Raw genomic sequence first — 57,671 nt, forward strand, 5'->3', positions numbered from 1 at the left:
AGCTGGAGAGATCGGTAACGAGATTAAAGCCAAGTATGGTGATAAAGTAACAGTATCCACGATTGAAATTGCTGATAAAGAAGTTTTTGCGATGGGAGATCACTGGGCACGTGGAACAGAAGCACTGTATCAAGCGATGAAGCTGAATATGCCGGAAAAAGTGAAGAATGATACGTTAAAAGAAGGTTATCATTCCTTGTCACTTGAAGTTCTTCCGGAATATATGGGTGACTTCGTTGTGGTTAGCAGAGACATGACTCGTGATAATGAAATTATGAAGTCAGGGATCTGGGAGAAAATTCCGGCTGTTCAGAACAAACATGTTATTGAGCTGGATACAAAAGCCGTGACGTACAGTGACCCGATTACACTGGACTATGTATTGAATATTTTCAAAGAAGGCTTTCTTGGCACAGGAAAATAATCAAGGGATGAACACCTAAGGGATTCCGGGTAAACTTTTCATCATTAAAATGACATAAGAGATGAGACGAAGAAGGCACAAAGCCCTCTTTGTCTCTTTTTTAGTTAAACGAAAACCACCTATCTCGAATGCACAAGATAGGTGGTTTTATAGTACAAGAAGAACTTTATAAGGACAAAATCAACTTTACTGCATCAAAGAATGGTTGAATAGGAAATGATTTATTTATCCTTTAAGTCGGCTATCGATTTGACATCCATATAAGCAGGCACGACAAGTCCGGTTTTTACACCTGTCATATTTGCACCAAGGTCATCAATCTGATCTTTGTATTTCGTCCAATAATCAGCATGTGTCAGAGGTAACCATGCAGCTGGCGAAGCATCAACATCTCCTGAAGCAACGCCAGTCCACATTGGTCCGGCTTCAACTTGCAATGCATTCACTTTATATCCGAGCTTGTTTTCCATTACATATTTGAGCAGATTGGTGCTGGCAATTTCGGAATCCCAAGCGACATAACCTAGACGGAACGTATCGCCGTTTACGGGTGTCAGACCTTTGGTCCATTCATCAATCTGATCTTTGTGTTTCTCGGCATAGTCTTTGGCCGCCTGTTCAGGGGATGTACCGCCTTGAATGGCAATCATCATCTCGCCCATTTCATCGGAATTCCACTTGAAGCGCTTCAGGAATTCATAAGCGACCGGGTGATCTTCTTTCAGACCTTTACGAGCGATGGTATGAATTTCTTCGGCATCTCCATAGACTTTATCAGGATCTTCCAAATACTTCAGATCATATTTGTTAAACATCCAGTGAGGGGTCCAGCCTGTAATGATAATGGGTTCTTTATTCTTGTACGCTTTGTCCAGCGTAGCCGTCATGGCTGCGCCGGACCCTTCCACCAGATTCCAGTCGGTCAGGCCATACTTTTCAATGGCACTGGCGGTGGATTTCATAATACCGGCACCTGCATCAATACCGATAATCCTGTGGTTGACTCCGTCTCCGACGTTGGCATTTGCCGCAGACTCAGAGGATGAAGTAGAAGTTGAAGCACCCGTTTCCAAATCTTCAATCGAGTTGACGTCTGTCATATATTTAGGAACCACCAGACCTGTACGTACTCCTGTCATATTGGCTCCAAGGTCCTCAACCTGATCTTTATAACGTTCCCAATAGTCTGCATGTGTCAGTGGCAACCAGGCCGCTGGAGAAGCATCTACGTCACCTGAGGCAACACCAGTCCACATGGGTCCGGCTTCCACTTGAAGTGCGTTGACTTTATATCCGAGCTTGTTCTCCATGACATATTTCAGCAAATTGGTGCTGGCAATCTCAGAATCCCATGCGACATAGCTCAGTTTGAATGCATCACCGCCCACCGGTGTCAGACCTTTCGTCCATTCATCAATCTGATCCGCATGTTTTTCAGCATATTCTTTAGCAGCTTCTTCAGGGGATTGACCACCCTGAATGGCAATCATCATCTCACCCATCTCATCGGAAGTCCATTTAAAACGCTTCAGGAATTCGTAAGCAACCGGGTGATCTTCTTTCAGACCTTTGCGAGCAATGGTATGGATCTCTTCGGCATCACCAAACGATTTTTTTGGATCTTCCAGATATTTAAGCTCGTACTTGTTGAACATCCAGTGAGGTGTCCATCCAGTTATGATAATAGGTTGTTTGTTTTTAATAGCTTTGTCGAGTGTGGCAGTCATTGCAGCACCCGAGCCTTCAATCAGATTCCAGTCAGACAGTTTGTAATCTTCAATTGCTTTGGCTGCGGACTTCATAATACCGGCACCTGGATCGATACCAATAATCTGATAGTTCACTTCTTTGCCTATAGCATTAGCGGTACCGTTGTTTCCACCAGCAGATGTAGTGTTGCCTGTGAAGTATTGTGAGAATCCGGCGACTAGTACAACGAGTGTTGCTGCCGCAGTGATCCATACCTTTTGTTTGGTGGAGATACGGGAAGTCCTTTTGCGTCCAGGCATAAACAGGTTTTGTGTGAAGCGGTCAAGTACGATCGCGAGTACAACGACGGCAAGACCAGCTTCAAATCCTTTACCAATCTGTAGCTGGGTTACAGCACGATATACTTCTGCGCCAATACCTTGTGCACCGATCATGGATGCAATAACAACCATAGAAAGGGACAACATGATGGTCTGGTTAATACCGGACATCACGGTAGGCAAGGCAAGTGGAAGCTGTACCTTAAACAACTTCTGAGCAGACGTTGATCCAAACGCGTCTGCTGCCTCCACCAGTTCGCTTGAAACCTGCTTAATTCCCAGGTGTGTCAGACGAATGGTAGGTGGAATGGCGAAGATCACCGATGCAATAACACCCGGAACCACACCGAGACTGAAGAACGTAACGGCTGGCAGCAGATAAACGAATGCAGGCATCGTCTGCATGAAGTCCAACAGCGGAGTGATAATTCGCGCAGCTGTTTTGCTATAAGCCAACCAGATACCGACGGGCACACCGAGCAGTATTGAGATCAATCCGGACGTAATAACAAGACCGAGCGTGTCCATCGATTGGGACCAGTAGCCCAGGTTATCCACGAGTAGGAATCCGATAACCGTAAACAAGGTTAGTGGCAATCTGCCTACAAGAAAGGCCAGTACACCTAATATGGCAATGAACAGGAGCGGATGAGGCAACATAAACAGCCCCGAGAAAAATCCAACCACTTCCTGAATAACGACAGAGATCACTTTAAACAATCCGGAGAGCGAGGAACTCATCCAGTCAACGATGGATTCAATCCACGATGCTAGTGGTATTTTGGGTATCATTCAGAGCTTCCTCCTTTTCTGCAACTTCACCGCTTAGTGCACCGAGCAGGGCACCGCGAACGATAACACCTTGCAGACGGCCAGTTTCGCTTACAACGGCGAGAGGCACATGGGCTGAACTTACAATCTCAAACAATTCATGAATCAGGGTCTCGGGCGACACTGTCGGCCCATCTGTAATCAGAATGTCGTTTAATACTTTATTTTCGCGCATTGCACGGGTTGCGTCTTCTGCTGTAATGACACCCAGCAGTTTTTTGGAGCGATCAATGACAAACAGGTTCGATATGCCTCGCTCACGCATTAACTCGAGAGCAACACGAGGACCACGATCTGTCGTGATCGTTTCAGGGCGACGCATAACGTGTGATGCTGTGAGGACCTTGGACAAGTCCACGTCTTCGACGAAGCGGGCCACGTATGAGTTGGCCGGTTGAATCATAATTTCCTCCGGTGTACCGATCTGCACAACGGCGCCGTCTTTCATAAGGGCAATCCGATCGCCGATGCGCAGCGCTTCGTCCAAGTCATGGGTAATGAAAATAATGGTCTTTTTCATCTTATCCTGAAGCTCAATCAACTCATCTTGCATATCCCGACGAATCAATGGATCAAGTGCACTGAAGGCTTCGTCCATTAATAGTACTTCCGGGTCATTCGCAAGTGCTCGGGCAAGTCCTACACGTTGCTGCATCCCGCCGCTGAGCTCATCCGGCATTTTGTCTTCCCAGCCTTTGAGGCCGACCAGTTCCAGCGAGGTCTTGGCTTTCTCACGGCGAACTTCCTTATCTACCTTTTGAACTTCCAAACCATATTCCACATTATCAAGAACAGTCCGGTGCGGAAACAAAGCGAATTTCTGGAATACCATACTGATCGTTTTCCGGCGCACTTCTCGCAATTGTTCTTTGTTCATTTTTCGCAAATCTTTGCCATGAACCAGAATTTCTCCGGATGTTGGTTCAATCAGGCGATTGAACATCCGAACCAGTGTGGACTTACCACTACCGGACAGGCCCATAATAACGAAGATTTCACCTTCTTTAATTTCCATGTTGACCCGATTGACACCAACCGTTATTTGTTTTTCTTTGGCCAACTTTTCTTTGCCCCAACCTTGCTCCAGTAATTCAAGACCTTGCTCGGTTTGGGGGCCAAACAGCTTACTTACGTTTTTTACTTCAAGTATGGTCATGTTTTCACCCCTTCTGATGTGTTGTGCACTTCGAACGGCTTTCAGCAGCCACAAGCCCATACACTTGTGCGCCCAGCCACGAAATCCGGTAGTTCTTGCTTCGCTTCCCGTCTTTCTGGGTAACGGTTTGTATTCTAACAATAGTTAACCAGTATAGCAACCGAATAAACAGTACATAATGTTTGTACAGTAAAAACTGTACAGAGTTTTGCTTCTATATGCTCTGTCTATCTCCTTTTTTTGGCTAATCAGACATCTTTACATTTATTATTGCTTTTCCTACAATAGAAAATGAGCTGAATTAAAGCTTGTTTTTTTGGTTAAAAGATCATCGTAGGCAAATTTAAGCATGGTAAAGTTCCCAATATAACCCATTGGATATAAGGTGTTTCTAGATTATAGAATATCCAGCTGCATGCTTTCCCATGTAAGCAGAGCTTGAACATGCTGATATTTTTTTGCCAAGACTGGAATGTTCAGAATGGAGGTTGCAAGCATGAGCTTGGACCATTTGCAAGAGGATCAGCAGGCTGCCGTGCTGAAGATCCGTAAACGCGTTATCGAAGCCATTGGACGGAATATGGATCTATATGGCGTAACGTTGTCCACGGGACATTTATATGGATTGCTATTTTTTGCGGAAAAACCGATGACCCTTGATGATATGGGCCGGGAAATGGAAATGAGCAAAACAAGCATGAGCACTGGAGTACGAACTCTGCTGGATCTGAAAATGGTAAATAAGGTGTGGAGCAAGGGCTCCAGAAAAGATCTATATGAAGTGGAGTATGACTGGCATCAGACGTTTACGGATTATTTTGCTATTAAATGGAGAAAAGCAGTGGAGAGTAACCTTCAGATTCTTCGCAAATCCGTTGACGAGATGAACCGGTTGATCAACCAGCTTGACGAACAGGCTGATGCTGAGCTTCTGCAAGTATTACATGAGGACATGCGTAAAGTATTGCAAGCGGAAGCATACTACCGATGGCTCGACAGGCTTATTGATGCGATGGAAGATGAAGAGATCTATAAGCTTGTTCCAAAAGAAGACATCAGAGAAGAAATGAAAGAGCAGTTATAATATTGAAATAAAGGACCCATTCCGTCAGGAAGGGTCCTTTTGCATTTTATTGACCGATGAAGCTTAAACTTGCAAGCTCCATATCTACAGAAGAGTGAGCTGCAATTGGCTCCAGTAGACTGGACTTTTGCAAACGTTGTGCAGAAATCCGGAGTTTGGAACCGCTAGTTTGTGATTCGGCACGTTGAATTTTAGTTTGATCTGTCCAAGTAACAGGCTTCCAAGCTCGGTGGGCTACAGATGCAGGGGAAGGTGCGGCCTCTAGCCGGCGAAATGCAAGGTCCTTGAGATGCAGTTGCGCTTGTTTCTCACGCCCGGTAAGCTCTGCCAATCGCATATGGGTTTCTGTCCAATCCTGTGTCACTTGAACAATGACGGTAGGTGCAATATTTTTTAGTTGATCATAGTACGACTGGCAAAAACCATCAGCAATAATCAGATCTGGTTTAGCCTGGCGAAGTTGATCAAGTTGGTTCGTTAGGTTACGTTCTTGTTCCGTTGCATCTTTCTTCGATTTATGGCCTAAATCCAGTGATTCGACGGGCTGCAGTCCCAATGAACGTAGATGCTCATCAAAGTGAGTGCTGGATACTGTAGCTACACGTAATCGGTGTTTCTTCATATATAAACTTGGTGCAATTCCAAGCATCTGTTTGAATTTACGACTAAAATAATATTCATTGCCATAACCTATGGATTCGGCAACTTCTTTGAGAACACAGTTCTCTTCAGACAGCTGTTTTTTGGCTTCTTCGATCTGCAGTCGATTTAAATAATCCGTAGGGGACATGCCTTTTGCTTTTTTGAAGCTACGGGAATAAGAACTTGGTGTCAATCCGGCAATTTTGGCCAATTGATCCATGCTGATACCCTCACTCATGAAACGGTGCATATAGGAGATGCTGCGCTCCAATGCAGGGTCTACCTTTTCAAGGTTAGCTTCCAGTCGATGCTCCGACAGGAATTGCAGCAGTTCATGTAACTGACTATGTATGCTGACAAAATGATCTGCACGTTTCCCTCGATAGGAATCATACAACTTGGTCATTCGTTCTGCTGCCTGCTGTTCATGCCGGATGCGCATTTTGCCCGCCTGCCATCCAAATGGAAGAGAGGAAGATGCGGTCATTTTCCATTCGCCTCGTACTCGTTGCATGCTGACTTGTTCCATGCTTAACATGAGGAATTCAGTGATTTCGGAGTGAGCCACTGCATCGATGGTCACGCCGGGTTTGATCATAAACAGATCCCCAGCTTGTGCTTCATGCACAATGTCGTCCATAGCCAGCAATCCGTTGCCTTGTAAAATAAGACAAAGTATGGGCCGACTTACCGTCATGCCTTGTATACGGAAATTTTTCCCGCGACGTACTCGGCACATTGAAGAGAGCAGCGGTAGAGAAGAGGTTTCAGTTAAAACGGGAAACGATTCATTCATACGGACCATCCTTTTGTCTTATTTTCTTAATGATAACAATTATCATTCTCAAATGGAAGACGTTTTTGAAAATTAGTTTCGGCAAATTAGAAAACACGATTAACAAAATGCCAAAGGTATACGTTAAATGTAAGCACAAAAAAAGATGACACCCAGCACCCAAGCTGTAGAGCCATCTCATCCTTACATGATTAATCAAACGCAAGTGGAATGTGTCCCACTCGTCCCCAGCTATTTTACTAACTTTCAGAGATGAATTGACTGCATAGGGACCATTTTTGCCGGAAATGTAGGCAACCTCCGGTTTATCTTTCATCCATTGATTCGTAACGTAGGTTACGTTACTCAAGTTGAGATTAGACGTTTTGTTCACCTTGTCCGCAATTTTGGTGACAGATGAGATACCCTGATCGCCATTGGCACGATACTTATCCGCATAATAATTGATGACATCGGAAGCAAATGTCTCCGCTGCATCACTGGAACCGTCATTTGGAATCCGAAGCAATGCTGTAGAAGATGCAGACTGGGTGTAGTAAAGATAAGATCCCGCTGCAGTCAAATCTATGCCTTCAAAATCAATCAATACCCCGGCGGAATTGCTTCCATCCCCGGCTACTTTGTAAAGCACGCCATCAGATTCGTAATAAACTGTCGATTGACTCAGTGGAGCTGCTTGGGCTGCGGTTCCGCCTGCTAATGTCACTGTTGCAAGGAGTGTAAATAGCAACAATGCACAGATGATACGCTTTACGTATGTATACCGTGTTTAGCAAGAGAATGAAATTGAATTTCATACTCAGTTCGACTTGAAATCAATTTGCGCATGATGCTGCCATTCTCGTCCTGAAATATTCTCCACCTAATTTGGTCGTGGTAACATTACACTCAACCAGAGAAGAGGAGTGATCTGTCATGACCTTAAATATAGCGATCATTGGATTTGGGAATGCAGTAGTGAATTATCATTTGCCTTACCTGGATAAAAAAGAAAATATCAAGGTGAAAACGATATACCGCCGGGAGGAAGATCGAGTTGGCGACACAGAGCGTGAATCACTCTATTCCGAGATTGTTTTTTCGACGAGTATTGAAGACATATTGCAGGATGATGAAATTGAATTAATTGTTGTCGCCACCCATGTGGATAGCCATGTAGAGTACGCCAAGCTGGCATTGGAACATGGGAAACATGTGCTTGTGGAGAAACCATTTGCCTCGACTTCTGCGGAAGCCAAAGACATTTTTGAACTAGCTAATCGCAAAAACCTCATCGCCATGGCGAATCAAAATCGCAGATTTGATGGTGACTTTCTGACATTGAAACACGTGATTGAGAGCGGAGAACTGGGAAATATTGTTGAAATTCAGTCCCACTATGATTATTTTCACCCACATTATAGCAGGAACGGATTTGGAATGCTGCATGGTTTGGCCGTGCATACCATTGATCAGTTAATTTCCATATATGGGGTGGCTGACCGAATTGTTTATGATGTTCGGAGCTTGATCGCGCCGGGTGAATCCGATGATTATATCGATATTGATTTTCGTTATGGACGAATGAAGGCCACGATCAAGTGCAGTCTGCTTGTTAAGATTGAGCACCCGAAATTCGTTGTACATGGGGATCGGGGAAGCTTTGTCAAATATAGCAGTGGACATCAAAAGAAAAATGGGGGAGGACGAACCAGGGTATCCATCGAAGCTGAATCGGAGGATAACTGGGGAACAATGAGTTATATAGACGATGAGGGAATATCACATACAGAGAAAGTTCCTTCGCAAGCAACGGATTACGGCATTTTATACGATCGACTGCTTCATGCCATTCGACATTATGATGATAAACCGGTCAAAGATGAAGAGGTTTTGTATGTATTGGATATTTTACATGATGGGGTCGAAGCGGCAAGAAAAGCTGACTGAACCATCAACGACAGGAGCGAAACGATATCATGAACATAGCAACCATAGGTACAGGTTCCATCGTAGATGCCATTTTATCCGCGATTAATGAACTGGACGATGTCATCGTCACTGCGATGTACTCCCGCAGGAGAGAGACAGCGCAAGAGCTTGCAGATCAATATGGGATAAGTACAATCTATACAGACCTGGAATCCTTATTTTCAGACCAAAATGTAGATCTCGTTTATATTGCTTCACCGAATAGCATGCATTACGAGCAGGCTCTTCAGGCCCTTCAACAGGGTAAGCACGTTGTGTGTGAAAAACCGTTCACGTCCACGCTACAGGAAGCGGAAACGCTGATTACACTTGCGAAGAAAAAGAACCTGTTGTTGTTTGAAGCGATCTCCAACATTCATTTGCCAAATATTAAAGTCATCGAGGAGCAATTACCGAGACTTGGTTCGATCAAACTGATTCAGTGTAACTACAGTCAATACTCGCGCAAATACAATGATCTTCTCGCGGGACAGACACCGAACGTATTTAATCCCGAGTTCTCTGGTGGAGCGCTGATGGATATCAACATTTACAATCTGCATCTGGTTATGAGTTTGTTTGGCAGTCCGAACACCGTATCGTACACGGCGAATCAGCATGAGAACGGCATTGACACATCAGGAGTTGTGGTCCTCAAGTATCCAGAGTTCATTGCAGAATGTGTAGGTGCCAAAGATACGAATGGCATGAACTTTGTGCTCATTCAGGGTGAGAAGGGTTATCTTCAAGTTGTAGGGGGAGCGAACGGTTGCCGGGAGATCCAGCTTCAGATCGGAAAAGAGCCTGCTGAGGCGTATAATGCCCAGACCAAATCCAATTGGCTCTATTATGAGTGGGAAGCGTTCAGAGACATCTATGTGGCTGGTGATTACAAGCGTTGTTATGAACTTCTGGAACACAGCCGTTCTGTAATGAACGTACTTGCCGAGGCTCGCAAGCATGCGGGTATTGTATTTGCAACGGATAAATGATTAATGATAAATTTCAATCTCAGTAGTTGTCGCTGATGCTCGCCATATACAGCATATCGAACAGATACAGTACCGAGACCATCGAAGACATTTTGGATAGCCTCAATTGTTCGTTATAACCATAGGTTAGCAGCGTTTCATCACAGTGTCTGGACAGCGTTGAAAGATTGTTTCTGGTCACCGCGATGACGTTCCGTTGCTTATTTTTCAATACTTTGGCGACTTCAATCATGGATGAGTTTTCTCCCGTATGGGAAATGACAAAAGACAGGATGAATTGGTTGGAATTCATCGTGTTCAAATAATGCATGTTGGGACCATTGTGCGCTATCGCCGCAATGCCGAGTTCATTCCATTTGGCACATGCTTGCTGTGCCAAATAATAATTCATGTCACTACCGTAGATATCGATACGTGCGGATTCTTTGACCCAATTCGCGATTCGTACTAAAACAGGAGCGTTTAACATACTCCGGGTAGCATCCAGCGCCTGTTGATACAGGTACGGAACCGAGTCGATAGCGGCCAACACATTGCCTTGTTCTGTAATTGCATGATCCGGCGTCCGCAATGAAGAAGGAGATTGTTGATATTCGAGCGCAAGCTTTAACTGAAAGTCTGGGTACCCTTTGGTACCCAGCTTTTTGCATAGGCGAACAATGGTGGACGCGCTTGTATAAGTCTGTTGAGCCAAATCATGGGCTGTAGAATGGAATACAACTTCGGGGTTGCTCAGGATATAGTCCACAATATGCTTCTCCTGTGCCATTAGTGGTGAAGCATATTTTAATTTTTGATATAGGCTGTATTCCATGCTGTTTGTTCCATTCCTCTCTATAATCATCCATGATTACACGTCTCCACATCATAACTTGCGTTTGTTTATTTCTCAATCAGCACAACCAAGCGAAAGTGTATCTATTGACTCCTTCATACACAGACCGTATAAGCAGATGACATTGACTCAAATCTGGCTTTCCGCAAGTTGCTGACGCCGATTCCAGACCGTTACGAGGCGGAGTAAAATAAAGCTCATGAGCAGCATCACTGCACCAGTGCCCAGCAGCATCGATGGCCCGATCATTAACATGCCGGTGGCCTGACCAGCAATCAGGGCAACCAGAGGCAGGACAACAAGTCCGCCAAGCTGGTAGGCTTCCTGAAATCCTCGTACTTTAGCCGAGATGAGTACATTCAGCAGTATAACAGCTAAACTGCATGTCGGAACAACCCAGAGAATCAGAATGATCCAGTTCCAATTCGGGAACATCAGTGTGCCGAATATCGGGTACATCAGGATGTTGGCTAAGACGCCATAGATTATGAATGTCACCCAGGATAACAACAGTGACGGAATGAGAGCAGCCAGTACCTTGCCTTTGAAGAGTGTGCTCATGCTCATGGGCGTAAACAACAATCCTTCCAGTGTCTTACGTTCCTTCTCACCAGCGAAACTGTTGGCAGTGAGGATACTGGAAGCCATCACGGGGATGATGAGAAACAAGGGAGCCAACATGTACAATCCAAGAAAATAAACAATGCGTTGATTGTCCGTGGTCATGGCTGCCATGGAGGGCATCTGTCCGCTTTGGATTAGCTTGTCTAAGGTTTCCATGATCACATTTAAGTTACTTATTGAATGCAGATTGATTCGTGATGCTGCCCATATCAGAGCGGATGGAACAATGATTCCGATGATTAACGGTACAATCAGCATGGGCAGCCAGAGCTGCACGCTGGATGTGACAGAACGGATATCTTTACGAATGAGTGCACGTAACGCTTGAGAATTATTCATGTACAGTCGCCTTCCTTATCGCAAAATAGATGTTTTCCAGATCATTGCCTTCAATTCGTGCCTGGTAAACCTGACCACGCTCGGTTAGCTGCCGAAGCAGCAAGGGAATATGCTCACGAGAAGAAAGTTGAAACGTTGCTGTATGCGCTGTAACCGTCTCTGGCGAATAAGTTCCTGTCTCCCAGCCATTTGGCATATCTGCTTCGACCTCTAGCAGAGGTGCAGATTGATAACGTTGGATGATCTCCTGTTCAGTCCCCTTTTCAACCACACGCCCCTTTTTCATAAAAATATAATGATCACACACGGCGGAGAGTTGAGTCAGCACGTGTGAGGAGACGAGAATCGTCAAGTTCTGCTCCGTATTTAACTGACGAATAATGCGAAGCACCATCTGGATTCCGTCAGGATCAAGGCCATTGGTCGGCTCATCGAGAAACAGAATCGAAGGACGGTGCAGCAGCACCCGGGCAAGACCCAGACGTTTTTTCATCCCTGTGCTGTAGGTGCCGACTTTGCGGTGCTGGTAATCCTGAATCTCAAGAAGCTGCACCAACTCGTCAATGCGTTTATTTGCTTGCTTTAGACCAAAGGCATCCGCGAAAAAAAGCAAATTATCTCGCCCACTCATATTTTCGTACAAACCGCTTTGTTCGGTCAGAGTACCGCAGATCGCCAGTACCTTTTCCGTTTCGCGTGACGTATCCATACCTTGGATAGTAACCTGCCCGCTGTTTGCGCCCAGAACTCCGTTCATGATACGAATGAGGGTTGTTTTACCTGAGCCGTTTGGGCCAATGAGTCCGGTTATGCTTCCTTGTTGAATCGTAAAGCTGACATCCTGCAGTGCCTGCTGCTCCCCGAAATGTTTGTTTATATCCCGTACTTCAATCATGTAGAATCACCGTCCGTTTTCTGAGTTTGATGATTATACGTGCAGCTGTGTTAGAACGTTCAATGTAAGACTAAAGAAATATATCTTTGCTTCAATAGTCCCGAGAGCATAGTGCATAATTCCCCGGGGAATTTCAACAAATCGGGTCTAAGGTTTGTTTTTTTGGCAAGCTGTACAAGGTATCCTTAAAAAGAAGGGTATTGTGGCCGTTTCAATGTTAACGAAAATGGAGTAATAGAGTATAGGCCGATATATACATAATGAATTCGTCTAACACATCCGTATATCCAGTTTAAATGCAGTAATGCTGCCTGATGATTGTGCTTAGACCCAGAGGAAAGGTGAAGTGATTCATGAGTACACCAAACGAATATCGCTTTCAGGTGAACCTGAGCGGAATGATCCAGATTTTATCGAATCATCTATACAGCAGTCCAAAAGTTTTCCTGCGTGAGCTTATGCAGAATGCGACAGATGCGATCACGGCACGCAAGGAAGTGGAGCCGGGATATCAGGGAGAAGCACGAATCGAGCTGACAGGAACCGGAGATCAATTAACGATGATGGTGGAGGATAACGGAGTTGGTTTGACTGAAGCGGACATCCATGAGTTTTTGGCTATGATTGGACAATCCTCCAAGCGTGGTCAACAGGAACTGCTCGATGGCGAGACATCATTTATTGGGCGTTTCGGAATTGGTCTATTGAGCTGTTTCATGGTGAGTCATGAGATTGTCATGCTGACTCAATCGGTTAAGGGCGGGCCTTCCATGGAATGGAGAGGTAAACCGGATGGTACATATACGATTAGACAGCTGGACACGCAATTGTCTCCCGGAACAAAAGTATATCTGCGTTGTACGCCGGACGCGGCTCACTACTTTGAAGCGGAGTATGTGAAGGAAGCTTTATTTTATTATGGTGCGTTATTGCCTTATCCGGTCACGCTGATTCATGACGGAGTGCAGTCTGTCGTCAATCAGGATTCTCCGATCTGGTTAACACGTCCAGAGCTTGCTCGTTCCTGTCGTGCGGAAGTGCTTGCTTTTGGTGAACGTCTGCTGGGGGAGAAGTTCCAGGATTTTATCCCGCTGACAACGGCTTCAGGGCGCACGGGAGGTATTGCGTACGTACTGCCACATGCGGTGAATCTGAATGCCAAGCGCTCTCATCGGGTGTACCTGAAGCGCATGCTGATTTCGGAGAAAGCCGAGAACATTTTGCCGGAGTGGGCGTTCTTTGTGAAATGTTTGATCTGGACCGATGAATTACAGCCAACAGCTTCAAGAGAGCATTTTTATGAAAATGAAAAGCTGGAAGAAGTGCGCTCCGAGCTTGGAGACGCCCTGCGGATGGGACTGGCGGAGATGGCTGAGCAGCAGACTGAGCGACTGCAGAAGCTGATTCGTCTGCATGCCCTTTCGATGAAGGCACTGGCTGTACAAGACCAGGAATTCTACGCGATGATTCACCGCTGGTTGCCCTTCGAGACCACGAGAGGACATCGGGAGCTGGGTGAGCTAATTGAAGAAGGAGAGACGCTGTATTACACCGGATCGATTGATGAATACCGTCAGATTCACCATGTGGCTTCAGCACAGTCGATGCTGGTAGTCAACGCAGGTTACATTTACGATAAAGAACTGATGGCGATGCTGCCTGTTATACAGAACCATGTAGAGACCGAGCGAATTCAGCCAGATGAAGTATCGATGACTTTCACGGATGTTGCACCGGCTGAGCGTAACCAGTACTATGATGCGCTGCGACTGGCAGATTCGGCATTACAACGTTTCCGCTGCCGCGCAGAAGTGAAAGGGTTCAAACCCGCTGACTTGCCGGTATTGTTCACCCTTTCGCAGGAATCATCCACGTTACGTGCGTTGGAGAAAGCGAGCGAAGAAAGTACAGACTTATTTTCCTCTGTTCTCGGTTCGTTGTCTTCAGGTATTCATTCGACAGGTTACTCGACGCTGTATCTGAATGTGAACAATCCCATCATTAAACGGGTGTTGACTTCGCCTGATAATCAGATGACACCGATTGCTATTGAAATGTTGTATGTTAACGCACTGATGATGGGACATTACGCCATGAACAAGCAGGAACTCGAAGTGTTGAACCAGGGAATTGTTCGGTTTATTGATTGGGGTTTACGCGCAAATACGAATCATGAGGGAGATGCCTGATGAAGACAGAGATGGATTTTGAAGATTTGATGGAAGAGGCCTATCAGCTGCCAAATGGTTCCGCAAAGCTCGGTTTTTTGGAGGAAGCAGCGCGGGTGGCTGATGTTAATGGGATGGTTGAGGAGGCGTACGAAGCACGCTCAGAGATTGTGGATGTTGCCACCTTCTGCGGGTATCCGATGAAAGCTTTGATCGCTTTCTCCTGGCAACTTGGCAAGTTCGACCAGCAGCCAGAGATGTATGATGAAGAAACGTTATTGTGGTCGTACAAATGGATTCTCGGCAAAATGCCCGATTTCCCGGAAATTTCACGTGAGAAGATCATGGAGCTCTTGGAGGACTTCGGAGCACGTTTCAAGTCCTATGGCTACAGTGAGCGTTCTTATTGGTATTACCGTTTCCGCATCTTTATGGATTTTGGAGAATTGGAGGAAGCGGGACGTAGTTATGACAAGTTCAGAATGTTAGACCGCGACTTCATGAGTGACTGTGAGGCGTGTGAGCAGGATGAGATTATGCGTTATTTTATGTTAAAAGGAGACGACGAGAAGGTGCTGGAAGCTGCGAAGCCTATTCTCAAAGGCCGCATGAGCTGTGCGGAGATTCCACATCTAACTTTGTCGGAAATTCTGATGCCGTTGTATCGTCTTGGACGGACGGAGGAGGCCAATAAACATCAGGTCAAGGGATACCGATTGATCAAGGGTGAGAACGATTTTGTACAGAGTTTTTCCGAGCAGATGGAGTATCTTACACTTACGAATCCTGCCAAAGGGATTGATATCCTCGAAGAAACACTGGTACTCGCAGCAGATCATGAAGATGCGTATGCCAAAATGATGTATTATGCGAAGGCCGCTCCGTTATTGCGGCGCTGGACTGAAGAAAAGGACTCAGAAGGCTATCGCCTGCGTCTGCCGGCTTCCTTCCCGTATGAGGGAGATCCGGGAGACTTGCTCAAGCTCGCAGATTATTTTGAAACGTATGCCAAGGCTACTGCAGTCAAGTTTGATCAGCGCAACGGAAACACACATGTATCTTCATTAATTGCATAAATTAAAAGGCTTGTTCGTGAAGGATAAATCCTTTCGAACAAGCCTTTTTGTTGTTTATTTGTATAGCATAATTATTGGACGGATGTTGCTGGAAGAGCACTTTCTGTTGCTCGATTAGGCGCAATCTCAGGTTTGATCTCTGGCGTCGCGGCTTCTTTAGTGATCTCCTCAGCTCCTGCCTGCTCTGGTTGCTGTGATTGCTTTGGCTGCTGTGCAGCTATCAATTCAGCGACGATGCGATCGGTCGGCTGTGTGATTAATGCATACATGATAGCAGCGTGTTCCTGACGAATGAGAGGTTTGCGTGAGAGGTAATCTGCAGCATTGTCCTCCAGCATTTTGACCTCAGGGCCGTAGATACCCAGCTTCACCATCATTTGTACTGCAGGAACAGCCCAAGCATCGGTGTGCCCTGCAAGTTTAACGTCCTTGAACAGTTCGCTTGGATACTGTAGCTGAAATACTCTCCATATCATAACTGCTGCTTCTTGCCGAACAATGGCTTGATCCGGTTTAAACTGTTTCTCGTCTGTACCTGTGATCATACCCATTTCATACGCAAGCTGGATGTACCCAGCTGAGGCATGACTGGACCAGTCGGTGTCAGCAGGCGGAGATGTTTTGCTAGGCTTGAGTCCACTTAATTTGAGAATATCCTCGATAAATTCCGCACGAGTTACAGTTGTTTTAGGCATGAAAGACTGGTTAGCTTCATTTTCGAAATATCCAAGCGATTGCAAGCTATGGATCGCTTGGGCATAAGGGTTGCTCTTTTGAACATCCAGGAAGCCTGCCGCTTTTTTTCCTTTTTTGGCATACCCGAATGGGTTGAGATACGGTTCTCTCATATAGGTTGTTCCATCTTCGTAGGTTTTGAAGGCTGTGAATTGTCCTGTTAATTCATCCGTGAACAGATTGTCTTCCACTTGAGTCAGCTTACGTTCACCCAGATACGGATCACTAATGTTTAATTGACTGGACGTTTCTCCGTCAGTCTGCAGTTTACTTATGAGTGCACTGATCCTAAGGTCAGCATAAAAACCGTTGAAACGTTGCAATTCTTCCGTAGATTGTGGTGAATATTCTTTGAATTGTACCGGTTTAGCATACTGCGGGAAGAAGTCCTGAATAAAGGCTTGGTAGAGCAGATTACGAAGAGCACCATTCTGATTATAAGTCAGGAAGACACCTGTGTTTTGCTCAGGAATAAAAAATAGATAAGAGCTGTAACCTGACAGGTCGCCTGCTTTGGTAATTACTTTGGAACTGCTTCCCGCCCCTGGAAGTTGGAATGGAGCTTCGAATCCGTATGTGGTATCCGGCAGTAACGGATGAATAGAAGAGCGATACTGCTCCATGCTTTTCACGGTTGCAGGTTTCAAAATCTGCTGGTTATCTTTCTTGCCGTCATTCAGGAAGGCAATCATAAACTTGCCAATGTCATCTGCGGTAGACAGCATGCCACCTTGAGGCAATGGATTTGGATCAATGAAGTACAGATCAACCGGCTTGTGTGCTGCATCATAACCTGTGGCCAGTTGCTTTTTAAACTTTTCATTCAGCATAAAGCTGCTGTTGTTCATGCCCAGCGGTTTAAAGATATGCTCCTGCATGTACGTCTCAAACGGCTCGCCGCTGACATTCTCCACAATCAACCCGAGTAGCAAAAACGAGAAGTTATCATACATGTAGGCGCTACCAGGCTTTCGCACAACAGGAGGCATGTGCTGCTCGGCGTAATCCTCCATTGTTATGTACTTGTCTTGGTCTGTGTGGATGTCTTCCGGCTGTGGATCACGGATTTCGAATCCGGTGGTGTGTGTTAACAGATGTTCTACGGTTACTGGCGCATCGAATGGATTCTCGAAGTGCAAACCCTTCACATAGGTCTGAAAATCAGTCTTCAGGTCGACCTTGCCTTGCTCCACAAGCTGCATGACCGCAGCGGCTGTGAAGGTTTTGGAGACAGAGGCGACACGAAAAGCGGTATTCTTCGGATCGACAGGTGTTTTTTTGTCCAGATCGGCATAGCCGTATCCTTTTTCAGAAAGAACTTGACCATCCTTCACAACGACAACAGATGCACCAACGTAATGGGGTTTGGTTTCAGCTGAGGCGAAGAACTTATCCAGAAAAGCATTAGCCGATTCGGCATTCAGTGTTACAGGCTGCTTCGAACCGTCAGAGTCAGGGGCTGTTACCCCTGTCTGAGCCTGAACCTGGGGAGCCCAGAGGCTGAGAGAAAGAACAAGTGCCACACATGAGCTGGTCAGGGCGCTCCATTTGGACCGGGTATTTCGATTGAATAAATGCACGCAACCACTCCTTTAGTCATTATTACCAAAATAGGTAGTTCACTGTGTATTACTGCTTCTGAGCACGATAAGTTTCACGAAAATAAACGCCGATGTTGACGATCCAGATAACGGACAGCAATACGATCGGAAAAGCGGCAAAGGTAAACAGTGCAGAATATAACACCAACGCGGCCATGCCAATGCCAAGCAGGAGGTTCATTGTCTGAAACGAGCGATAGGCTGCACGATACACAATCCATTTCTCGCCTTCATCAAGCTTTTCGAAGTGATCTTTTTTCATGTTACGGGAGTTCAGATCCAGGGAGCGATCAGGGAAATAACGGTTGTAACGTTTGATTGTCACGCTCTGCAGGACAACAACGATGATTACAGCGATGCAGGCGGCGACCAAATTTCCAAGCGTAAACAGATTGGTAGACTTGGGCAAGTCTCTACTCGATGCGTATAACGACAAGGCAAGGGCGACCCATGCAAATGAAGCGATGACACTGAACGAACTGAGCATCATGGCACTTCCAAGTGAACGTTCAGCAGGAGACATCAGAGCGTGATGTTCTTGCATGTCATCCATGTCATCTTCCTCGGGAGGGACAGAAGGTGTACGAGCCAGACTAATGCTGTTCCAGATCATCGTAACCAGCACGACAAGGGCAACAAGGGCAAATAACAGGTCGTAATCATAATAAACGGACAGCGTCCAGTTCATATCAGAGGGAAGTTTGGTGAACATAGCTGAGGAAATAAATCCGACAACGGCACCGCCAGCAGCATAAAGCGGAAGGCGCATTCGTCTCTTTTTGGATGAGGAATTAGCGGTTTGATTCATGGGGTTCTCCACCTTTCAATTCAAATATTTTTTCAACAGATTCGCCGAACACCTGGGCTATTTTTAATGCCAGAACAACCGAAGGAGAATAGTCTCCGCGCTCAATTAAAGCGATCGTCTGACGGGATGCCCCGATGAGCTTCGCCAGCTCTGCCTGGGACAAACGGTCTCTGGCTCGTAACTCCCGAACGTGATTGTGTAATTCTTCCACGTACTCACCTCCATGAATACAATGTATATGATAATCGACTAAATGTAAAGTATAATATACAAAATGAATATGATTGTTTACTTTTAAAGATGATGAAAGAACTCGAATAATCGTAAAAAAGAGCCTCGAAAGGCTCTCAAATGTTTATTTGCGTCTATGGATAGATATTGCTTAAGAGGCATCTGCAAAGGAAGTGTTTGGATTGCGTTTGGCCTCTGCTCGAAGTGACATTCGAAAAAAGAAAAGGGCTCCCAAACCTGCTGTCAGGTATAAACCGGCCATCACATATGAAGGGAAGAGAGCTCCTATTGCTAGGCCAAGACTTCCCAGCAGAGCGGCAACATTATAGCTGAGTCCATCAGCTGCCAGGTATGCCGCGCGGTTTGAATCGGGAATGATGCCGGCTAGAAGAACCTGACGCACAGGTGAATACATAAGCTCCCCAATGGTGAACAGTACAGCAGAAGTTATAAGCAACCATGCCCAGTTACTGAAAGCCAGAACGACAAAACCAGAGGTATAGAGGAGCATTCCGGCTGTTATGATCGTTTTGGAACTGATGCGTCTGATGTACTTGCCGAATGGAATGGCAATTAAGGCAACCATTACTGTGTTGATGATCATGACTATGCTGAACATGTGAAGGCCCGATATATGAAAGCCGAGAAATTCTGAAGCAAATTCATTTTTTAACCTTACGGCAATATATTTATCCAACTGGAATTCAAGGGCAACTGCAAGAACGGTTGCTGTAAAAAAGACCATAAAACGTTTATCGCGAAGTATTTTTTTGTACGTGTTTAACATGTTGTTTTGTAAAGCTGACTTCAATTGTCCAGAGGGTTCAGATGGTGGAGATACAAATGGGTCATTTGCTGAATTAATTGAAACGTAATGTTTATTTACCATTGTTTCATGAATTAGAAATAGTAGAATTAGCAAGGTTACGATACTTTCCGCACATACCAGACTAAACAGCAGAAAACGAAATGATTCAAATAAAAGGCCTCCCAGCAATGCACCGAAAGTTATGGCTACATTGGTTGTCCAGTACTGCAAACCATAGATGTAATGACGTTCCTGCTCACTGCTTACATCAACAATCATGGCACTTGCAATCGGAGCGGTTATCCCTGAACTGATGCTGCTAAGTAGAAACATAAGACATGTAAGTGTGACAGAATTCATCCAGGGTGAATTGGCAGCTGCGAGCCAGAATAGAGAAAATACCTGCAGACTTTGGGCGATGACCATCAGTTTTTTACGTCCCATTCGATCAGACAAGTATCCAACACCAAGTCCCGCCAGCATGGAAGCAGCAATATTAACGGTCAGTAGGAGCCCTGCCCATCCAACGCCAATCTGTATACTCAGATAAATCCCCATAAACGGAAGAACAGTCTTTTGTGTCAGATCAGTAAAAAAATCAGTAACAATTCGAATTTTAATATTCGAGTGCAAATCAGTAAATTTCATAGCAAGTATGTCTTCCTTCCTGTGGTCATGTTGATGTTATCGAGTATAATAAAATAAAACCGGAAGAAAAACTGTATACATAGTCGTTCATGTTTCGTATTTTAGGGAACAAAGAAAATGGACCATTCGGAGGGACATACATCGCATGGATATATCGGAGCATTATATACAATTGCGCTTGAAGCTTAAGCATGTACATGATGATCAAGAGCTTTACATCACTATAGGTGAACTTGCGGATTATCTGTGCTGTACGATGCGTAACATGAATCTGATTATGAACAAGTTTCAGGAGCATGGTTGGGCAAGATGGAGCCCGCAGCGCGGAAGAGGAAAAAAGTCAATTCTGGTCTTTTGCAAGCCAGTGGCAGAAGTTGCTGCAGAACGTTTTGATCAGCTTTTGCATGCAAACAGGATGGAAGAAGCCTATGAAATGTCCTCATCCCTGCCACCTCAGTTAAGAGAGAGGCTGTTGCATAATCTGCAACTTCAATTTGGTCTACGTTCCATTGAAGGGGTTGCAGGTAGAACGGATACATTACGAATTCCGCAGAGTACTCCTTTCCAGACCTTTGACCCAACGCAGACGGCGATGTGGGGGGAAGGTTTTATTATCACTGAGGTTTTTGACCGTCTGGTTCATTACAATGCAGAGCGGCAGCAATGTGAGCCAAGTCTGGCTATAGCGTGGGAGAGTGATCAGGAGGGCAGAGAGTGGACGTTTTATCTGAACAAAGGCGTTCAGTTTCATCATGGTCGTGTGATGGAAGCAGCAGATGTTAAATTTACGTTTGATCGTATCGTTACTGATCCTGATAATCCTTGTAAAACCATGTTTGGTTCAATTCAACATGTTGAATTGATAGACAACCTGACCGTACGCTTTGTGCTACATAAGCCTAACTTCATGTTGCCTGATCTGCTGAGCAGTTTGTGTGCTTCGATTGTACCTAGGGATGTACAGATGGAATCCCTTCGTCCGATTGGAACAGGACCTTATCGAATTATGCATCATGACGCGACCTTGTTGGTGATGGAGGTATTCCCGACTTATTTCCGAGGCCGAGCATATATTGATCGGGTTGAATTCTGGCAGCTTCCTCAAGCAGACTTGACTGAATCTTTAGTTAAGAAGCGTCTATTTTCAGACGGTGAACTTCGTTCTGTGGAGCATGAGATTCAGGGCGGTGTATTTATGACGTTCAATATGCAAAAGGAAGGCCCTCATCATGATCTTTATTTCCGTCAAGCTGTCCGGCTGTTACTCGATTCGGATCAGTTGGTTGAATCAATGGACAATCCTTACATGGAGAAGGCTGATCGTTTGATTCGTGTTCGAGCACGGGAGCAACAAAATGTAATTCCTTCTGAAGAGGCTGTGACAGGTCAGACGGGATCGGACAAGTCGGGACTTGTACAGGCAGCAACGTTGCTTGAGCGCAGTGCTTACCAGGGACAACCGTTGCGAGTCTGGGTTGAAGAAGGGAAGCAGATGGAGGCAGATATGGCTTGGTTTGCCAAACGTTGTGAATCAGCGGGTTTAAACATAACTGTTGTGACTGGCGATCCTGTTCATATGGTCTATCATGACGAACTTCAGCCTTATGAGATGATCTATACGGGGGAAGTATTTGATGAGCATGTGATGCGGAGTCTGATAACGATGTATACATTCCGAAATACGTTATTTCTGCTTGCAATGAATGATTATTGGAGAGCCGAACTTGCCCAAGCATGTGAAAATATCGTTATGATTCAGGAACCTGTGCTACGTATGGAAAGATTAATTCAACTGGAGGGGCGGCTGATTGAAGAGGCGCTTATACTGCCGGTATATGCTTTCAAAGAAGTGCACGCCCATGATGTCTCGCTACGGAATTACAAAATTTCAGGCTATGGTTTGCCGGATTTGCGGCAACTTTGGATTAAAAGAAAAACAGATGCGCCGAATACGGAGACAAGTTATCCGGTGTATATCCCGCTATGGTAGACAAGAAATCCGTTTCAACAACGTTTCATGCCATGCTTGTCAAACTAGTCCGCATATATCGAACAAGTCTCTCATAACATGTACTAATCAAGTAGGGGTTCTGCTGTACGCACAATCCTGAAGTGAAAACATGTGCTAAAGGGGATGATGTCATGCGCCGAATATCATGGATGCTTGCCATGGTATTGGTCTTATCGGCCTTACTTGCCGCCTGCGGGAAGAAGGATGCGGCAGCTGTGGTCAAAGATCTGAACGAAGTTGTTGGAGAGATGGAAAGTTACCAGGGAGCAGGCGTTATGACGCTGCATACCGGAGAAACACCGCAGCAGTACAAGGTCGAGGTATGGCATCAGAAGCCTTCGTATTACCGCATTGCTTTAACCAACGCCAAGAAGGATGTTACGCAAATCGTACTTCGTAATGATGAAGGTGTGTTTGTACTAACGCCGAGTCAGAATAAAAGCTTCCGCTTCCAAAGTGACTGGCCGGATAACCAGGGTCAGGTTTACTTGTATGAAACGTTGATTCGGAGCATTACAGGGGATACGACCCGTCAGTTTGCAGATGAAAAGGAAAGCTATGTATTCGATGTTGCTGCCAATTACAATACACACGCGCTCGTCAGACAGAAGATATGGCTGAACAAGAGTGACTATGCTCCCAAACAAGTAGAGGTGTCCGACTCCAATGCCAATGTAGTAGTGGATGTGAAGTTTGACAGCTTCAAATTCGGAGCTGAATTTGGAAAAGATGCCTTTGACATGCAGCGGAACATGACGGCTGCAACCGAAGAAGGAAATAAGACAGGAACAGATGCAGATGCTGCTCCAGCCGAGAAAACCGATGACGCCGCCGGACAACAGCCTGCTAATCCTCAGGCTACGCCAGGCTCCGAGGGAACCGGGGGAGCTGTTGATGGGCAGACCGGTGTAAGTGAGGGCACGGATCAACAAGGAACACAAGGAACGGAAGGATCAGCAAGTGAACAAGGCAACGAGAAACCTACCTTGGCTGAGCCGAAAGAATCAGACAGCTTTGGTGTCATTCAGCCAACATATGCGCCGGAAGGCGTCAAGCTGAAGGATGATCAGATTTTGGAGGAAGCCGGGGATTATTCCGTCCTGCTTCGTTATGAGGGAACATACAATTACACCATATTTGAAGCAAGGCCACAGGATCGTGCGGTATCCCTCGCGCCTTCGCGTCTGGTTGATCTTGGATTTACAGCAGGCATGATCAGCGGAGATGCGCTGCAGACGTTAACCTGGACTTTTGACGGAGTAGAATACCGGATTACAAGCGCGGATCTTCCTGAGAATGAAATGGTGCGTATTGCGACATCCATGCATGAAGAGTCAGGCAAATAAAACTGAAACGCATAGCGGTCTTGTCATATGGAATGCTATAAAGTATCGGAGATATGGTTTCTCCGGTGCTTTATTTATTTTTTGGTATAGAAGGATCGTGCCACGTTCAGTCCAAAAAAAGCAAAAAACGCTTCTATGCGGAGTGAACCGGGTAATAAGTCGATGTAAGCAAGTTATATCCAGACGAATTATCGGATCCAGACGGCTGGATTATCGCTTATCGATCTTCTTCTATGACTGGTTAAAGTTCTCGGCAGGCTCCCGCCGTATTATGTGATCAGAGGTACAAAAATCCCGTACATTTGACAGTGACATGCTGGAGCATTACGATGGAGTCTGACGTGAGCCGGATTAAGAAGATTAGAGAAGGTGACTTAACGTGCAAGAACAATATCGGCCGACCCAGGCTGAGATTAATCTGGACCATCTGCGAAGTAACGTAACCGCTTTTCGTGAGGCTTTGCCTCAGGGTACGAGATTCCTCGCTTGTGTAAAGGCTAATGCCTACGGACATGGTGCAGTAGAGACAGCCAGAGAATTGGAACGACTGGGTGTGGATTATCTAAGTGTAGCGTTTCTTGACGAAGCTCTTGAACTGCGTCTGCAGGGCATTACATGCCCGATTCTGGTATTGGGGTATACGCCGCCTGAAGGAGTCGCTGTTGCGTGGAAGTATGATGTAACGATCACAATATTTAGCAGAGAAGTGCTTGAGGCGATTAGACAGGTGAAGCCGGGCACGTTTGTGAATCCGTTGAAAGTGCACATCAAAATGGACAGCGGCATGGGCAGACTGGGTCTGCTGCCTGGCAACGAGGCCATTGATTTCATACAAGAGGTGTCCTCACTTGATCAGGTGATGCTGGAAGGTATGTTTACTCACTATGCCAAAGCAGATGAACAAGACAAGACCTATACACTGGAACAGTATCGACGGTTCCAGAGCGTTGCAGAGACGCTCCGGGATCAGGGATGTGTCATCCCGATTATACATACGGCGAACAGTGCGGCTGCCATTGATACACCTGAACTATCTTATGATATGGTGCGAGTGGGCATCAGTCTGTACGGACTGTATCCTTCAACCGAGGTGAATCATCAGGTAGTGAAGTTGCTCCCGGTATTGACACTGAAGACAAAAGCGGTTCTGGTCAAAACACTGCCATCCCATTGGGGAGTCAGTTATGGAACCCGTTATTTTACGCAGGAAAATGAACGAATAGCGACCTTGCCTATCGGTTATGCAGACGGTTTCTCAAGAATGTTGACAGGGAAAGCCAAAGTGCTTGTACGCGGTCGCCGCGTTCCTGTCGTCGGGACGATCTGCATGGATCAGTGCATGGTGTCGCTGCAATCTTTCGCAGAAGAAGCGGAAGAAATTCAAGCCGGCGAAGAGGTTGTTCTCATCGGTCACCAATCCGGCGGTGTGATTACCGCTGGCGAGGTGGCAGACCAGCTTGGTACGATCCACTATGAAGTGATCTGCATGATGGCACATCGCATTCCACGGGTGTATACACGTGGAGGAACGGTAGTCGCCAGAATCAATCCCCTTTTGACAACTTAATTCGCAAATTGGACACGATTACCAGCAAAACTTTTTTCAGAACAGAAGGAAAACTGTCGCAGTATCTCGAAATATGTACGATGTCAGGAATTAAATCCTGAAATGCGATGTTTGCTCTGTACGAATAATGATTCCCGTGTTTATAATGGAGTACAGCATACTTGATATACGCGGGGCATATATATTCCTTTGTATAAAAGTTCTGGAAAAGCGTTATACTGGTTCACAATGGCGAAAGGTTTGTGGGGGTGGAAGAAAGGTGGCCAACTTGCAGAACACCAAGCGGATTATGATCAGTTTGCCTGATTATCTTTTGCAGGAAGTGGATGGCATCGTAGCGCTGGAGAATTCCAACCGCAGCGAATTGATTAGGCAAGCAATGAAGCTGTACTTGACGGAGCGGAAGAAACGTTACATCCGTGAATCAATGCAGCGAGGGTACATGGAGATGGCGAAGATTAACCTGACCATGGCATCCGAAGCCTTTCACGCGGAGGAAGATGCGGACAGCACTCTGGACCGCTTAGTTAGCGGGGTGTAGACAGTGATCGTAAAACGTGGTGACGTTTTTTTTGCGGATCTTTCTCCCGTTGTCGGTTCCGAGCAAGGTGGAGTCAGGCCGGTTCTGGTCATCCAGAACGATATCGGTAACCGGTTCAGTCCAACCTGTATCGTGGCGGCCATTACCGCCCAGATTCAGAAGGCAAAGCTGCCGACGCATGTCGAGATTGATGCAGCGGCACATGGCTTTGACCGGGACTCAGTGATTTTGCTCGAACAGATTCGGACGATCGATAAGCAGAGGCTGACCGACAAGATTACGCATTTGGACGAGGAGACCATGAAACTGGTCAACGAAGCTTTGCAGATCAGCCTGGGCTTAATCGATTTTTAAGGCTACACAACGGTAGTTTATGCGTTGATGTGCCTGTCCGTTGACAACGGATGTTCCTGGAAGGGAACACACAATTTCAGAATGTAATCTTAAGAGCGTACGATACCTTTAGGGGTGTTGTGCGCTCTTTTGGTTAAGAGTTGGTGAAAGCGTAGAACATTGATGATCTTTTCGTTATAATGGAACCTGAGAAACCGTTTATCCGCAAGACCTATATAGATAGATGGAGGAGACATATGAGCATTTACATCAATCAGGAGAAACTTCAGTTTCATTTACAGACCCGCGAGGCGAGTTACGTATTTCAGGTACTGCCTTCGGGATATTTGGTGCATTTGTATTATGGCAAAAAACTGCGTGATACCGACCTGAGCTGGCTTCATGTGCGGACAGAAAGAGCATCCTTTAGTCCAAATCCGGTGCCGGAGGATCGTACGATTTCGTTTGACACCCTGCCGGTGGAACTACCGGTTTATGGAACGAGTGATTTCCGCAACCCGGCTATCCAGCTTGAATTGGAGAATGGCTCAACGGTATCCGAGTTCACGTATACAGGCCATCGTTTGGTCAAGGGAAAAGAGGCGTTAACGGGACTCCCGGCAACGTATGTAGAAGCCGAGGATGAGGCAGATACGCTCATTATTGAAATGCAAGATCAGGTGTCAGGTGTGAAAATTGAGTTAACGTATACTGCATTTACTGCTTTTAATGCGATTACACGCTCGATGCGTATCGTGAATGATAGCGCTAACGTAGTGAATGTGCTGCGTGCCCTCAGCTCTTCTGTAGATTTGCCGCATGCAGATTACGACATGCTGCAGCTCTCGGGTGCCTGGACTCGTGAACGTGATATTGTTCGCCGTCCGCTCGCTTCCGGATTGCAGGGTATTGAGAGCCGCCGTGGTTCAAGCAGCCATCAGCAGAACCCGTTTATTGCCCTGATGACACCGGGAACGGATGAAGATCAAGGAGAAGTATACGGCTTCAGCTTGGTATACAGTGGTAGTTTTACTGCGCAGGCAGAGGTGGATCAGTTCTATACAACGCGTGTATCGGTCGGTATTAATCCATTTGAGTTCAACTGGAAGCTGGAACCACAGGAGTCGTTCCAGACACCTGAGACGGTTATGGTTTACTCGGCTGCGGGACTGGACGGCATGTCTCAATCCTACCATGAGCTGTATCGTGAACGTCTGGCACGCGGTAAATATCGCAATGCGGAGCGTCCAGTACTGGTTAACAACTGGGAAGCGACGTATTTCGGCTTTAATGCGGACAAGATTGAGCAGATTGCTCGTGCGGGGCAGAAGCTGGGTATTGAATTATTTGTACTTGATGATGGCTGGTTCGGTCATCGGGACAGCGACAATTCATCATTGGGCGACTGGATTGTGGACAAAAACAAGCTGCCGCAGGGACTGGATGATTTGGCTAACCGTGTAACAAATCTGGACATGCAGTTTGGACTGTGGTTTGAGCCAGAGATGATCTCCCCGGACAGTGAACTGTATCGTGCACATCCAGACTGGTGTCTGCATGTGCCTAATCGCCGCCGTACCGAAGGAAGACAGCAGCTTGTGCTGGATTTCTCCCGTCAGGATGTGCGTGACGAGATCGTTCGTATGTTGTCCGATGTTCTGAGTTCTGCACCGATCACTTATGTAAAATGGGACATGAACCGAAACATGACAGAGGTTGGATCTGCGTTACTCCCGGCAGACAGACAGCGCGAAACAGCGCACCGTTATATGCTCGGACTGTACGAAGTAATGGAACGTATTGTTAACTCCTTCCCAAATATTTTGTTCGAAAGCTGTTCCGGGGGCGGTGGACGTTTTGATCCGGGGATGCTGTATTACATGCCACAGGCATGGACGAGTGATAATACCGATGCGATTTCCCGTTTGCGCATTCAATACGGTTCAAGCCTTGTATATCCTGTAAGTTCTATGGGGTCACACATTTCAGCTGTTCCAAACCATCAGGTGAACCGGATTACGTCTCTGGAGATCCGAGGTCATGTGGCCATGTCGGGCAACTTCGGATATGAGCTGGATCTGACAAAGTTTACAGACGAAGAGAATGAGATTGTACAAGCACAGGTTGAGCTGTACAAGGAAATTCGTAGCACCGTGCAATACGGTACATTCCGCCGCCTGCTTAGCCCATTCGAAGGCAACGAGACTGCCTGGATGTTCATTGCACCGGACGGTAGCGAAGTGATTGTATTCTACTTCCGCGTGCTCTCTGAACCGAATGCACCGCTTCAACGTCTGAAGCTGAAAGGGCTTGATCCTAATAGCGATTACCGTCTGAAAGGCGGATCAGAGACGTTTACAGGCGATGCCTTGATGTATGGCGGTATTGCTGTGGGTAGTGAGTCAGGGGACTACCTGAGCGAAATGTTCCGGTTTGAGCGGGTGTAAATAATTTGAACTAGAGATTTTACACAGTCCACTCCGATGACAGAATAACCTTCCATTCGCTATTATCCCCAGACTTTTTTGATTCCCTTTCTAAAGGGAAAAATCCGGTGATAAAGGCGAACGCTTCGCTATTCCAGGTTTTTTCTGTCCTCTCCGTTAACGTGTAAAAGAAAATTCCAACTTATTTAGATGAATTGGTTATTTTGAAGGAGACCCGAGGATGTCATGATGACGTTCTCGGTCTTTTTTTCATCCAACGGGGAAGGATGTTTAGGAGTGCAATAACGCAAGTAGGATGTATGCCAGAGGGATGATAGAAATTTCAATGTGATTTTGTGATAATATAGAGTGGAGTGTTATTTTTAAGTTTGAAAAGCTCGAGATCAACTTCGGATGATCGACCATACTGTTATTATGCAGCAAAGCTGCCCTGAAATGAGTATCATGAACGATTCAGGAAGGAAAGAGGGATTTATTTGTCTGAACAGGAAACGGTTCTGGAACCCAATGAAGAAACATTAAAGGCGGAACGCCAAGAACGAATCATCAAACAGGTAGCCAAGGAACTGTCACTGTCCTTGAAGCAGATCCGCACAACATCGGAGCTTCTGGACGAAGGCAATACGATTCCATTTATCGCCCGCTACCGTAAAGAAATGACTGGAGAACTGGATGAGAACCAGCTGCGCCAGATTGAAGAGCGCCTTGTGTATTTGCGCAATCTGGAAGACCGCAAACTGGAAGTTATCCGTATTATAGAGGAACAGGGCAAGCTGACCAAAGAGCTCGAAAAATCGATCACTCAGGCTGTCAAGTTGCAAGAAGTAGAAGATCTGTACCGCCCTTATCGTCAGAAACGGAAGACTCGTGCCAGTGTAGCTAAGGAAAAAGGTCTGGAGCCGCTCGCCGTATGGATTTGGGAACAGCCCAAACAGGGAGATGCACTTCAGGAGGCTGCGCGTTATATTAATGCTGAACTCGGGGTAGAGGATGCAGAGTCGGCTCTGCAGGGGGCGAAGGATATTCTCGCTGAAAATATTGCCGACGATGCAGCCATCCGTGCCTGGATTCGCAGATATACACTGGATCACGGCATGTTGACTTCTGAAGCGAAGGATACCGAGCAGGAGTCCGTTTACGAGAATTACTACAGTTATCGTGAGCTGGCCAAAAAAATGCCGCCGCACCGTATTCTTGCGATTAACCGCGGAGAACGAGAGGGGATTCTCAAGGTTGGCCTTGACGTTCAAGCTGAACCGACTCATCGGCATATGGAAGGACAGATTATTCGGGGAGCTTCTGTGGTGCAGGATATTTTGCGTGCCGTTATTGAAGATGCATACAAACGGCTGATTGCACCGTCTATCGAACGGGAAGTGCGTGCCGAGTTAACGGAAAAAGGGGAGAATCAGGCGATTTCAATATTCTCCGCCAATCTTCGTAACCTGCTGTTGCAACCACCGATTCATGGCAAATGTGTGCTGGGTGTCGATCCAGCCTACCGGACAGGCTGTAAACTTGCGGTTGTAGACGATACAGGCAAGCTGCTTGAAGTAGCTGTAACCTACCCAACGCCTCCGCACAATAAGAAGCGCGAAGCAGCTGAAGTATTCCACCGGATGATCAAGCAGTATGATATTGGATTGATTGTTATTGGTAACGGAACCGGATCACGTGAGACAGAGCAGTTTGTAGCTGAGATCATTCAGGAGAATGGTGACGAGAGTCTTGTATACCTGATTGTCAACGAGGCTGGTGCAAGTGTATACTCTGCGTCCAAGCTTGCTCAAGAGGAGTTCCCGGATCTGGATGTTGCCGAGCGCAGTGCGGCCTCTATTGCTCGTCGGGTGCAAGATCCGCTGGCTGAACTCGTTAAAATCGATCCAAAAGCGATTGGCGTCGGCCAATATCAGCATGACGTATCTCAAAAGGTGCTGGAAGAGAGCTTGAAGGCTGTCGTAGAATCGGCAGTTAACCATGTTGGCGTGGATGTCAACACGGCTTCACCTTCCTTGTTGTCTTATGTAGCCGGCGTTAATGCAACCATTGCCAAAAACATTGTCAAGTACCGTGAGGAAAACGGCCGCTTCACGAGCCGTCGTCAATTGCAGAAGGTGCCACGTTTGGGTGCCAAAACGTATGAACAATGCGTAGGGTTTATGCGCATCTCGGAAGGTGAGAATCCGCTGGATCGTACTGCAATTCACCCTGAGTCTTACAAAGTTGTAGACCAGCTGTTCAAGGAGCTTCAGGTCGAGCTGAACAAGCTCGGAAGCAAAGAACTGTCTGTACTGCTGTCTGAACAACAGACAGAACAACTTGCCGTGAAGCTGAATGTGGGGGTGCCTACGTTACGCGACATTATGGATAGCTTGCAGCGTCCTGGCCGTGACCCTCGTGAGGAGATGCCGTTGCCAATCTTCCGAACAGATGTACTCAAGATTGAAGATCTGGTGGAAGGCATGGAATTGCAAGGTACGGTTCGTAACGTGATTGACTTCGGTGCATTCGTTGACATCGGTATTAAGAGTGACGGGCTTGTCCATATCTCTCAACTGAGTAACGGATATGTTAAACATCCGATGGATGTAGTCTCCGTTGGTGATAATGTGACCGTCTGGGTGATGAATGTGGATATGAAAAAAGGCCGTGTCGGTCTTACGATGAAAAAACCTGCATCTGCCAATGAATGATTCTGTTGGAAACAGAATGTGATATCCAAGCATACGTCTGTAAGAGTAACGTGTAAACGGATATGCTTGTATAAGTACAAGGGTACAGCCTTCCCGCGTTGGGAAGGCTGTTTGCTATTAAGTATTATCCTTGCTGTGCAATGGTATGGATTTTTTTGATATGATTTGGTTTGTTTCCTGGGAGGATACGTGAAAATCCTGATATGACGAACCGTGAGAAGCCGTCAGTATCCGTACAATGCTTAAATTTCGTTCTCCACGTTGCGCTGTGAACCGCTGGCGGGTTTGTTGCGATAGAAGTACCAGCATTCGTTCAGCAACTTGATTTGACGACTGTCTTTTTTGTTAAACGCTCGCATGAGTTGGTTGCAGAGCCATTGAGGCAAAGAAATCTCCTCCTTTTGCATAATTCATCTGTACGTTAGCATATGTAGCAATAGCCTGGACTGTGCGAGATAACTCCATGTCAAACGAAAATGGCCAGCACCTGTTGAAACGGAACGAATTATATTTACTTTTGGTGTTAACCGATTATTGGTCTTGAAATCCTAATGATTCAACGACGATAAAAAAAGCGCATCACCCGGCAGTGGGAGGCGCGCTTTTCGTTTTGTATTGAATTTTCGGTTAATCCATCTCTTCTTCATACCATTGTTCCAATTGAGCCTGAAGCGCCCGGATCTCGGTCAGAAGGGAAATCAAAGGATAATTACTTTCACGCAAAGCGGCAAAACGCGCTTCGAGGGCATTGATATAATCCAGGCCACCGATGATTGACAGGTTCTCGTTCAATAGATCGAGATGATCACATTCGGCAATAGCCCAAGGCAGAACGGGTACATCTGTTGCCGTGAGTTTGTCGATCTCTTTGTGCAGACGCAGATTAAGCGCACTGAGTTGATAAGCATAGTCTGAAGGCATTTCGACAAACTGCAATTGCTGCTCCTGTTGCAGGATGACATAGCGCATTGTAGGCATAACGAGTATTAATCTCCCCTCATACATTCTACTTGACAGTGTAGCCTACGAAACGGTTAAAATTCAAGTATTATGCGAGGAAAACAGCGTACTCCAAGGGTGGAGAGAGAGGAGAATGATGGAAAACAAGGAATTACAACAATGGATTGAGCAGATTTCTCTGGAACATTTCGGAGTTCCGTTTACTCATGAAGCGATATTTAACCGTCGTCTGACGACAACGGGTGGAAGGTATATGCTCAAAAGCCATCGGATCGAGATAAATCCACATCAGCTCGAAGTCTACGGAAAAGACGAGGTTGAGAAAATTATCAAGCACGAACTGTGCCACTATCATCTGCATATTCGAGGGCGGGGATACCAGCATAGAGATCCGGAATTCAAGGCGCTTTTGCAGAAAGTGGGGGGTTCACGGTTTTGTCAGTCTCTTCCTGGAGACAAGGGCAGAAAGCCGCTACCGTATCGATACAAGCTGCTATGTAAGAGCTGCGGAATGGAGTATTTGCGTAAACGGAAAATAGACCCGAAGCGTTATCGCTGCGGACGATGTTCAGGAAAACTGACACTTCAAAGCATCTGATATACACCCTGATCATCTGCATGCACAAAGTGGCCTGCCGCAGGTTGACTTGAATTATTAATCATGATAGATTAATGTTATTCAAGTTAATTTTCCCTGATAGCTCAGTTGGTAGAGCACTCGACTGTTAATCGAGTTGTCACAGGTTCGAGTCCTGTTCGGGGAGCCATTTCTTGGAGAGATACCCAAGTGGCTATAAGGGGACCCTCTGCTAAGGGGTTAGACTGCGTAAGCGGTGCGAGGGTTCGAATCCCTCTCTCTCCGTTCTGAATAAATAGTTCAATCCTCTTTGTATGAATGAGTTGATCATTCATGCAAAGAGGATTTTTTGGTTTTTAGCGTGTAAGTCGTTTAAAGGGAAATATCCAACACTTCATGTAAACCTGATTTTCCGGCCTCGGTTAGCTCAACGGAGCGACTTCCTGCTTTTTGGCGAATCCAATTCAGTTCAAGTAATCGGTAAACGAACTGTTCACCAAGCACACCGGACAGGTGGTAACGGCGTTCGCTCCAATCCAGACATTTACGAGCGATGGCTCGGCGTGAGCCATTTTTTAACTGAAATTTGATTCCAAATTCGTTAAACCACTGCGATCCTTTCTCCGTAATTAGATAATCCTTACCTTGCTCTCCTTTCGGTTCAACCAGATAACCTTTCTTGAGCAACGCTTCGCAAAGGGAAGTCCCTAGTCTCCCAGCCAGATGATTGTAACAGGTACGTGCATAACTTAACTGCCGCAGTTGATTGGATTGCCTCAATGAGCGAATCTGTACCGGTGGAGCGATGCTGGCCATTTTCTCGATCAGATCAGCAATCTCTTGGCCTGCAAGACGATAATACCGATGACGACCTTGCTGTTCTACTTCCAATAATCCTCCAGCTACCAATTTAGCGAGGTGATTACTTGCGGTCTGCGGGCTGACACCTGCCATATAGGCGAGTTCTCCAGCAGGTAACGCCCGTCCATCCAGCAAAGCGGAGAGAAATACAGAGCGGCTTGTATCCGCAATAAGTGAAGCGATAATAGTGATATTCGGATATGCATTCATACTTCGATGATAGCTGAACTAATGCTGTATTACAATTGGTTTGAATTCAATATCGAGCAGGAGAGGTGCAGAATGAGTAACGATATGCAGCAGCGAAATAATACAAAACAAACTTCTAATGGGGCTCAGGGTAATCAGCATGAGACCATTAATCCCAGTATTTTATACTATGGCACACCTGTTATCATCCTGAGCACATTAAATAAAGAGGGATCAACGAATCTTTCCCCGCTATCCTCATCTTGGGCGCTGGGAGACTGTCTGGTGCTGGGTTTAGGCACGCAGGGAAAAGCCTATGAGAATCTGTGTCTTCATTCGGAATGTGTAATTAATTTGCCGGATGCCTCGATGTGGGCCAAAGTTGAAGTGTTGGGAAGGACGACGGGAAGTTCACCCGTGCCGGAAGCGAAAAGGCACATGGGATATACGTATTGTCATGATAAATTCGCCGCGGCAGGATTGACATCCGAGCGTTCCGTTCAGGTAACGCCTGATAAAATAGCTGAATGTGCACTTCAGATTGAGGCGGTTGTAGAACATATACGCATCCCGGAGCATACGCCGTATATGGCGATTGTAGAAGTAAAAGCAGTGAAAGTGCATGCTCATACCCGTCTGATCTCGGAGATCAACAGAATTGATCCGGAACAATGGAACCCGTTGATTTATAATTTTCGGCAGTATTACGGACTTGGGGAGAGACGAGGCGAGAATTTTCGGGCAGAGAGGATATAAAAAGAGAAGGAAAACCGAGTGAGAATGACACGAATCGATACGGTACAAAATAAAAAACAAGCACAGGCTCGGTTAACGAGACTCCTGTGCCTGTGTTCGCTTCACTTCACTTTCACTGAGCTTACTTAATACTGACCTAAGAATGACTGTTTACAGACCTTTTATTATCTTTTTATTGGCCTTCCGAGACAATGGTTTCTTCCGGAGCAATCGGTTTGCCATCTAACAAGCTATGGATCGCATGAGCGACGCCATGTTCAACGTTGGTACGTGTTATCGTTTTAGCCATGGCACGGATTTCCGGTTCGGCATTACCCATAGCGATACCCAGGCCTGCCATCTGCAGCATGGACACATCATTGAAGTTATCCCCGATAGCCGCAGTGTCTTTCATCGAAATGTTCAAATGTTCTGTCAGTTTGGTTAGGGCGTTACCCTTGGATACATCCGGGTGCTGCATTTCGAAGTTATGCTCAAAGGAGACCACCATTGCCACATCGGTTCTGGAGGAGAAATATTCACGTCCGCGCTGCACTTTTTCGGGATTCATTGAGAAGGCCATAATGTTATAGATGCTAGCTTCTGCCGGAATTTCAAGATGGTTGTTCACGCGGTGATAGTCTTTTTTGTCGTAGTGTTTTTTGATCGAATGAATCATGCGCTCGATATCTTCACCGGGTTTTGATCCCAGGACACGTTCCAACTCGGCGAGCATCGTCTCATGAGTACTGATTGCAGCGTATATACCCATCTGAGTTGAAGCTTCATAATAAATGTGCTCGTCTTCCAGCCATTGCATGACAGAAGCGGCCGTTCCGCGTTCTAATGGGAGATGGAATAATCGTTCCCCGTTCTCATCATGAATGGTTGCGCCGTTGGAGCCGATAATCGGGGTTTTGATTCCGCCTTGGTGGCTGATCGCCACAACATCTGAGTATACACGCCCAGTCGCGATGGTTACTTTCATGCCAGCCTGCTGCGCTCTTTGAATGGCATCTGCATTCTCACGGCTGATTTGGCTGTCTCGATTCAACAACGTTCCATCTAAATCGGTAGCAAATAACTTCATATCTTTACAACTCCTTATCTTGTGTAGGTTCGGGAATCAGAATCTCAACCTTTTGTTCGCTTAAAAAATCGAGCCACTCTTGAGTCGGCCATTGATCTGTAATTAATACATCTACCAGTGACCAGTCAGCAAAACGATAACCGTAACGTTTGTCCATCTTGGAGTGGTCGGCGAGAATAATTACTTTTTTGGCTGATTTCATCATTTGATGTTTAATCTTGCCTTCCTCTTCGGAAGCACTGAATCCATCCATGGTGAGGCCGCCAATGCCAATAAAGGCTTTATCCACGTAATAGTGGGAAAGGGTCTCGATTACAGGTGCTCCATAGACATAACGCTGTTCCTTATCCAGTCTGCCACCGAGCAGTCGAATCTGAACTGCAGTGTGACTAGATAACAAATCAGCAGAGTGAATTGAATTGGTAATGACGGTGCAGGATTTACCATTCAGATTCTCTGCGCAGGACTGAACGGTTGTGGAGGAATCCAAAATGATGGTTTCTCCTGAACGAACCAGAGCAGCAGCCAGTTTGCCGATAGCCCGTTTTTCCTCAGAAACATACTTCAGCCGGTCTTGATACGACTTGAATTCTTGTGGGGGAGAGGGGAGGATTGCACCGCCACGTGTGCGAATAATGGCTTCCTGCTCTTCGAGTTTAATCAGATCGCGTCGTGCCGTATCTCGTGAGACATCAAACAAAGAAACAATCTCATCTGCTGAGATACGATTATGCTTGCGCAGGTGCTCAATAATGAGTTGCATGCGTTCTTCTTGAAACAAACGTAAAGCCTCCTTATGTGTATGGATGACCGTGCGTTGTGCTGTAGTTTAATTATAAGTAATTATAATGTGATCTGCAATATTATAAGTGAAAATAAGTTTTTGTAAGTTTTTTGATCCTTAATTAACAAAATTAAGGTACAGGCATGACACGAATATGATCTTTAAAATTGAATGCGATCCATAACAGATAGGGATGAGCGAGAAAGGAGAGTTGAGGTGGTGTGATATTGTAGCTGGATTTGTGGATGTGAGGAATAATCTGGCATGAAAAGTTTTTAAAAATAAGTATTGCGCTATTCTTTTTGGTTGTGATATACTCATTCTTGTCGCCAAGAAAGACAACTTGTTTATAAGGCCCGTTGGTCAAGGGGTTAAGACACCTCCCTTTCACGGAGGTAACAGGGGTTCGAATCCCCTACGGGTCATAGTTATACCTAATTCTTCACCATGTAGAGAATCATTGTATAAGGATTTCTTGGAAGTCACGCTCCGTAACGTTTGATATGAAGCATGGCATAACATCCGGTGAAGTTACATCAAGAGCCATTAGCTCAGTTGGTAGAGCACCTGACTTTTAATCAGGGTGTCGAAGGTTCGAGCCCTTCATGGCTCACTTTTATAATTGAATATGCGGTCGTGGTGGAATGGCAGACACGCTATCTTGAGGGGGTAGTGGGTGTATACCCGTGGAGGTTCGAGTCCTCTCGACCGCATCACAGCAAAGACTTTCATGAGTGCTCATGAAAGTCTTTTTTTTATGAAAATGTCCCTTTGGTTGTTTGTTTTGATGTTAAACGTTATAAAGATCAGAAGGGTTCTAACGTTTTGAACTAAAACTTTTCTTTGTACACCCTGACTTTTGGGAAATTGAAATGAGTGAAAAGCATGTGTTGTTTACATTAAATTGATCAGGATTTACTGCCGAATAAAGGCTGAGCATTCAGAAATATTGTGCTATAATTCTATCATATGGCATTTGAGTTGATTATTACGGTTGGAAGGCGGTTGTTGTATGCAATCGATCTATGAGCGAATTGAACACCTGATTGCGGAACGAAGGATGACGAAGAAGGCCTTCTGCAAACAGCTGAAGATCAGCACAGGCAACCTGGGTGACTGGAAACGCGGCAAATCCATCCCGAGTACAAATAAGCTGATTGAAATTGCATCGTTTTTTGATGTGAGTCTGGACTGGCTAATGATTGGGCGTTTATCGAAAGAAGCCATTGTACGGGAAAAACGGGAAGATTATTTTTTTAACGTGTTGCGGCAATTGGATTGCCAAGAGAGTGAATTATCGACTGTGGAACAGTCTTTTATCAGTGAATATATCGAGTTTACTCGTTATCGTAAATTTAAAGAGAGTAAGAATGCTGGCAGCTATAGCTACGAGCCTGAGTCTGAGGATGATAATAATTGAGAACAAAAGATAAATGACTCCTATGGATGATGTGAGTAGGGCTATAGAGAACGGAATATGGCAGTGTAACATATGCATCTTGGAAACAGGAAATGAAAACCTCCAGTCATGTTGAATTCTTGGAGACGGCCTGGAGATGGTTTGCGTTACAATGTTGAGTAATATATTGTGCTATAATTCTATCATATGGCATTTGAGTTGATTATTACGGTTGGAAGGCGGTTCTTGCATGCAGTCGATCTATGAGCGAATTGAACACCTGATTGCCGAAAGAGGGATGACCAAGAAGGCCTTCTGTCAACAGCTGAAGATCAGCACAGGCAACCTGGGTGACTGGAAACGTGGCAAATCCATTCCGAGTACAAATAAACTGATTGAAATTGCATCGTTTTTTGATGTGAGTCTGGACTGGCTAATGATTGGGCGTTTATCGAAGGAAGCCATTGTACGGGAAAAGCGGGAAGATTATTTTTTTAACGTTTTGCGGCAATTGAATTGCCAAGAGAGTGAATTATCGACTGTGGAGCAGTCTTTTATTAGTGAATATATCGAGTTCACTCGTTATCGCAAATTTAAAGAGAGTAAAGATGTTGGCGGCTATCGCTACCAATCTGAATCGGAAGACGAGAATAAGTCAGAGCAGGAAGGAACGTAAGTGCTCTGGACGACAAAAAAACCTCCAACTGTGCCGAATTCCTTCGGAGACAGCAGGGAGTTTTTTTGCGTTCAGCAATGATTTAGTTGCGTTTATCGAGAATATTAGAGTATTTCGGGTACAATCGGCGGATACATTCAGGGCAGATATCATGTGTAAACTCGGCGGAGGTGTGTTTTTCCAGATAATGTTCAACGGTGTTCCATTCGTCGGAGTCATCCTTGATGTGTTTGCAAACGGCGCAAATAGGCAGCAAGCCGTAGAGGGTGCGTGCTTCAGTCAAGGCTTGTCGCAGCTGCAGTTCTGTCTTCTTCTGCTCCGTGATATCCGTGTGGGCGACTAAAGCGAGATGGCTCTCCAATGCTAGACCTTCTTGTAACGGGGTGAGTTCTACGCGAAACCATTTTTCCTCGTTGTGTGGCGTAGTGATCGAGATGTCGTATGTATGGGTTTTGTTAAAAGGAACAACATTGTGCCTCAGATACTGCGCAAATTTGGTTGGGTAGAGGTTTTTCTGTTGTGCTGCCCAAGCTTCCATCAGATGCAGGTAATGATTGTCACGGCTGGCTGTGTGTAAGAAGAGTTTGTGGAGTCCGTCCTGCCAGGCTCGGTTACAACTTCGAATCATCCAATGATGATCAATAATGATCAGCTGATGATTGGTAGATTGGAAAGACAAGCTTTCGAGGTCAGATGTAATATATCTCATGAAAGAAGTCCTCCTTTGGTGAAAGTGATCTTATCTCAGCTCTTCGGGTATGTTCAAAATATCAGCGACCTGATGTCTGAATCGGGTTGCTTTGCGTGTGCCGTGGATAAGGTTAGATAGACGGTAAGGTGGAATGCCGTGTTGTTCGCAAAAGGTCTTCTGATCGACTTGCAGTTCGGTTAGCCGTCGTTTGATAGCCCATCCGAACGGAGTGACTGGTTTTTTCTTGTTCAAAAGGGTTCACCCCTGAGTGGATTTTTATAGTATGCAGCAGGCCGTTCTTTCTGTAAGATGGATAGAAATGCGAGCTGTGAATTCCATTATATACGTAAATTCGTCATCTAACAATTAAAAAATACGGAAATAAGTGTATTTTATGAATTATTATGACGTAAATACGTTTATTATTGATTGCAGAATCGCGAAAAAACACGCCGGCAAGGGGATTTGCGGCGTGTTTTTGGTGTGCTCTGAAGAGTCTGTAAGAGGAATGAGGAACTTATGCTCTGTAAGCGTGGAGGCCCGCTCCGAGCATATGGAAGCTGGGGAACATGGACTTCATAGATAAGGGCGTGGAGTGCATCTGTGCATCCGGAGAAGAAGCGCTAACGGTAGCCCATTCGTTTTCCAGGTCTGCGGCCAGGCGAACCAGTAGCTCCCGAGTGACATTTTCACTTAGTGGTAGCACTTTACAGGCTTCGGATACGCATGCATTCATAGCTGAATGTAAGTAACCGAGAACCGCCTCTTCGACGGGGATGTCGAGGTGGTGGTTGATCCAGGCGTGAACTGTGGGGAGACAGCCGACGGAATTGGATTTGGCGAAGATTTGTTCAAGTGGGCTGAAGTCGATCCAGGGATGTAAAGCGCGGGAGAGTTTGATTAAGCGTTTGCCTATGGTTGTTGCTTGATCTCTCAGTTCAGCGGGCGTTCGCTGTACGTGCACAAGTTTGTCGATCAGGGCAATACGCCAAGTGTCCTTGTGTTCTGTTGCGGTGTAAATACCTTTGATTGCCATACCTTCGAGACGAGCGAGGCTGGGGTGTAACTGACAGCGCATGAATGATTCGAGATCCTCCGCTGTCCGAATAGATCCTTCCTTGATGTGGTTATCCATGCCGAAGAAATGGGTGAACCCTCCAACCTGGACAGAGGGATCAAGCAGTTTCGCGTAATCGAGCAGCTTATTCCCGCGGTTCACGATCTCTCGCCTCCTGTGTTGATGATGTTAAATTTTATTACATTAAATCGATTTTATTTATGATATGTGTGTAAATCCGAATTATATGATATATATATTCACATAATTGTCCGCGTTTTGTCAATGATTTACGTAAAAAAATAGATTTTTTATAAATAGGAAATTTATTGTGTTAACTAATATGACGTATCGAGTTCATTTTAAGTTATACATTCGTTTGTGAATACGAAAGCATTCGTTTTCAAATCACAGCTCTTTTCTTGAGGAATCAGATTTAATGATATGTGCTTTCTAAGGAAATATGACTGGATTTTGTGCAGAGTATAGGCAAACCAGAAAGGGAAGTGCATAGCTTAAATGATAAACTATTGTAAGATGAAGAAAGAGTAATAAAGTGCTTTACTTTTGTAGGGGAATCCGGTATAATCAATTCTGTTGCCGATAATTTACGACATGCGGTCGTGGTGGAATGGCAGACACGCTATCTTGAGGGGGTAGTGGGCGTATGCCCGTGGAGGTTCGAGTCCTCTCGACCGCATTATATGAAGAGTTATGTGAGGAGCTTTCCGTGATGGAGAGCTTCTTTTTCGTTTTGTTTGATTGCGTTGTTTGTATTTATCGTCGGGAACAGTATATAGAATATAGAGGATGTAATTCATGCGAGAAAGCAAACAAGCCACCCTCTAGCCTTGAGCAAAAGTGTCTGCTCTTTGATGTCGGATGGCCTGTTTGTATATTTGTATAGCCTTGATTATTTGAGGAGTTTCTGAATATCTTCTTCGATTTTGTCCGGAGTCGTCTGCGGTGCATACCGCTTCACAACTTTACCGTCCTGATCGACAAGGAATTTGGTGAAGTTCCATTTGATGGCTTTGGAGCCAAGCAAGCCTGGTGCTTCTTTTGAGATATGCTGGAAGAGAGGGTGAGCGCTGGAACCATTGACATCAATCTTTTCAAACATAGGGAAGCTTACGCCATAGTTCATCTGGCAGAACTCGGCAATATCGTCAGAAGAGCCCTTTTCCTGCGCGAACTGGTTGCTTGGGAATCCAAGCACTTCGAACGGAGCATCCTGGAATTTGTCTTGCAGCTCCTGTAAGCCCTTGAATTGAGGGGTGAGACCGCATTGACTTGCGGTGTTTACAATTAACAACACTTTCCCGCGATATTGGGACATCTCAATCTCTTGCCCGCGGAGGGTGTTTACTTTGAAATCATAGACTGACATGAGGATCGCCTCCATCTTATTATTCTTGATGTGCTTATTATATTTTATACAATTAAATAATGCAAAACTTATTTTGGTTTCACGTTGTTATAACCATCAACGGGGCCTGAATCCCGAATGAGTAGGAATTGTATTGATCCATTTCTGTGCGGATGAGAAATAGCTAGATTGGAAGAGGTGGATAGCGTATAACCCCATTGTAAGCGCTATTCTTAATGGTTATTGCCGGAAACCTGACGATTCGGTGATCTGGCTGCACTTTACATGATCATGGCACGGGTGTATGATTCATAGCGTAATTTGAATTTTAATTAAATTGTACATGAAAAACGAAACAAACGATAATATCGATCGGTCTTATACTCAAGATTTACGAACGATGTTTTAATCGCTGAGTTTCCATTCGTAGTGGGTGGAAAACGGGGGAACCAAAAGGATGTGCTGTATTGTATTACAGCAGTATACGTCCATGGGGTGAATTTTCTGGCGACAGCCGGAAATAGGGCGACTCTCGCGCCCGAATCCGTCAGCTAACCTCGTAAGCGTTAAAGGGAGAGGCAACAAACCGCACGCTGGTTCATGGCGTTTTCGCCATGGATTATTTAAGAAGCGTTTCGGAGGCCTTGGTCCCCACGCTTCTTTTTTGTTGTCTTTTCACGCTAAGGGAGGAACGAATGATGGATACAGAGATGATTTTAGTAACGGCTCCGAATGAGGCTGGACGTAAATTTGTTAAATTGCTGATGTACAAAAAAATGCCTTTTGCCGTTCTGACGAACAGTGCTGGTGAGGAGCGCAAACTTCGCCGGATTGGCGTAGAACACGTCATTCGTATGAATACGGCAGCGGCTGAGAAATGGTTTTTGCCACAGGGTAGTGTAGGGAATGTATTTATTTTTGAAAATAGTCTGAATTTGACCTGCCGTTACCTGCAGATTTGCCGCTCATGGACATCGAAGTCCTTATGTGTAATCACCGAGCAGAGTCACCCTAAAGGGATTTATCGGGGCATGGGTGCAGACAAAATCGTGTATTCATTGAATGGGGAAGTCGGTTTTCTTCTTAATAGCTGCAATAAACCGGAAGCTGAGGTCAGCAGCTTGTGATTGATCCGATGTAAGGTGCCTGCTATAATTGCAGGTACAGACTAACGGAATTTGAGGAGACTCATGCTTGTCGTGGGTCTTCTTTTTTTATGGATACAGTATGCAAGCCAGGGGTGACCTGCGGCTTACAAGGAGGAATCGGCGTGCCGGATATTGCCGGATTGAAGTGGTTGTTTTTTGATGTGGGGGATACGCTGGTGGACGAATGGGAGCCGGTAGACGATATTATCGGGCAGTTCGTTCGAGAAGCCGGTGCGTACGGGTATCCAGTGAAAATGGAAGCGGTACGCGAACTGTTTGCCACCTGTTACCGCAATTATGAACAGTGGCCTATGAAAGTTGCTATACGCACATATATTCATGATGAAGATCACCGCGTTCAGATTCAGGACAAGCTGAAATTCCATAAAGAGCTGGAGCAGCCGTTCCCTTCCGCAACCAAGGTGCTTGAGCAGCTTTCACAGCACTATCGAATCGGCATTATCGCCAATCAGAGCCCTGGAACGGAAGCGAGGCTGGAGAGCTACGGACTTCGGAAGTATGTCGATGTTCTGGCATGTTCGGCAGAAGAAGGGGTGTCCAAGCCTGATCCGGAGTTGTATGCGGTTGCTTTGAAGCAGGCAGGATGCGCTCCTGAAGAAGCGGTTATGGTCGGAGATCGAATCGATAATGATATCATGCCAGCGCGTAGTTTGGGCTTACGTACGATTCGTATTTTGCAAGGGTACGGAAGGTTCCAACCAGAGCTTTCGGATGACGAGCGTGCAGACTGGACGGTCGAGTCGCTGGATGAACTGCTACCATTGCTGATACCTGATGGGGATACGAGCAGATCTGTATGAGCATAAGGTTAGATCCGGTCGAGATAGAGGTATATGCGGCTGGAGCACAAAATAAAAACACAAAAAGGCTGATACGCCCGGTATGAGGATACCGTGGCGCATCAGCCTTTTTGTATACTATGGCATTATAAAAGTTAGAACTGAATAATGGTCTGGATAATCAAATACACATTCAGCACAACGATGATGGCGGCAATAGCCCAAGAAACAATTTTGAGCCACAATTTGTTGACAAAAGCCCCCATGCGTTTTTTGTCACTTGTAAACATAACAAGCGGAATGATGGCAAACGGTAATTGCAGAGAGAGAACGACCTGGCTTAAAATCAGCAGTTGCTCTGCACCGTGTTCGCCCACAACCGCAGTGACGATGACAGCGGGGATGATGGCGATCAAACGTGTGACCAGTCTGCGCAGCCATGCCGGGATACGAATATTCAGGAAACCCTCCATGACGATCTGCCCCGCGAGAGTGCCTGTGAGGGTGGAGTTCTGGCCTGATGCAAGCAAAGCGACACCAAACAGAATACTGGCAACGGTGGTGCCGAGCAACGGAGTCAGTAGATGATATGCATCTGCAATTTCAGCGACCTGGGTCATGCCCGCGCTGTGAAAAACAGCGGCAGATACGATCAAGATGGCGGCGTTGATGAATAGGGCCAGTGTCAGCGCAATGGTTGAATCCATCGTGGTATAGCGGATAGCTTCTCTTTTGCCCTGAGTAGTCTGCTCAATCTGGCGTGTCTGCACGATGGAAGAATGCAGATACAAATTATGCGGCATAACGGTAGCTCCGATAATAGCAATCGCAACGTAGAGCATGGCCGGGTTTTGCAAAATCTCGGTGCTGGGCACGAATCCGTGAAGAACACCGCCCATATCGGGTTTCGCCAAAAACAGGTCGATTCCAAAACAGAGAGCAATGGTTGCCATCAGTATGATGACGAGGATCTCCAGCGCACGGAATCCTTTATTTTGCAATACAAGAATGAGTAACACATCCACTGCGGTAATGATCACCCCATACAGCACGGGGATATTAAACAGCAGCTTAAGGGCAATTGCTGAACCGATGACTTCAGCCAGATCGGTAGCTGCAATTGCAAGCTCACACAAAATCCATAACATCATAACGACGGGAGCACTGAAACGTTCACGACAAGCTTGCGCTAAATCTCGTCCAGTGACAATGCCCAGTTTGCCTGCAAGGGCTTGTAGCACCACGGCCATCATATTCGATATAAGAATGACGGATAATAGGGTATATCCAAATTTCGAGCCGCCTGCGATACCGGTAGCCCAGTTCCCTGGGTCCATATAACCGACAGCGACCAGATAACCCGGGCCGACAAAGGCAAGGAATTTTCTCCACCATGCCGCATTCTTTGGGACTTTCATTGAACTGTGTGCTTCACCCAGTGAAGGAGCCATTGCTGTTGCAGGGGCATACCCGCGGGATGTGGAGTTGAACGGATTTTTTTGACTCATAGATAGATCACCTGACTTTACATTAAGATGTGTTCGGCTTGCAGCCGAAATAAAATTCATTTTTTGGTTGTGCCCTGGCACGAATACTGCGACAAATGAACGTGATGAAACGGCAGTCCATATATCTAAAATTTTATGTTCGCATTTACATTGTACACCCTCAATAATTTTTGTCTAGTGCAACTTTTATGTAGTCGGACAAGATATAGGGTGATATTGAGAATTCTATTTTAGAGACGTCTCTTTGTATCGTACCCATTTTGCGAAAGAATACGACTTTTAACAGGGTACGCATGAAATGCGGATAAATGTAAAAGCTGATAAAGGGGACAATCTGGCGTTTCAAATCGAGCCAGAAGTTTAAAATGAATTGTAGGCAAATAAAACTTTAGTAGCGAAGGAGAGATTCTGATGGAAGCTTTATATACAGCAACAGCAACGGTAAAAGGTGGACGTACAGGTTCGGTGGCTTCTTCGGACGGTGTATTGCAACATGATCTGAAAATGCCGAAAGAACTGGGCGGTGCGGGTGGAGAAGGCACGAACCCTGAGCAGCTGTTTGCAGCTGGATATGGTGCATGTTACGAAAGCGCCTTGGCTAATGTGGCTCGCAAAGCAGGTGTGAAACTGGAAAATGTCGTTGTGACTAGCAACGTATCGATTGGTAAAGATGCTACAGATGACGGATTCAAGCTGGCGGTGCGCCTGGATGTGAGTATGCCAGGAGTGGATCACAGTCAAGCTGAGGATCTTGCCCGTAAAGCACATGACTTCTGTCCTTACTCTAAAGCAACACGCGGCAACATTGACGTTGTACTGAACGTAGTTTAATAAATAGGAGAACCCTAGCTCTTTCTTCAAGAGTTACAGGTAAAATAGAGAGCGGGTATCCAGCGATACCTGATGTTCAAGCACGAAGCCCTGCTGGCGACCCAGCAGGGTTTTATTTTCTAAATATGAAAATAGGGGAGGATTTCCCCATGTTGTTCGTACTCTTTTACATAAAAGTACAGTCACTTCATGCCACATATTCCATAACGGGAACGGATTACAGTATCAAGGAAGTTTCCATGTCAGGAGCGGGGCCCAGCAAGGGTATTTGATATTCAGCATAATCATTATTTGTTTGTGGGCTGTACGGCCTGAGGGTACGTGGAAGTCTTTAACCCGGATGTACTTAAAGACAAAAACAAGGACAAGTCGGCACGATTCTCGATATTCTGTTCGGTGGTTAGACATGCGCGAGTTGACATCGACCTGAAATTTCTTTAATATGATTTAGTACTGAAAGTGTCAGTGTCATTAGCATGAACCAAATTTGAATTCACAGGTGATATCCATGTCTTATAGACCAAGCATTGCACAACTGCAAGTAGCCAGCAAAAACGAAAAAGACGGATTGTACGAATTTACGATGAAACTGGTAGATGGTACACAGTGTCGTGTATTCTACTCCAAATCCCCGGATTGGAAAATGACTGCGATCAGCCGTCTGCAGAAGACACCTTGTCCTGTATGTCGCAAAGATTTCATCTGCAAATGTATGGATCAATGGTCAGGTGACCTGCATCAGCAAATGATTAATGACGAGTGGATGGAAAAAGCACTGGCTGAGTAATTAGCCGACAGATATGAGCGTAGGCACTGAGCCTGCGCTTTTTTTCTATTTTTATAGTGAAGGAATGGAGATATAAAGTTCAGATCTAGTGGGAAAGATGGCTCAAAGTGGGTAAGTATTCTCACAGCACCTTATAGGAGGCCACTATACTATGACAGCAACTCAAAAGGATAAACACGAGGGACACCCGATTGTTCTTGTAGACGGGGTATGTCACTTCTGCCAGGGATTAACGAAATGGATTATTAAGCGTGACCCCGCGGGGAAATATCATTTTGCTTCACTTCAGTCGGATGTGGCGAAAGGGCTGCTGGAGAAGGGCGGCTTGAAGACAGATCGTATGGATACGTTTGTACTGATCGAGAATGGAAAATATTATACACGCTCAACTGCCGCATTAAGGCTGGCTAAAGGTCTGAAGTTTCCTTATCCGCTACTCTATGTGTTTATTATTGTGCCCAAATTCATTCGTAATGCGGTATACAACTGGGTTGCGCGCAATCGGTATCGCTGGTTTGGGAAAGACGAAGCATGTATGTTGCCTACACCTGAGACTAAAGATCGATTTTTATAAGTATAAAAGTATCAGTTTTCCAGGATAAGCTTCCATAAGAAAGAAGTTTCATGTAAGGTGATTAATATCGGGAATTATTGGGTAATAACAGTAGGCTATATCATTTTTACATTATTAGGAGGATAACAACTTGAAGAAGTGGACGACATTAATCATTGGGGCGTTATTGGCAGTAAGCTTGGCAGCATGTGGAAACGATACAAACAAATCTGCAACGCCGCCAGCAGGCAACGAAACAACTAATGAAAGTAACAATACAGGGGAACAGAGTGCGGCTGTTCCTACACTGGATGAATTGCTTGCCAAAACAGGTGAAGCTACCAAATCGCTGAAAAGCTTCACTACGGAAGCAAACATTGACCAGAAGATCAAGCTGGATGCTGGTGAGCAATCTCAGGATCAGCAGGTAAAAACGTCTTTGAAAATGGATATCATCAAAGACCCGATGATGATCTACCAAGAGATGGAAATGGATATGTCTGGACAGAAGCAAAATATAAAACAGTATATTACTTCAGACAAAATTTACTCCCAAGTGGGTGACCAATGGGTGGCGATCCCTGAAGAACAAACAAAGGCACTCATCGAGCAGATGAAAGCAAGCATGAATCCGGAAAAAGAGCTGGATCAATTCAAAAAAGTAAAAGAAGACGTTAAGATCACCGAAGAGGGCGACAGCTATGTTCTGAACGCAGATGTATCGGGTGACAATGTCAAGGAATTGGCTAAATCCGTCATGGAACAAAACGGTTCAGATGCCCAAATGAAGGCTATGCTTGATCAAATGAATATTAAGAGCATGAAAATGAAATATCTGATTAACAAAGAGACGTCTCTTCTGGAGAAGATGGATGTAGCGATGGTGATGGAAATGGAGCAAAACAATCAAAAAATGACGATGGACATGAAAATGGACACTACGTTCTCCAACCATGACAAAGTTGCGGAAATCAAAATTCCACAAGAGGCTCTGGACAGCGCAAAATAAGTAAAGGCCTGAAGCACCTTTGATTCTGTCTTCGGAATACCCTTAGGGTAAGCCGTATGAGGATCAAGGGTGTTTTTTTATTGATTTTGTCTGTTCTTTGGAATGGTATAATATATCTATATATGATTTATTTATAAATAGGAACATTAGCTAATAATGCACACGAATGTCCATTGTATCTGAGTAAAATTGATACATCATTGTTGTACTGGGAAGGGGATACCGAGATGATTAGATATGCACATATTCATCACGTAAGCTTGGCCGTTCGAGATCTGGAGGCGGCCAAAAAGTTCTATTCCGGTTTATTAGGTATGCAAGAAATCGAACGTCCGCCGTTTCGTTCTACGGGTACGTGGTACGCGATCGGCAGTCAGCAGCTCCATCTGTTACAGCATCCGGAGGGGCATACGTTGCGCGAAGCAGGGATTGATACAACCGATGGACATTTTGCACTTTGGGTGGTCAGTTATTCGGAGACGATTGCCTGGCTGGAAGAGCAAGGCATTGCATATGAAGCGAGACCGGATAGTGTTGCTGGTTTCGCCCAGATTTTTATCCTTGATCCTGATCGGAATATTATCGAGTTTGGAGCGCCATATGGCTCCTAAATTATTGGGATAGAATAAATCTCTTGCTCGTCCATAAATTGTATGTTATAGTGTGCATACATTCATAGCACGTGACGGAAGCACCGTCCATATCCTGCAACTTTATGCGGGTAATGGGCGGTGTTTTTTTGTGCTTTTTTGCAGGGAGGGAAGGAGAAATTGATTGTACTTAAGGCGGTACTGGTATCGAGGGACAAAGACTATATTCGTGCGTGGCTAGATTATGTACAGAGCAGTTCGTCAGGCGAGCGCATGCGATTTACTGCCTTTTCCCAATGGGAGACATTCAGAGATCATATGACGGAACAGGAAGAACACGAAATGCCTGATCTGATTATTGCTGAACCTGAGTTTTTGAATCCGTGGCTAATGAATGGAGGGGAGGCCACAGGTGTATCTTGGCTCATGCTTAGTGAAGGGGCTGACGAAGGACACGAGACAAAGCGGCTCATGAAGTATCAGCCTCTACCCGTTCTATTGGAAGCCGTAAGGAATGCTGGCCGGCAGCCGCGAAGCAAGAGGAACCAACGTCCAGGCCAAGAAACGTTGGCAATCGCTGTATTATCCGCATCGGGCGGGAGTGGTAAAACGGCTGTAGCTCTGCATATGGCGAAGCAGCTTGGACTTGCCGGGTATGCTGTGTTGTATCTCAATCTGGAGACACTGGACAGCTCGTTCCCTTTCCTGGAGAAAGGATTGAGGCAGGGCAGTCAGAGGCAACATACAGACGCAGAGAAGGGTTTATCACGGCTGTTATACGATCTGAAGGCTCATCGAAGGGAAGTAAAGGGCGGGCAGTTACAAGGGCAGGGATTGAGGAATGAATCAGGTTCTACACAAGAAAGAGGTACGGGCTTACAAGCAGCAATGGAGTATGTTGTTCCACATGAGGCATTGAAGTCGGATGTGTTTTGGCCGTTAGCTAACCGGAAGGAAATGTTGCAGATGTCTAAAGCAGATACAACGGATCTGATCCACTATCTGGCCAACTGTGGACAGTATGAGGTGTTGATTCTAGATGGGGATTCGGGCTGGGATGAACGCAGCAATGGGATACTGGAAGCGGCGGATACCTACGTCTGGCTAGTAGAGGACGACATTGCAGCGATGCATCGCTGGGGGCAATGGCTGCAACACGCTGAGCGTACCCGGGCGGATATGCTTGGAAGTATGCTGGAGCGTACATATTTTGTCATTAACAAATATCGGGAGCAAGTGATGAATCCTTTGCCAAGACCTGATCTGCATGTGGATGCGGTATTGCCTTATATCCCTTCCTGGAAGCAGCTGAATCAGGAAGAGGTCATGCTGAGCTCACCGATCTTCCAGCGTGAAGTGAAGAAATTATGTACACTGCTGGTTCAAGGCGAGGGAGAAGAGAAGCAGCAGACGGGGCACATGATTCAACAGGAGTCTTGGTCGTTATGACGGATCGTTCATGGAGCATCCCGGACCGTGAAGAACAGTTTCAGTTGATACGCAGAGAGGTTCGAGCATCGCTTGATTTGACTTCCTCTGCGGGAGACGAGGAGTTGTGGCGAGGAATTGAGAGGAAAGTCCTTGCTGATCCGAACCTGGAGGATTTGACCTCAGGAGAACGTCATACACTGGTGCAGCGACTGTTTGATTCTTTTCGCGGGTTGGATGTATTGCAACCGTTGGTAGATCGTCCGGACATTACGGAGATTATGATCAATAGTCATCGAGAGATCTTTGTGGAGCAGGAAGGAGAGGTCAAGCAGATTCCGCTGCAATTTGAGTCCAGAGAACGGCTGGAGGATATTATTCAGATGATTGTGTCTGGTGTGAACCGGATTGTCAATGAATCTTCTCCAATTGTGGACGCACGCCTGAAGGATGGTTCGCGGGTTAACATTGTGCTTCCGCCTATTGCGCTAAAGGGTCCAACGATGACGATCCGGAAGTTTCCAAGTGAGCCAATGAAGATGTCTGATCTGATTGAGAAGGGAGCCTTGCATCAAGAAGCAGCGGTGTTACTACAACAGTTAGTGCGGAGCAAATACAACATTTTTATCGGGGGAGGCACAGGTTCCGGGAAAACAACATTCCTGAACGCATTATCCCAATTCATCCCTGCCGATGAGCGAATTATTACGATTGAGGATTCAGCGGAGTTACAGATCGTGACGGTACCCAATCTCGTCTCTCTGGAGACCCGGAATGCCAATACAGAGGGCAAAGGTCTTATCTCCATCCGGGACCTCATCAAATCTTCCTTACGGATGCGTCCAAACCGGATTGTGATTGGGGAAGTGAGGGGAGCGGAAGCGCTGGATATGTTACAGGCGATGAACACTGGACATGATGGATCATTGTCGACTGGCCATGCCAATACGATCTCCGACATGATCAGCAGGCTTGAAACAATGGTGCTTAGCGGTGCGGAACTTCCAATTACCGTCGTAAGACAGCAGATTAGTTCTGCCATCGATATATTTGTGCATCTGTCCCGTCTTCGAGACCGTTCACGCCGCGTGACAGAGATTAGTGAAGTGATAGGTATGCAGGACGGTGAAGTTCTCTTGAACCCGCTGTTCCGTTTTCAGGAGCAGGAGGAACGGGAGGGGCGTATCATCGGTGGACTTGTCAGGGTGGGAAAACTCATGAATGTCGATAAGATTCAGATGACTGGACTTGGAGAGTGGCTTGATGGATACATAAAGCAGATAAATGAACAGGTCGTACAAGAAAACCAGTAGTAGCGTGAGTAATAAGATGAGAATTAGGATGAGATTCAAAACATGGCTATCGGGAGGGAATGCAATGTGGAGCAAGGCAGGCAGAAGTTAACGGATTACACCGTATATATGCTCGGTTCAAGGCAACGTTTAATGTGCATGCTGGTTAGCGGTTTATTATTTTTCGGCGTGGGCTTGTTATTTTATCATCACTGGTTGGGAGGGATCATGCTGGCTGCAGGTTGCATATGGGTGCCCAGGTTTTGGACAAAGGTACTGCTGGAACGCAGACGGATGACACTTAGCCTGCATTTCAAGCAAGCTCTCTACGCACTATCTTCGGCATTGGCGGCAGGAAAATCAGTGGAGAATGGTTTCAAGGAGTCCGTTGAAGACCTGCGGATGTTGAACCCTGAAGCAGATACAGACCTGATTCGAGAGTTTACAGTATTGCGAATACGTATGGAATACGGACAGCCGATTGAAGAGGCGTTGCAGGATTTCTCAGAACGGGCACAGATTGAAGACATTACGAATTTTGCCGACGTGTTTAGTACTTGCAAACGAACGGGTGGTGATCTGATTGAAGTGGTACGCCGCACTTCCGCAGTGATTGGAGAAAAGCTGGAGATTCAACAGGATATTATGGTTGCCGTGGCTCAGAAAAGATTTGAATCCAAGGTAATGTTTGCAGCACCCTTCATTTTTCTGTTGTTTCTCAATCTGACAGCCAAGGATTTTATGGAACCCCTCTACAGCGGGATGGGGTATCTCATCTCTACGGGTGCACTTGCTGTATTAGTCTGCTGTTATTTATGGATTCATCGCATTATGGATATCAGAGTGTGAGGAGTTGAGAAGATGCTGCTTCCCCTCATCATTGGAGGAACACTTGGCGCGGGCTGGATTGTGCTTGATCGAACCCGGGGGCAAACCTACAGACATTTGCGGAAGCTGACTATGGAAGGGTTACGTTTGAAAAAAATGCATGGCCCGTTTCTGTTCATGCTGGACAAGTTCGAGATCGGCCGCAGATTACCTGTACTCATGTTTCGAATGCAGCACGCCATACAGAAGATGTATGGCGTACAGCACAGCAATGAAAAAACGTTGCTCTATTGCGCTGAAATGTTGACTTACTCATGGCTGATGTTGATGGCAGGGTGTTTGTTATCGTTCGTCGGGGATGCAGGAATGGGAGGATTAGCCGGAGGATTTATTCTTGCGATCGCTTTGCCGCTTGCGATGTACAAGGATCTCTATACAAAAATAAAGCGGAGAGATCAGGAGATCCTCATAGAGCTGCCTGAGCTGCTCAATCGAATTGTGCTCCTGGTTGGAGCAGGAGAAACAGTGCAACGTGCTATCATTCACTGCGTGAATAGCCAGAAGGAGCGAGATCATCCATTGTACAACGAACTGCGGAAAGCGGTAGCAGACTGGAATAACGGCTACTCGTTTCAGCAATCTTTGGAGCAGTTCAGCCGCCGCTCTGGTGTACAGGAAGTGACGATTTTTACAACGACGGTGCTGCTGAATTTCCGGCGTGGGGGAGGTGACTTTGTATTGGCATTGCGAGATCTGTCACATGTTTTGTGGGAGAAACGCAAGGCGGTTAGCCGGGCCAAGGGAGAGCAGGCCTCTTCGAAACTGGTGTTTCCGATGGTATTGATCTTTTTCACAATCGTGGTCATGATCGGAGCGCCTGCTTTTATGATGATGAATATGTAGGAGGAATTGGGATGATTAAAGTAGGGGAGCAGATGATGGAAGTAAGGGAGCAAACGATGGAAGTGGTAAAGAACAAGGCAGCTGCAATATTGAAAGAAGAAGACGGGTTGGGTACGCTGGAACTGATTCTAATTATCGGAGTGATTATCATTATTGCGCTGATTTTTAAAGACCAAATTACACGATTGATTACAAGTCTGCTTAGTAAAGTGGATACAAAAAGTAATGAATTTTTCCCGGGTAAATAAGCTGGAAAAGGAAGAAGGGAGCTTCACCGTCGAAGCTTCCCTGGTCTTCCCGATCATATTGTTTATCCTAGTGCTTCTGCTTTTCTTCACCATGTATATGTATCAAAAAACATTTTTGAATCAGCATGCCTATGCAGCTTCAGAACGAGCTGCCTATAGCTGGGACAACAGTAGCAAGCAGTCACTGACAGGCGAGTATACTGCTGGAGATTATGACCACCTGTACTGGCGGTTAACCGATGATCGGCTATTAGGTGCATTGTTTGGATGGGCAGGAGCGGACAATGAGATTAGTGTTACTGTACCTGGAGGTGAAGACGGTAATCTTTCGGAAAAAAAGTTAATTCAAGCCTCCAATCATATGCCCTCAGCCATGAAAGGCACAATGATGTATCAAAATACACTGATCCAGCGGAAGGTCATAACCAGGCTTGAGCAAGTCATTTCTCTGCCTCTGCCCTCATTTTTATTCAATTCAGGCAATGGTGTGTTCACACAGGGTTCCTCTGCAGTTGTAGAACCGGTTGAGTTCATCCGGACGGTGGATTTGGCCCGTTATTACGGTGCGAAGTTTAAAGGTAAAGGCGGAAAAGGAGCCGCTTCTGCTGCAGAAGCAGGACAAGTTGTACAGTATTTTGGTAAAAGCAGAAAATAAGCAAAGGAGGAGGGGGACGCTGTTTAGAAAAAAAGATGGTGAATCTGGCGCGGTAACTTTATTTCTCATCTTGATCTTGGCTGGAGTGTATATGTTTGTAGCGATTTTCATTGATTATGCCCGAATTGCGGCTTTCAAAGTTCAAACGGAGCGTATGGCACATGCTGCGATGAGATCGGTTATGTCAGCGTATGACACGTCACTTCGAGAGTATGGATTGTTTGCATATGGGGATAGCAGCGGGGATGCAATCATGGCTAAGGTATTGAATGATAGTGTGAAACCTTCGTCTGTAAAGGACGGTTTCCCGATTCTGGATATTCAATGGGACACGACTTCACTCCGCATGGAACGTAAAGTGGGAAGGCATGATATGTTTAATCGGCAAATTCAGGAAGATATGAAGTATAGAGCTCCGGTTGATTTTGCTATTGAAGTGATTAATCGGTTCAAGCCCATGTCGGACGAGATGAAGGAAGCGGCGCATACAGTTGACCTATTGAAAAAATTACAAAAGCTCTATGACAAACGAGAAAAACTCTTGGATGAAGCTATCGCCAATCAGGTGCAATCCACCGAGAAGCTGATGAAACTTCCAGACTTGATTATGAAACCGCCTGCTCAGGCCATCTACGAAGAAATGCTTGAAGCAACTCCAGAGACAGCAGCAGAAGGAGCAGCACGTTATGCCGATTATTTAAGCAAGAAACAGGCAGATGAAGGATTACCTCTGAATGAACAGCAGTACATATTGGAATTGGGGCGTTACCGAACAGGTGTGAATCAAATCGTGACAGGGATCAGCAAGATTATACAGCCAGCGCAGCAGGCACATCAGTCCAAACTTTCGGAAGCGCAGGCCAATATTAAAGAGGCTCAAGAGATTAATGAAGAAATGAAACGAGTGATTGCAGAAGGAGAGATTCGTTCCGAGAGTGCCAGTTATGAAAACGTAGGAAATTCTGCTCTGCCTGGAACAACTCCTCCATCAGCAGGTTCAGGCGATGAAGCCAAAAGTGCTCGTTCGCTCGCTTCGGAGCTTGTGAGAGAGGATACTCTGTTTGAACGGTTAAGGTCTCGTATTGATTCTCAAAATGCAGACTTCTCGAGTGTGCGAAAAGATAGCCTGGAGCTCAATACACAGCTTCGTAATGTGACGGGGATGAGTGGTGTCCCTATTAAACCAGCGGTAAGGCAGGCAAGCCAGACTGTAGAGCGATATATGGATGTCTACGGGAGAAACGGTCCTTCCAATCTTATTACACAAAGTAAACGGGAACTTGAAAACGGCCGTGGATCGGATGCCCAGCGTAAAGAGAATGACAAGCAGTCTAAAGGCAAATTGAAAGAAATGAAACGAATATTGAACCAGATTGAAAAAGGAAGTTCCGGTTCGAGACAGGCATTCAAACAGCTCGAGCAGTTTTATGAGGCCAACATGGCGTTGAATGAAAGAATTTCCGAGCAAGTGGAAAAGGCGCGGATTGAAAGTGATCCTTATGAATCTGGTGGAAGCGCGATGAAGGGCATGGATCATCTGTTTGGCGGGATGTCTGGATTACTGAATGGCCTTGGGGATGAGTTGTTTCAGAATGAATATGCACTTGCTTATTTTAACTCCATGGATTTTGGTCAACTGTTCTCTTGGACGGAAGGCAGTGGAGATGCTAAGGATGTGTTCAAGCTGGAGAATCAGGAGCTGGAATATATCATATACGGATTCCATAATCCTTCAGGTAACATCGCGTCTGCATATGCGGAAATCTTCGGCATGCGTTTAGCCATTCGCACTGCTGAAGGACTTGCCGAGAACAGTAAGCTGGGTAATCCGCTCCTTGTTTTGTCTGCAGCGATCCTATACGGAATTACGCACGCGATAGAAGATATGGTGAAGCTGGCGAAAGACGGCAGTGTTGAACTATCCAAATATATCAAGGTGAAACTGACGTATAAGGATCATTTGCGATTGTTCTTGCTTATACACAGCAATAATGACCGCAAAATGTCACGAATGCTTGCTCTGATTCGGTTGAATACAGGTGTAAACCCGGATGAGAAGCAGACTTATGCATCCGGACAGATACGCAGCAGCATCAAACTATGGTTTTTACCCGGGATCGTGCGAAGTATTGGCGCAGCTATGGGAGATGAGGATCAAGTACAAGATGGACGGTTTTTCATTGAGCGGAAGGCGGATTATTCCTATTGAACAGGTGGAAACAGGTTAATGGAGGTGCGATGGATAAACGGGTTCAGGCTCAGGATGAAAGGACAAGTGTGCAGATGCAACATCGGATCGAACGGATCAGCAGATTGGAGCGCTTGAAGTCACTGAGAAAACAGATGATTGAATCCCAAAAAGAACAGGGCAGTATGGTGTTAGAGGCTTCATTGGTTCTACCTGTTTTTTTATTCTTTATTCTGTTCCTTATCTTTATTGTTCAGATGACGCTGATCTCAACTGCTCTGCAAAGTACAGCGGGTGAAACGGTAAAACAGCTGTCAACAAAGGTATATCCGGTCTCGCTTGTATTCACGCCTTCCGATTCTGCAGGAGGCGAGAACTCGAAGGAGAGTTGGAAGTGGCCTGAGCTTTCCCTGACAGAATGGGCGGATGATTACGCTTCTTCATTACCAGCACCTCTAAGCGACTGGGTGCGAGCAGCTGCGAAGCATGGTGAAGAACCGTTACAACGAATCAAAACGTCGGTACTGGAAGCAGTGCTTGACCCTGTCGTGAAGCCGTTGTTGCAACCTTTTGTTGAAACTACACTGCTGGATATGGAACGAATTCATGTTAACGGAGTATCTATTCCTGATCTGAAGAATAAAACGAATCCATATTTCAGGCTTGAGCTAAGTTATGAGCTGCCTGTGAAGATTCCCTTTCTCAGTAAACCTCTGCGTATTCAGGCTGCTGCCGGAGAACGGATATGGATTGGTGATACAGGAGAGGGGGCTGGTAATGAAGACGGGAAAGGAAACAATGCTGGAGCAGCAACCGTTTTATCGAAGCCTGACCCAGCATTTATAGGGAACAATGCAACGATAAAGGTGCAAGTCGAGCCGGGATCGACGGCTAATCTCACGAT

At 45.8% G+C, this 57,671-nt stretch carries 53 protein-coding genes, 6 tRNA genes and 1 riboswitch (2 of these 60 cut by a window edge); of the genes, 38 read left to right on the top strand and 21 right to left on the bottom strand.

Annotation, left to right across the window (positions count from 1 at the left end):
• On the top strand, nucleotides 1-424 hold the 3' end of the coding sequence (locus tag ACUTVW_RS01700) for an ABC transporter substrate-binding protein (protein WP_445644191.1). The gene continues 548 nt to the left of window position 1, outside the view; 424 of the gene's 972 nt are visible here — the last part of the coding sequence; the start codon falls outside the window, past its left edge; its stop codon occupies nucleotides 422-424.
• A 221-nt stretch (nucleotides 425-645) separates the two neighbouring features.
• Here the strand turns inward: ACUTVW_RS01700 and ACUTVW_RS01705 are convergent, their stop codons facing one another.
• Together ACUTVW_RS01705 and ACUTVW_RS01710 are read right to left on the bottom strand one after the other, a co-directional pair.
• A complete protein-coding gene (locus ACUTVW_RS01705) occupies nucleotides 646-3,246 on the bottom strand; it encodes a glycine betaine ABC transporter substrate-binding protein (protein ID WP_445644192.1) in 2,601 nt (866 codons plus the stop codon).
• Nucleotides 3,212-4,441: a quaternary amine ABC transporter ATP-binding protein gene (locus ACUTVW_RS01710; protein ID WP_445644193.1), complete on the bottom strand. Its 1,230-nt coding sequence runs from the start codon at nucleotides 4,439-4,441 to the stop codon at nucleotides 3,212-3,214. The genes ACUTVW_RS01705 and ACUTVW_RS01710 overlap by 35 nt, the downstream gene beginning before the upstream one ends.
• 496 nt (nucleotides 4,442-4,937) lie before the next feature.
• On the opposite strand from ACUTVW_RS01710, the gene ACUTVW_RS01715 reads away from it, so the two are divergent.
• Nucleotides 4,938-5,525 carry a GbsR/MarR family transcriptional regulator gene (locus ACUTVW_RS01715; RefSeq protein WP_445644194.1) on the top strand — a complete coding sequence of 196 codons (588 nt, stop codon included), beginning with the start codon at nucleotides 4,938-4,940 and terminating at the stop codon, nucleotides 5,523-5,525.
• A 46-nt stretch (nucleotides 5,526-5,571) separates the two neighbouring features.
• Here the strand turns inward: ACUTVW_RS01715 and ACUTVW_RS01720 are convergent, their stop codons facing one another.
• Nucleotides 5,572-6,963, bottom strand: coding sequence for an AraC family transcriptional regulator (locus tag ACUTVW_RS01720; RefSeq protein WP_445644195.1), 1,392 nt, complete (start codon nucleotides 6,961-6,963; stop codon nucleotides 5,572-5,574).
• A complete protein-coding gene (locus tag ACUTVW_RS01725) occupies nucleotides 6,956-7,696 on the bottom strand; it encodes a hypothetical protein (protein WP_445644196.1) in 741 nt (246 codons plus the stop codon). Before ACUTVW_RS01725 ends, ACUTVW_RS01720 begins: the two co-directional genes overlap by 8 nt.
• A 182-nt stretch (nucleotides 7,697-7,878) precedes the next feature.
• Between ACUTVW_RS01725 and ACUTVW_RS01730 the strand changes: the two genes are divergently transcribed.
• On the top strand, nucleotides 7,879-8,892 hold the full coding sequence (locus ACUTVW_RS01730; RefSeq protein ID WP_445644197.1) for a Gfo/Idh/MocA family oxidoreductase: 1,014 nt from the start codon (nucleotides 7,879-7,881) through the stop codon (nucleotides 8,890-8,892).
• A gap of 29 nt (nucleotides 8,893-8,921) precedes the next feature.
• On the top strand, nucleotides 8,922-9,905 hold the full coding sequence (locus tag ACUTVW_RS01735) for a Gfo/Idh/MocA family protein (RefSeq protein WP_445644198.1): 984 nt from the start codon (nucleotides 8,922-8,924) through the stop codon (nucleotides 9,903-9,905).
• 19 nt (nucleotides 9,906-9,924) lie between these two features.
• On the opposite strand, the gene ACUTVW_RS01740 is transcribed toward ACUTVW_RS01735, so the two are convergent.
• The 3 genes from ACUTVW_RS01740 to ACUTVW_RS01750 form a co-directional block, all read right to left on the bottom strand.
• Nucleotides 9,925-10,749 carry a MurR/RpiR family transcriptional regulator gene (locus tag ACUTVW_RS01740; RefSeq protein WP_445644199.1) on the bottom strand — a complete coding sequence of 275 codons (825 nt, stop codon included), beginning with the start codon at nucleotides 10,747-10,749 and terminating at the stop codon, nucleotides 9,925-9,927.
• A 120-nt stretch (nucleotides 10,750-10,869) separates the two neighbouring features.
• Nucleotides 10,870-11,703 (bottom strand): ABC transporter permease subunit, encoded by an 834-nt coding sequence (locus tag ACUTVW_RS01745; protein ID WP_445644200.1) that lies wholly within the window; start codon nucleotides 11,701-11,703, stop codon nucleotides 10,870-10,872.
• The gene (locus tag ACUTVW_RS01750; protein WP_445644201.1) at nucleotides 11,696-12,598 is read right to left on the bottom strand and encodes an ABC transporter ATP-binding protein; all 903 of its coding nucleotides are present in this window, start codon (nucleotides 12,596-12,598) and stop codon (nucleotides 11,696-11,698) included. Before ACUTVW_RS01750 ends, ACUTVW_RS01745 begins: the two co-directional genes overlap by 8 nt.
• 353 nt (nucleotides 12,599-12,951) lie before the next feature.
• Between ACUTVW_RS01750 and ACUTVW_RS01755 the strand changes: the two genes are divergently transcribed.
• Both ACUTVW_RS01755 and ACUTVW_RS01760 read left to right on the top strand, forming a co-directional pair.
• Nucleotides 12,952-14,787, top strand: coding sequence for an HSP90 family protein (locus ACUTVW_RS01755; RefSeq protein ID WP_445644202.1), 1,836 nt, complete (start codon nucleotides 12,952-12,954; stop codon nucleotides 14,785-14,787).
• Nucleotides 14,787-15,842 (top strand): hypothetical protein, encoded by a 1,056-nt coding sequence (locus tag ACUTVW_RS01760; protein WP_445644203.1) that lies wholly within the window; start codon nucleotides 14,787-14,789, stop codon nucleotides 15,840-15,842. Before ACUTVW_RS01755 ends, ACUTVW_RS01760 begins: the two co-directional genes overlap by 1 nt.
• Before the next feature lie 71 nt (nucleotides 15,843-15,913).
• Here the strand turns inward: ACUTVW_RS01760 and ACUTVW_RS01765 are convergent, their stop codons facing one another.
• The 4 genes from ACUTVW_RS01765 to ACUTVW_RS01780 form a co-directional block, all read right to left on the bottom strand.
• Complete coding sequence (locus ACUTVW_RS01765) at nucleotides 15,914-18,157, bottom strand: serine hydrolase (protein ID WP_445644204.1); 2,244 nt, start codon at nucleotides 18,155-18,157, stop codon at nucleotides 15,914-15,916.
• A gap of 49 nt (nucleotides 18,158-18,206) precedes the next feature.
• Nucleotides 18,207-18,986, bottom strand: a complete 780-nt coding sequence (locus tag ACUTVW_RS01770) for a DUF3169 family protein (protein WP_445644205.1) — start codon at nucleotides 18,984-18,986, stop codon at nucleotides 18,207-18,209.
• Nucleotides 18,970-19,197, bottom strand: coding sequence for a helix-turn-helix transcriptional regulator (locus tag ACUTVW_RS01775; RefSeq protein ID WP_445644206.1), 228 nt, complete (start codon nucleotides 19,195-19,197; stop codon nucleotides 18,970-18,972). Before ACUTVW_RS01775 ends, ACUTVW_RS01770 begins: the two co-directional genes overlap by 17 nt.
• Nucleotides 19,198-19,368: 171 nt before the next feature.
• Complete coding sequence (locus tag ACUTVW_RS01780; protein WP_221787882.1) at nucleotides 19,369-20,673, bottom strand: MFS transporter; 1,305 nt, start codon at nucleotides 20,671-20,673, stop codon at nucleotides 19,369-19,371.
• Between the two features lie 145 nt (nucleotides 20,674-20,818).
• Between ACUTVW_RS01780 and ACUTVW_RS01785 the strand changes: the two genes are divergently transcribed.
• The 7 genes from ACUTVW_RS01785 to ACUTVW_RS01815 all read left to right on the top strand — a co-directional run bounded on the left by ACUTVW_RS01785 (nucleotide 20,819) and on the right by ACUTVW_RS01815 (nucleotide 31,611).
• The gene (locus ACUTVW_RS01785; protein WP_445644207.1) at nucleotides 20,819-22,663 is read left to right on the top strand and encodes an ABC transporter substrate-binding protein; all 1,845 of its coding nucleotides are present in this window, start codon (nucleotides 20,819-20,821) and stop codon (nucleotides 22,661-22,663) included.
• A gap of 152 nt (nucleotides 22,664-22,815) precedes the next feature.
• Entirely contained in the window at nucleotides 22,816-24,030 is a 1,215-nt protein-coding gene (locus tag ACUTVW_RS01790) for a DUF4367 domain-containing protein (protein ID WP_445644208.1), read from the top strand.
• Between the two features lie 379 nt (nucleotides 24,031-24,409).
• Nucleotides 24,410-25,597 (top strand): alanine racemase, encoded by a 1,188-nt coding sequence (gene alr, locus ACUTVW_RS01795; RefSeq protein WP_445644209.1) that lies wholly within the window; start codon nucleotides 24,410-24,412, stop codon nucleotides 25,595-25,597.
• 259 nt (nucleotides 25,598-25,856) lie between these two features.
• Nucleotides 25,857-26,138: a CopG family ribbon-helix-helix protein gene (locus ACUTVW_RS01800; protein ID WP_024630715.1), complete on the top strand. Its 282-nt coding sequence runs from the start codon at nucleotides 25,857-25,859 to the stop codon at nucleotides 26,136-26,138.
• A 3-nt stretch (nucleotides 26,139-26,141) separates the two neighbouring features.
• Entirely contained in the window at nucleotides 26,142-26,492 is a 351-nt protein-coding gene (locus tag ACUTVW_RS01805) for a type II toxin-antitoxin system PemK/MazF family toxin (protein ID WP_024630714.1), read from the top strand.
• Between the two features lie 236 nt (nucleotides 26,493-26,728).
• Nucleotides 26,729-28,918, top strand: coding sequence for an alpha-galactosidase (locus tag ACUTVW_RS01810; protein ID WP_445644210.1), 2,190 nt, complete (start codon nucleotides 26,729-26,731; stop codon nucleotides 28,916-28,918).
• A gap of 476 nt (nucleotides 28,919-29,394) precedes the next feature.
• Nucleotides 29,395-31,611 carry a Tex family protein gene (locus tag ACUTVW_RS01815; RefSeq protein WP_445644211.1) on the top strand — a complete coding sequence of 739 codons (2,217 nt, stop codon included), beginning with the start codon at nucleotides 29,395-29,397 and terminating at the stop codon, nucleotides 31,609-31,611.
• Between the two features lie 242 nt (nucleotides 31,612-31,853).
• On the opposite strand, the gene cmpA is transcribed toward ACUTVW_RS01815, so the two are convergent.
• On the bottom strand, nucleotides 31,854-31,997 hold the full coding sequence (gene cmpA, locus ACUTVW_RS01820; RefSeq protein ID WP_445644212.1) for a cortex morphogenetic protein CmpA: 144 nt from the start codon (nucleotides 31,995-31,997) through the stop codon (nucleotides 31,854-31,856).
• Nucleotides 31,998-32,238: 241 nt separating this feature from the next.
• Nucleotides 32,239-32,589: a hydrolase/acyltransferase gene (locus tag ACUTVW_RS01825; RefSeq protein WP_445644213.1), complete on the bottom strand. Its 351-nt coding sequence runs from the start codon at nucleotides 32,587-32,589 to the stop codon at nucleotides 32,239-32,241.
• Between the two features lie 118 nt (nucleotides 32,590-32,707).
• On the opposite strand from ACUTVW_RS01825, the gene ACUTVW_RS01830 reads away from it, so the two are divergent.
• From ACUTVW_RS01830 to ACUTVW_RS01840, 3 genes are all read left to right on the top strand, one after another.
• Nucleotides 32,708-33,169 carry a SprT family protein gene (locus tag ACUTVW_RS01830; RefSeq protein WP_445644957.1) on the top strand — a complete coding sequence of 154 codons (462 nt, stop codon included), beginning with the start codon at nucleotides 32,708-32,710 and terminating at the stop codon, nucleotides 33,167-33,169.
• 93 nt (nucleotides 33,170-33,262) lie between these two features.
• Nucleotides 33,263-33,338, top strand: a tRNA-Asn gene (locus tag ACUTVW_RS01835).
• Nucleotides 33,339-33,344: 6 nt separating this feature from the next.
• Nucleotides 33,345-33,433, top strand: a tRNA-Ser gene (locus ACUTVW_RS01840).
• Nucleotides 33,434-33,520: 87 nt separating this feature from the next.
• Here the strand turns inward: ACUTVW_RS01840 and ACUTVW_RS01845 are convergent.
• Nucleotides 33,521-34,219 carry an ArsR/SmtB family transcription factor gene (locus ACUTVW_RS01845; protein ID WP_445644214.1) on the bottom strand — a complete coding sequence of 233 codons (699 nt, stop codon included), beginning with the start codon at nucleotides 34,217-34,219 and terminating at the stop codon, nucleotides 33,521-33,523.
• Nucleotides 34,220-34,303: 84 nt separating this feature from the next.
• Between ACUTVW_RS01845 and ACUTVW_RS01850 the strand changes: the two genes are divergently transcribed.
• On the top strand, nucleotides 34,304-34,954 hold the full coding sequence (locus ACUTVW_RS01850) for a flavin reductase family protein (protein WP_445644958.1): 651 nt from the start codon (nucleotides 34,304-34,306) through the stop codon (nucleotides 34,952-34,954).
• A gap of 172 nt (nucleotides 34,955-35,126) precedes the next feature.
• Here ACUTVW_RS01850 and ACUTVW_RS01855 read toward each other — a convergent pair whose 3' ends face one another.
• Together ACUTVW_RS01855 and ACUTVW_RS01860 are read right to left on the bottom strand one after the other, a co-directional pair.
• Complete coding sequence (locus tag ACUTVW_RS01855) at nucleotides 35,127-36,023, bottom strand: Cof-type HAD-IIB family hydrolase (protein ID WP_445644215.1); 897 nt, start codon at nucleotides 36,021-36,023, stop codon at nucleotides 35,127-35,129.
• Nucleotides 36,024-36,027: 4 nt separating this feature from the next.
• Complete coding sequence (locus tag ACUTVW_RS01860; RefSeq protein WP_445644216.1) at nucleotides 36,028-36,804, bottom strand: DeoR/GlpR family DNA-binding transcription regulator; 777 nt, start codon at nucleotides 36,802-36,804, stop codon at nucleotides 36,028-36,030.
• Between the two features lie 356 nt (nucleotides 36,805-37,160).
• Here ACUTVW_RS01860 and ACUTVW_RS01865 point away from each other — a divergent pair.
• The 5 genes from ACUTVW_RS01865 (at nucleotide 37,161) to ACUTVW_RS01885 (ending at nucleotide 38,882) form a co-directional block, all read left to right on the top strand.
• Nucleotides 37,161-37,232: transfer RNA gene (locus ACUTVW_RS01865), tRNA-Glu, on the top strand.
• 115 nt (nucleotides 37,233-37,347) lie between these two features.
• Nucleotides 37,348-37,420 (top strand) — tRNA-Lys (locus ACUTVW_RS01870).
• A 17-nt stretch (nucleotides 37,421-37,437) separates the two neighbouring features.
• A tRNA-Leu gene (locus tag ACUTVW_RS01875) sits at nucleotides 37,438-37,520 on the top strand.
• 299 nt (nucleotides 37,521-37,819) lie between these two features.
• A complete protein-coding gene (locus ACUTVW_RS01880) occupies nucleotides 37,820-38,227 on the top strand; it encodes a helix-turn-helix domain-containing protein (RefSeq protein WP_445644217.1) in 408 nt (135 codons plus the stop codon).
• Nucleotides 38,228-38,456: 229 nt separating this feature from the next.
• Nucleotides 38,457-38,882 carry a helix-turn-helix domain-containing protein gene (locus ACUTVW_RS01885; protein ID WP_445644218.1) on the top strand — a complete coding sequence of 142 codons (426 nt, stop codon included), beginning with the start codon at nucleotides 38,457-38,459 and terminating at the stop codon, nucleotides 38,880-38,882.
• Nucleotides 38,883-38,964: 82 nt separating this feature from the next.
• On the opposite strand, the gene ACUTVW_RS01890 is transcribed toward ACUTVW_RS01885, so the two are convergent.
• From ACUTVW_RS01890 to ACUTVW_RS01900, 3 genes are all read right to left on the bottom strand, one after another.
• Nucleotides 38,965-39,591, bottom strand: coding sequence for a hypothetical protein (locus tag ACUTVW_RS01890; RefSeq protein WP_445644219.1), 627 nt, complete (start codon nucleotides 39,589-39,591; stop codon nucleotides 38,965-38,967).
• A gap of 30 nt (nucleotides 39,592-39,621) precedes the next feature.
• Nucleotides 39,622-39,825, bottom strand: a complete 204-nt coding sequence (locus tag ACUTVW_RS01895; RefSeq protein ID WP_123063298.1) for an XRE family transcriptional regulator — start codon at nucleotides 39,823-39,825, stop codon at nucleotides 39,622-39,624.
• 265 nt (nucleotides 39,826-40,090) lie between these two features.
• Nucleotides 40,091-40,792: an urease accessory protein UreF gene (locus ACUTVW_RS01900; RefSeq protein ID WP_445644220.1), complete on the bottom strand. Its 702-nt coding sequence runs from the start codon at nucleotides 40,790-40,792 to the stop codon at nucleotides 40,091-40,093.
• Nucleotides 40,793-41,247: 455 nt separating this feature from the next.
• Between ACUTVW_RS01900 and ACUTVW_RS01905 the strand changes: the two genes are divergently transcribed.
• Nucleotides 41,248-41,330: transfer RNA gene (locus ACUTVW_RS01905), tRNA-Leu, on the top strand.
• Nucleotides 41,331-41,543: 213 nt separating this feature from the next.
• On the opposite strand, the gene ACUTVW_RS01910 is transcribed toward ACUTVW_RS01905, so the two are convergent.
• Nucleotides 41,544-42,020 (bottom strand): glutathione peroxidase, encoded by a 477-nt coding sequence (locus ACUTVW_RS01910; RefSeq protein WP_434752438.1) that lies wholly within the window; start codon nucleotides 42,018-42,020, stop codon nucleotides 41,544-41,546.
• Between the two features lie 379 nt (nucleotides 42,021-42,399).
• Nucleotides 42,400-42,580, top strand: a riboswitch (cyclic di-AMP (ydaO/yuaA leader).
• A gap of 114 nt (nucleotides 42,581-42,694) precedes the next feature.
• Here ACUTVW_RS01910 and ACUTVW_RS01915 point away from each other — a divergent pair.
• Together ACUTVW_RS01915 and ACUTVW_RS01920 are read left to right on the top strand one after the other, a co-directional pair.
• Nucleotides 42,695-43,126 (top strand): hypothetical protein, encoded by a 432-nt coding sequence (locus tag ACUTVW_RS01915; RefSeq protein WP_434752437.1) that lies wholly within the window; start codon nucleotides 42,695-42,697, stop codon nucleotides 43,124-43,126.
• 143 nt (nucleotides 43,127-43,269) lie between these two features.
• Nucleotides 43,270-43,968 carry an HAD family hydrolase gene (locus ACUTVW_RS01920; protein WP_445644221.1) on the top strand — a complete coding sequence of 233 codons (699 nt, stop codon included), beginning with the start codon at nucleotides 43,270-43,272 and terminating at the stop codon, nucleotides 43,966-43,968.
• Between the two features lie 134 nt (nucleotides 43,969-44,102).
• Here ACUTVW_RS01920 and ACUTVW_RS01925 read toward each other — a convergent pair whose 3' ends face one another.
• Nucleotides 44,103-45,398, bottom strand: a complete 1,296-nt coding sequence (locus ACUTVW_RS01925) for an Nramp family divalent metal transporter (RefSeq protein ID WP_445644959.1) — start codon at nucleotides 45,396-45,398, stop codon at nucleotides 44,103-44,105.
• Between the two features lie 468 nt (nucleotides 45,399-45,866).
• Between ACUTVW_RS01925 and ACUTVW_RS01930 the strand changes: the two genes are divergently transcribed.
• From ACUTVW_RS01930 to ACUTVW_RS01990, 13 genes are all read left to right on the top strand, one after another.
• A complete protein-coding gene (locus tag ACUTVW_RS01930; RefSeq protein WP_441926455.1) occupies nucleotides 45,867-46,286 on the top strand; it encodes an organic hydroperoxide resistance protein in 420 nt (139 codons plus the stop codon).
• Between the two features lie 508 nt (nucleotides 46,287-46,794).
• Nucleotides 46,795-47,073, top strand: coding sequence for a hypothetical protein (locus tag ACUTVW_RS01935; protein WP_090918103.1), 279 nt, complete (start codon nucleotides 46,795-46,797; stop codon nucleotides 47,071-47,073).
• A gap of 151 nt (nucleotides 47,074-47,224) precedes the next feature.
• Nucleotides 47,225-47,647, top strand: coding sequence for a thiol-disulfide oxidoreductase DCC family protein (locus ACUTVW_RS01940; RefSeq protein ID WP_445644222.1), 423 nt, complete (start codon nucleotides 47,225-47,227; stop codon nucleotides 47,645-47,647).
• A gap of 130 nt (nucleotides 47,648-47,777) precedes the next feature.
• On the top strand, nucleotides 47,778-48,635 hold the full coding sequence (locus ACUTVW_RS01945) for a DUF6612 family protein (RefSeq protein ID WP_445644223.1): 858 nt from the start codon (nucleotides 47,778-47,780) through the stop codon (nucleotides 48,633-48,635).
• A gap of 227 nt (nucleotides 48,636-48,862) precedes the next feature.
• Nucleotides 48,863-49,246: a VOC family protein gene (locus ACUTVW_RS01950; RefSeq protein ID WP_445644224.1), complete on the top strand. Its 384-nt coding sequence runs from the start codon at nucleotides 48,863-48,865 to the stop codon at nucleotides 49,244-49,246.
• A 159-nt stretch (nucleotides 49,247-49,405) separates the two neighbouring features.
• Nucleotides 49,406-50,674, top strand: coding sequence for a nucleotide-binding protein (locus ACUTVW_RS01955; RefSeq protein ID WP_445644225.1), 1,269 nt, complete (start codon nucleotides 49,406-49,408; stop codon nucleotides 50,672-50,674).
• On the top strand, nucleotides 50,671-51,966 hold the full coding sequence (locus ACUTVW_RS01960; RefSeq protein ID WP_445644226.1) for a CpaF family protein: 1,296 nt from the start codon (nucleotides 50,671-50,673) through the stop codon (nucleotides 51,964-51,966). Before ACUTVW_RS01955 ends, ACUTVW_RS01960 begins: the two co-directional genes overlap by 4 nt.
• Before the next feature lie 42 nt (nucleotides 51,967-52,008).
• Nucleotides 52,009-52,794, top strand: a complete 786-nt coding sequence (locus tag ACUTVW_RS01965; protein WP_445644227.1) for a type II secretion system F family protein — start codon at nucleotides 52,009-52,011, stop codon at nucleotides 52,792-52,794.
• 12 nt (nucleotides 52,795-52,806) lie between these two features.
• The gene (locus tag ACUTVW_RS01970; RefSeq protein ID WP_445644228.1) at nucleotides 52,807-53,676 is read left to right on the top strand and encodes a type II secretion system F family protein; all 870 of its coding nucleotides are present in this window, start codon (nucleotides 52,807-52,809) and stop codon (nucleotides 53,674-53,676) included.
• Between the two features lie 11 nt (nucleotides 53,677-53,687).
• Entirely contained in the window at nucleotides 53,688-53,924 is a 237-nt protein-coding gene (locus ACUTVW_RS01975) for a Flp1 family type IVb pilin (RefSeq protein ID WP_445644229.1), read from the top strand.
• Nucleotides 53,902-54,579, top strand: a complete 678-nt coding sequence (locus ACUTVW_RS01980; protein WP_445644230.1) for a TadE/TadG family type IV pilus assembly protein — start codon at nucleotides 53,902-53,904, stop codon at nucleotides 54,577-54,579. The genes ACUTVW_RS01975 and ACUTVW_RS01980 overlap by 23 nt, the downstream gene beginning before the upstream one ends.
• Before the next feature lie 91 nt (nucleotides 54,580-54,670).
• Nucleotides 54,671-56,788, top strand: a complete 2,118-nt coding sequence (locus tag ACUTVW_RS01985) for a hypothetical protein (RefSeq protein ID WP_445644231.1) — start codon at nucleotides 54,671-54,673, stop codon at nucleotides 56,786-56,788.
• Nucleotides 56,789-56,883: 95 nt separating this feature from the next.
• On the top strand, nucleotides 56,884-57,671 hold the 5' portion of the coding sequence (locus ACUTVW_RS01990) for a pilus assembly protein (RefSeq protein WP_445644960.1). It continues 184 nt past the right edge of the window; 788 of the gene's 972 nt are visible here — the first part of the coding sequence; its start codon is at nucleotides 56,884-56,886; the stop codon falls past the right edge of the window.

It is taken from the genome of Paenibacillus sp. TSA_86.1, from assembly GCF_052691815.1.

Bases quoted from the DNA above. Each gene is read 5' to 3' on its own strand.
- ACUTVW_RS01705 (WP_445644192.1), bottom strand. From the start codon at position 3,246: ATGATACCCAAAATACCACTAGCATCGTGGATTGAATCCATCGTTGAC.
- ACUTVW_RS01710 (WP_445644193.1), bottom strand. From the start codon at position 4,441: ATGACCATACTTGAAGTAAAAAACGTAAGTAAGCTGTTTGGCCCCCAA.
- ACUTVW_RS01715 (WP_445644194.1), top strand. From the start codon at position 4,938: ATGAGCTTGGACCATTTGCAAGAGGATCAGCAGGCTGCCGTGCTGAAG.
- ACUTVW_RS01720 (WP_445644195.1), bottom strand. From the start codon at position 6,963: ATGAATGAATCGTTTCCCGTTTTAACTGAAACCTCTTCTCTACCGCTG.
- ACUTVW_RS01730 (WP_445644197.1), top strand. From the start codon at position 7,879: ATGACCTTAAATATAGCGATCATTGGATTTGGGAATGCAGTAGTGAAT.
- ACUTVW_RS01735 (WP_445644198.1), top strand. From the start codon at position 8,922: ATGAACATAGCAACCATAGGTACAGGTTCCATCGTAGATGCCATTTTA.
- ACUTVW_RS01740 (WP_445644199.1), bottom strand. From the start codon at position 10,749: ATGATTATAGAGAGGAATGGAACAAACAGCATGGAATACAGCCTATAT.
- ACUTVW_RS01745 (WP_445644200.1), bottom strand. From the start codon at position 11,703: ATGAATAATTCTCAAGCGTTACGTGCACTCATTCGTAAAGATATCCGT.
- ACUTVW_RS01750 (WP_445644201.1), bottom strand. From the start codon at position 12,598: ATGATTGAAGTACGGGATATAAACAAACATTTCGGGGAGCAGCAGGCA.
- ACUTVW_RS01755 (WP_445644202.1), top strand. From the start codon at position 12,952: ATGAGTACACCAAACGAATATCGCTTTCAGGTGAACCTGAGCGGAATG.
- ACUTVW_RS01760 (WP_445644203.1), top strand. From the start codon at position 14,787: ATGAAGACAGAGATGGATTTTGAAGATTTGATGGAAGAGGCCTATCAG.
- ACUTVW_RS01770 (WP_445644205.1), bottom strand. From the start codon at position 18,986: ATGAATCAAACCGCTAATTCCTCATCCAAAAAGAGACGAATGCGCCTT.
- ACUTVW_RS01780 (WP_221787882.1), bottom strand. From the start codon at position 20,673: ATGAAATTTACTGATTTGCACTCGAATATTAAAATTCGAATTGTTACT.
- ACUTVW_RS01785 (WP_445644207.1), top strand. From the start codon at position 20,819: ATGGATATATCGGAGCATTATATACAATTGCGCTTGAAGCTTAAGCAT.
- ACUTVW_RS01790 (WP_445644208.1), top strand. From the start codon at position 22,816: ATGCGCCGAATATCATGGATGCTTGCCATGGTATTGGTCTTATCGGCC.
- ACUTVW_RS01810 (WP_445644210.1), top strand. From the start codon at position 26,729: ATGAGCATTTACATCAATCAGGAGAAACTTCAGTTTCATTTACAGACC.
- ACUTVW_RS01825 (WP_445644213.1), bottom strand. From the start codon at position 32,589: ATGCCTACAATGCGCTATGTCATCCTGCAACAGGAGCAGCAATTGCAG.
- ACUTVW_RS01830 (WP_445644957.1), top strand. From the start codon at position 32,708: ATGGAAAACAAGGAATTACAACAATGGATTGAGCAGATTTCTCTGGAA.
- ACUTVW_RS01845 (WP_445644214.1), bottom strand. From the start codon at position 34,219: ATGAATGCATATCCGAATATCACTATTATCGCTTCACTTATTGCGGAT.
- ACUTVW_RS01850 (WP_445644958.1), top strand. From the start codon at position 34,304: ATGCAGCAGCGAAATAATACAAAACAAACTTCTAATGGGGCTCAGGGT.
- ACUTVW_RS01855 (WP_445644215.1), bottom strand. From the start codon at position 36,023: ATGAAGTTATTTGCTACCGATTTAGATGGAACGTTGTTGAATCGAGAC.
- ACUTVW_RS01880 (WP_445644217.1), top strand. From the start codon at position 37,820: ATGCAATCGATCTATGAGCGAATTGAACACCTGATTGCGGAACGAAGG.
- ACUTVW_RS01885 (WP_445644218.1), top strand. From the start codon at position 38,457: ATGCAGTCGATCTATGAGCGAATTGAACACCTGATTGCCGAAAGAGGG.
- ACUTVW_RS01890 (WP_445644219.1), bottom strand. From the start codon at position 39,591: ATGAGATATATTACATCTGACCTCGAAAGCTTGTCTTTCCAATCTACC.
- ACUTVW_RS01910 (WP_434752438.1), bottom strand. From the start codon at position 42,020: ATGTCAGTCTATGATTTCAAAGTAAACACCCTCCGCGGGCAAGAGATT.
- ACUTVW_RS01915 (WP_434752437.1), top strand. From the start codon at position 42,695: ATGATGGATACAGAGATGATTTTAGTAACGGCTCCGAATGAGGCTGGA.
- ACUTVW_RS01925 (WP_445644959.1), bottom strand. From the start codon at position 45,398: ATGGCTCCTTCACTGGGTGAAGCACACAGTTCAATGAAAGTCCCAAAG.
- ACUTVW_RS01930 (WP_441926455.1), top strand. From the start codon at position 45,867: ATGGAAGCTTTATATACAGCAACAGCAACGGTAAAAGGTGGACGTACA.
- ACUTVW_RS01935 (WP_090918103.1), top strand. From the start codon at position 46,795: ATGTCTTATAGACCAAGCATTGCACAACTGCAAGTAGCCAGCAAAAAC.
- ACUTVW_RS01940 (WP_445644222.1), top strand. From the start codon at position 47,225: ATGACAGCAACTCAAAAGGATAAACACGAGGGACACCCGATTGTTCTT.
- ACUTVW_RS01950 (WP_445644224.1), top strand. From the start codon at position 48,863: ATGATTAGATATGCACATATTCATCACGTAAGCTTGGCCGTTCGAGAT.
- ACUTVW_RS01960 (WP_445644226.1), top strand. From the start codon at position 50,671: ATGACGGATCGTTCATGGAGCATCCCGGACCGTGAAGAACAGTTTCAG.
- ACUTVW_RS01965 (WP_445644227.1), top strand. From the start codon at position 52,009: ATGGCTATCGGGAGGGAATGCAATGTGGAGCAAGGCAGGCAGAAGTTA.
- ACUTVW_RS01970 (WP_445644228.1), top strand. From the start codon at position 52,807: ATGCTGCTTCCCCTCATCATTGGAGGAACACTTGGCGCGGGCTGGATT.
- ACUTVW_RS01975 (WP_445644229.1), top strand. From the start codon at position 53,688: ATGATTAAAGTAGGGGAGCAGATGATGGAAGTAAGGGAGCAAACGATG.
- ACUTVW_RS01980 (WP_445644230.1), top strand. From the start codon at position 53,902: ATGAATTTTTCCCGGGTAAATAAGCTGGAAAAGGAAGAAGGGAGCTTC.
- ACUTVW_RS01985 (WP_445644231.1), top strand. From the start codon at position 54,671: ATGTTTGTAGCGATTTTCATTGATTATGCCCGAATTGCGGCTTTCAAA.